At 47.7% G+C, this 56,530-nt stretch carries 63 protein-coding genes, 1 tRNA gene and 1 riboswitch (2 of these 65 only partly in view); of the genes, 46 read left to right on the top strand and 18 right to left on the bottom strand.

Features of this window, described 5'->3' with window-relative positions:
- On the top strand, positions 1-461 hold the 3' portion of the coding sequence (locus BMW65_RS08965) for a helix-turn-helix domain-containing protein (RefSeq protein ID WP_090604726.1). 460 nt of this gene lie to the left of the window's left edge; 461 of the gene's 921 nt are visible here — the last part of the coding sequence; the start codon falls outside the window, past its left edge; the stop codon is at positions 459-461.
- A 63-nt stretch (positions 462-524) separates the two neighbouring features.
- Here the strand turns inward: BMW65_RS08965 and BMW65_RS08970 are convergent, their stop codons facing one another.
- Positions 525-1,466, bottom strand: coding sequence for an AraC family transcriptional regulator (locus BMW65_RS08970; protein ID WP_090604728.1), 942 nt, complete (start codon positions 1,464-1,466; stop codon positions 525-527).
- Between the two features lie 190 nt (positions 1,467-1,656).
- Here BMW65_RS08970 and BMW65_RS08975 point away from each other — a divergent pair, with 190 nt between their 5' ends.
- The 9 genes from BMW65_RS08975 to BMW65_RS09015 all read left to right on the top strand — a co-directional run bounded on the left by BMW65_RS08975 (position 1,657) and on the right by BMW65_RS09015 (position 9,431).
- Positions 1,657-2,595, top strand: a complete 939-nt coding sequence (locus BMW65_RS08975) for a helix-turn-helix domain-containing protein (RefSeq protein WP_090604730.1) — start codon at positions 1,657-1,659, stop codon at positions 2,593-2,595.
- Positions 2,596-2,695: 100 nt separating this feature from the next.
- Positions 2,696-3,463: an SDR family NAD(P)-dependent oxidoreductase gene (locus tag BMW65_RS08980; protein ID WP_090605396.1), complete on the top strand. Its 768-nt coding sequence runs from the start codon at positions 2,696-2,698 to the stop codon at positions 3,461-3,463.
- A 20-nt stretch (positions 3,464-3,483) separates the two neighbouring features.
- Positions 3,484-3,576: riboswitch (TPP riboswitch) on the top strand.
- Between the two features lie 36 nt (positions 3,577-3,612).
- Entirely contained in the window at positions 3,613-4,413 is an 801-nt protein-coding gene (gene thiM / locus BMW65_RS08985) for a hydroxyethylthiazole kinase (RefSeq protein ID WP_090604732.1), read from the top strand.
- Positions 4,403-5,044, top strand: a complete 642-nt coding sequence (gene thiE / locus BMW65_RS08990) for a thiamine phosphate synthase (RefSeq protein ID WP_090604734.1) — start codon at positions 4,403-4,405, stop codon at positions 5,042-5,044. The genes thiM and thiE overlap by 11 nt, the downstream gene beginning before the upstream one ends.
- Positions 5,041-5,880 (top strand): bifunctional hydroxymethylpyrimidine kinase/phosphomethylpyrimidine kinase, encoded by an 840-nt coding sequence (gene thiD, locus BMW65_RS08995; RefSeq protein ID WP_090604736.1) that lies wholly within the window; start codon positions 5,041-5,043, stop codon positions 5,878-5,880. Before thiE ends, thiD begins: the two co-directional genes overlap by 4 nt.
- Positions 5,867-6,514 carry a thiaminase II gene (tenA, locus tag BMW65_RS09000; RefSeq protein ID WP_090604738.1) on the top strand — a complete coding sequence of 216 codons (648 nt, stop codon included), beginning with the start codon at positions 5,867-5,869 and terminating at the stop codon, positions 6,512-6,514. The genes thiD and tenA overlap by 14 nt, the downstream gene beginning before the upstream one ends.
- A 285-nt stretch (positions 6,515-6,799) precedes the next feature.
- A complete protein-coding gene (locus tag BMW65_RS09005; RefSeq protein ID WP_090604740.1) occupies positions 6,800-7,315 on the top strand; it encodes a DinB family protein in 516 nt (171 codons plus the stop codon).
- 54 nt (positions 7,316-7,369) lie between these two features.
- A complete protein-coding gene (locus BMW65_RS09010; protein WP_090604742.1) occupies positions 7,370-7,783 on the top strand; it encodes a DUF6157 family protein in 414 nt (137 codons plus the stop codon).
- 85 nt (positions 7,784-7,868) lie between these two features.
- Positions 7,869-9,431: a M61 family metallopeptidase gene (locus BMW65_RS09015; RefSeq protein WP_090604744.1), complete on the top strand. Its 1,563-nt coding sequence runs from the start codon at positions 7,869-7,871 to the stop codon at positions 9,429-9,431.
- Positions 9,432-9,489: 58 nt separating this feature from the next.
- Here the strand turns inward: BMW65_RS09015 and BMW65_RS09020 are convergent, their stop codons facing one another.
- Both BMW65_RS09020 and BMW65_RS09025 read right to left on the bottom strand, forming a co-directional pair.
- On the bottom strand, positions 9,490-10,314 hold the full coding sequence (locus BMW65_RS09020) for a dienelactone hydrolase family protein (RefSeq protein WP_090604746.1): 825 nt from the start codon (positions 10,312-10,314) through the stop codon (positions 9,490-9,492).
- A 61-nt stretch (positions 10,315-10,375) separates the two neighbouring features.
- The gene (locus tag BMW65_RS09025) at positions 10,376-11,326 is read right to left on the bottom strand and encodes an endonuclease/exonuclease/phosphatase family protein (protein WP_090604748.1); all 951 of its coding nucleotides are present in this window, start codon (positions 11,324-11,326) and stop codon (positions 10,376-10,378) included.
- A gap of 208 nt (positions 11,327-11,534) precedes the next feature.
- Between BMW65_RS09025 and BMW65_RS09030 the strand changes: the two genes are divergently transcribed.
- From BMW65_RS09030 to BMW65_RS09070, 9 genes are all read left to right on the top strand, one after another.
- On the top strand, positions 11,535-12,512 hold the full coding sequence (locus tag BMW65_RS09030) for an oxidoreductase (protein ID WP_090604750.1): 978 nt from the start codon (positions 11,535-11,537) through the stop codon (positions 12,510-12,512).
- Positions 12,513-12,549: 37 nt separating this feature from the next.
- The gene (locus BMW65_RS09035) at positions 12,550-13,389 is read left to right on the top strand and encodes an AraC family transcriptional regulator (RefSeq protein WP_090604752.1); all 840 of its coding nucleotides are present in this window, start codon (positions 12,550-12,552) and stop codon (positions 13,387-13,389) included.
- Between the two features lie 45 nt (positions 13,390-13,434).
- Complete coding sequence (locus BMW65_RS23880; RefSeq protein ID WP_177181064.1) at positions 13,435-13,608, top strand: hypothetical protein; 174 nt, start codon at positions 13,435-13,437, stop codon at positions 13,606-13,608.
- 448 nt (positions 13,609-14,056) lie between these two features.
- Positions 14,057-14,608: a Crp/Fnr family transcriptional regulator gene (locus BMW65_RS09045; protein ID WP_090604753.1), complete on the top strand. Its 552-nt coding sequence runs from the start codon at positions 14,057-14,059 to the stop codon at positions 14,606-14,608.
- A gap of 74 nt (positions 14,609-14,682) precedes the next feature.
- On the top strand, positions 14,683-15,213 hold the full coding sequence (locus BMW65_RS09050) for a YceI family protein (RefSeq protein WP_090604755.1): 531 nt from the start codon (positions 14,683-14,685) through the stop codon (positions 15,211-15,213).
- 4 nt (positions 15,214-15,217) lie between these two features.
- Positions 15,218-15,616, top strand: coding sequence for a hypothetical protein (locus BMW65_RS09055; RefSeq protein WP_090604757.1), 399 nt, complete (start codon positions 15,218-15,220; stop codon positions 15,614-15,616).
- A gap of 92 nt (positions 15,617-15,708) precedes the next feature.
- Positions 15,709-16,764, top strand: a complete 1,056-nt coding sequence (locus BMW65_RS09060; RefSeq protein WP_090604758.1) for an aldo/keto reductase — start codon at positions 15,709-15,711, stop codon at positions 16,762-16,764.
- Positions 16,765-16,788: 24 nt separating this feature from the next.
- A complete protein-coding gene (locus BMW65_RS09065) occupies positions 16,789-17,655 on the top strand; it encodes a helix-turn-helix domain-containing protein (RefSeq protein ID WP_090604761.1) in 867 nt (288 codons plus the stop codon).
- A 131-nt stretch (positions 17,656-17,786) separates the two neighbouring features.
- A complete protein-coding gene (locus tag BMW65_RS09070) occupies positions 17,787-18,932 on the top strand; it encodes an SMP-30/gluconolactonase/LRE family protein (RefSeq protein ID WP_218145376.1) in 1,146 nt (381 codons plus the stop codon).
- A 20-nt stretch (positions 18,933-18,952) separates the two neighbouring features.
- On the opposite strand, the gene BMW65_RS09075 is transcribed toward BMW65_RS09070, so the two are convergent.
- On the bottom strand, positions 18,953-19,300 hold the full coding sequence (locus BMW65_RS09075) for a winged helix-turn-helix transcriptional regulator (RefSeq protein ID WP_090604763.1): 348 nt from the start codon (positions 19,298-19,300) through the stop codon (positions 18,953-18,955).
- Positions 19,301-19,391: 91 nt separating this feature from the next.
- On the opposite strand from BMW65_RS09075, the gene BMW65_RS09080 reads away from it, so the two are divergent.
- Positions 19,392-20,492 carry a Gfo/Idh/MocA family protein gene (locus BMW65_RS09080; RefSeq protein ID WP_090604765.1) on the top strand — a complete coding sequence of 367 codons (1,101 nt, stop codon included), beginning with the start codon at positions 19,392-19,394 and terminating at the stop codon, positions 20,490-20,492.
- Between the two features lie 65 nt (positions 20,493-20,557).
- On the opposite strand, the gene BMW65_RS09085 is transcribed toward BMW65_RS09080, so the two are convergent.
- Both BMW65_RS09085 and BMW65_RS09090 read right to left on the bottom strand, forming a co-directional pair.
- On the bottom strand, positions 20,558-21,547 hold the full coding sequence (locus BMW65_RS09085) for an aldo/keto reductase (RefSeq protein WP_090604767.1): 990 nt from the start codon (positions 21,545-21,547) through the stop codon (positions 20,558-20,560).
- A 21-nt stretch (positions 21,548-21,568) separates the two neighbouring features.
- Positions 21,569-22,162 carry an NAD(P)H-dependent oxidoreductase gene (locus tag BMW65_RS09090; protein ID WP_090604768.1) on the bottom strand — a complete coding sequence of 198 codons (594 nt, stop codon included), beginning with the start codon at positions 22,160-22,162 and terminating at the stop codon, positions 21,569-21,571.
- Between the two features lie 101 nt (positions 22,163-22,263).
- Between BMW65_RS09090 and BMW65_RS09095 the strand changes: the two genes are divergently transcribed.
- Positions 22,264-23,166: a LysR family transcriptional regulator gene (locus BMW65_RS09095; protein WP_090604770.1), complete on the top strand. Its 903-nt coding sequence runs from the start codon at positions 22,264-22,266 to the stop codon at positions 23,164-23,166.
- On the opposite strand, the gene BMW65_RS24675 is transcribed toward BMW65_RS09095, so the two are convergent.
- Together BMW65_RS24675 and BMW65_RS09105 are read right to left on the bottom strand one after the other, a co-directional pair.
- The gene (locus tag BMW65_RS24675; protein WP_143053849.1) at positions 23,079-23,345 is read right to left on the bottom strand and encodes a DUF3175 domain-containing protein; all 267 of its coding nucleotides are present in this window, start codon (positions 23,343-23,345) and stop codon (positions 23,079-23,081) included. The two genes, BMW65_RS09095 and BMW65_RS24675, sit on opposite strands and share 88 nt — an antisense overlap.
- Positions 23,346-23,391: 46 nt before the next feature.
- A complete protein-coding gene (locus BMW65_RS09105; RefSeq protein ID WP_090604773.1) occupies positions 23,392-24,573 on the bottom strand; it encodes a PQQ-dependent sugar dehydrogenase in 1,182 nt (393 codons plus the stop codon).
- A gap of 109 nt (positions 24,574-24,682) precedes the next feature.
- Between BMW65_RS09105 and BMW65_RS09110 the strand changes: the two genes are divergently transcribed.
- Complete coding sequence (locus BMW65_RS09110; protein ID WP_090604775.1) at positions 24,683-25,618, top strand: NADP-dependent oxidoreductase; 936 nt, start codon at positions 24,683-24,685, stop codon at positions 25,616-25,618.
- A gap of 9 nt (positions 25,619-25,627) precedes the next feature.
- On the opposite strand, the gene gloA2 is transcribed toward BMW65_RS09110, so the two are convergent.
- Both gloA2 and xth read right to left on the bottom strand, forming a co-directional pair.
- Positions 25,628-26,011, bottom strand: coding sequence for an SMU1112c/YaeR family gloxylase I-like metalloprotein (gloA2, locus tag BMW65_RS09115; RefSeq protein WP_090604777.1), 384 nt, complete (start codon positions 26,009-26,011; stop codon positions 25,628-25,630).
- 4 nt (positions 26,012-26,015) lie between these two features.
- Complete coding sequence (gene xth, locus BMW65_RS09120; protein WP_090604778.1) at positions 26,016-26,786, bottom strand: exodeoxyribonuclease III; 771 nt, start codon at positions 26,784-26,786, stop codon at positions 26,016-26,018.
- 271 nt (positions 26,787-27,057) lie between these two features.
- Here xth and BMW65_RS09125 point away from each other — a divergent pair, with 271 nt between their 5' ends.
- From BMW65_RS09125 to BMW65_RS09150, 6 genes are all read left to right on the top strand, one after another.
- Positions 27,058-28,221, top strand: coding sequence for an SDR family oxidoreductase (locus BMW65_RS09125; protein WP_090604780.1), 1,164 nt, complete (start codon positions 27,058-27,060; stop codon positions 28,219-28,221).
- Entirely contained in the window at positions 28,136-30,496 is a 2,361-nt protein-coding gene (locus BMW65_RS09130) for a TonB-dependent receptor (protein ID WP_090604782.1), read from the top strand. The genes BMW65_RS09125 and BMW65_RS09130 overlap by 86 nt, the downstream gene beginning before the upstream one ends.
- Before the next feature lie 11 nt (positions 30,497-30,507).
- Positions 30,508-31,860, top strand: coding sequence for an MFS transporter (locus tag BMW65_RS09135; protein ID WP_090604783.1), 1,353 nt, complete (start codon positions 30,508-30,510; stop codon positions 31,858-31,860).
- Positions 31,853-32,512 (top strand): NAD-dependent epimerase/dehydratase family protein, encoded by a 660-nt coding sequence (locus BMW65_RS09140; protein WP_090604785.1) that lies wholly within the window; start codon positions 31,853-31,855, stop codon positions 32,510-32,512. The genes BMW65_RS09135 and BMW65_RS09140 overlap by 8 nt, the downstream gene beginning before the upstream one ends.
- The gene (locus BMW65_RS09145; RefSeq protein WP_245747573.1) at positions 32,509-33,639 is read left to right on the top strand and encodes an MBL fold metallo-hydrolase; all 1,131 of its coding nucleotides are present in this window, start codon (positions 32,509-32,511) and stop codon (positions 33,637-33,639) included. Before BMW65_RS09140 ends, BMW65_RS09145 begins: the two co-directional genes overlap by 4 nt.
- Positions 33,640-33,802: 163 nt before the next feature.
- Positions 33,803-34,630 (top strand): helix-turn-helix domain-containing protein, encoded by an 828-nt coding sequence (locus BMW65_RS09150; protein WP_245747575.1) that lies wholly within the window; start codon positions 33,803-33,805, stop codon positions 34,628-34,630.
- 294 nt (positions 34,631-34,924) lie between these two features.
- Here the strand turns inward: BMW65_RS09150 and BMW65_RS09160 are convergent.
- From BMW65_RS09160 to BMW65_RS24140, 4 genes are all read right to left on the bottom strand, one after another.
- A tRNA-Lys gene (locus BMW65_RS09160) sits at positions 34,925-34,997 on the bottom strand.
- 153 nt (positions 34,998-35,150) lie between these two features.
- Positions 35,151-36,800 carry an amidohydrolase gene (locus BMW65_RS09165; RefSeq protein WP_090604789.1) on the bottom strand — a complete coding sequence of 550 codons (1,650 nt, stop codon included), beginning with the start codon at positions 36,798-36,800 and terminating at the stop codon, positions 35,151-35,153.
- A gap of 10 nt (positions 36,801-36,810) precedes the next feature.
- The gene (gene prmC / locus BMW65_RS09170) at positions 36,811-37,680 is read right to left on the bottom strand and encodes a peptide chain release factor N(5)-glutamine methyltransferase (protein ID WP_090605402.1); all 870 of its coding nucleotides are present in this window, start codon (positions 37,678-37,680) and stop codon (positions 36,811-36,813) included.
- A gap of 116 nt (positions 37,681-37,796) precedes the next feature.
- A complete protein-coding gene (locus tag BMW65_RS24140; RefSeq protein WP_177181065.1) occupies positions 37,797-37,958 on the bottom strand; it encodes a hypothetical protein in 162 nt (53 codons plus the stop codon).
- A 19-nt stretch (positions 37,959-37,977) separates the two neighbouring features.
- Between BMW65_RS24140 and ribD the strand changes: the two genes are divergently transcribed.
- Genes ribD through BMW65_RS09195 form a run of 5 tightly spaced genes read left to right on the top strand, consistent with a single transcriptional unit; the run spans position 37,978 to position 42,274 of the window.
- Entirely contained in the window at positions 37,978-39,036 is a 1,059-nt protein-coding gene (gene ribD, locus BMW65_RS09175) for a bifunctional diaminohydroxyphosphoribosylaminopyrimidine deaminase/5-amino-6-(5-phosphoribosylamino)uracil reductase RibD (protein WP_090604791.1), read from the top strand.
- A complete protein-coding gene (locus tag BMW65_RS09180) occupies positions 39,036-39,914 on the top strand; it encodes an ABC transporter permease (protein WP_090604792.1) in 879 nt (292 codons plus the stop codon). The genes ribD and BMW65_RS09180 overlap by 1 nt, the downstream gene beginning before the upstream one ends.
- 16 nt (positions 39,915-39,930) lie before the next feature.
- Positions 39,931-40,686: an ABC transporter ATP-binding protein gene (locus BMW65_RS09185; protein WP_090604794.1), complete on the top strand. Its 756-nt coding sequence runs from the start codon at positions 39,931-39,933 to the stop codon at positions 40,684-40,686.
- Between the two features lie 47 nt (positions 40,687-40,733).
- The gene (locus BMW65_RS09190) at positions 40,734-42,056 is read left to right on the top strand and encodes a DUF2851 family protein (RefSeq protein WP_090604795.1); all 1,323 of its coding nucleotides are present in this window, start codon (positions 40,734-40,736) and stop codon (positions 42,054-42,056) included.
- A complete protein-coding gene (locus tag BMW65_RS09195) occupies positions 42,053-42,274 on the top strand; it encodes a PspC domain-containing protein (RefSeq protein WP_090604797.1) in 222 nt (73 codons plus the stop codon). Before BMW65_RS09190 ends, BMW65_RS09195 begins: the two co-directional genes overlap by 4 nt.
- Here the strand turns inward: BMW65_RS09195 and BMW65_RS09200 are convergent.
- Positions 42,271-42,921 (bottom strand): ankyrin repeat domain-containing protein, encoded by a 651-nt coding sequence (locus tag BMW65_RS09200; RefSeq protein WP_090604798.1) that lies wholly within the window; start codon positions 42,919-42,921, stop codon positions 42,271-42,273. The two genes, BMW65_RS09195 and BMW65_RS09200, sit on opposite strands and share 4 nt — an antisense overlap.
- A 455-nt stretch (positions 42,922-43,376) precedes the next feature.
- Between BMW65_RS09200 and BMW65_RS09205 the strand changes: the two genes are divergently transcribed.
- From BMW65_RS09205 to BMW65_RS23885, 12 genes are all read left to right on the top strand, one after another.
- Positions 43,377-44,465 (top strand): COG1470 family protein, encoded by a 1,089-nt coding sequence (locus tag BMW65_RS09205; RefSeq protein ID WP_245747577.1) that lies wholly within the window; start codon positions 43,377-43,379, stop codon positions 44,463-44,465.
- Positions 44,466-44,468: 3 nt separating this feature from the next.
- Positions 44,469-45,452 carry an ABC transporter ATP-binding protein gene (locus tag BMW65_RS09210; RefSeq protein WP_090604800.1) on the top strand — a complete coding sequence of 328 codons (984 nt, stop codon included), beginning with the start codon at positions 44,469-44,471 and terminating at the stop codon, positions 45,450-45,452.
- An 88-nt stretch (positions 45,453-45,540) separates the two neighbouring features.
- The gene (locus tag BMW65_RS09215) at positions 45,541-46,500 is read left to right on the top strand and encodes an ABC transporter permease (protein WP_090605405.1); all 960 of its coding nucleotides are present in this window, start codon (positions 45,541-45,543) and stop codon (positions 46,498-46,500) included.
- 81 nt (positions 46,501-46,581) lie between these two features.
- Positions 46,582-47,142 (top strand): UbiX family flavin prenyltransferase, encoded by a 561-nt coding sequence (locus tag BMW65_RS09220; RefSeq protein ID WP_218145390.1) that lies wholly within the window; start codon positions 46,582-46,584, stop codon positions 47,140-47,142.
- A gap of 148 nt (positions 47,143-47,290) precedes the next feature.
- Positions 47,291-48,562 carry a dihydroorotase gene (locus BMW65_RS09225; RefSeq protein ID WP_090604803.1) on the top strand — a complete coding sequence of 424 codons (1,272 nt, stop codon included), beginning with the start codon at positions 47,291-47,293 and terminating at the stop codon, positions 48,560-48,562.
- Positions 48,562-49,230: a hypothetical protein gene (locus tag BMW65_RS09230; protein WP_090604804.1), complete on the top strand. Its 669-nt coding sequence runs from the start codon at positions 48,562-48,564 to the stop codon at positions 49,228-49,230. The genes BMW65_RS09225 and BMW65_RS09230 overlap by 1 nt, the downstream gene beginning before the upstream one ends.
- A 17-nt stretch (positions 49,231-49,247) precedes the next feature.
- Positions 49,248-49,829: a DUF4199 domain-containing protein gene (locus BMW65_RS09235; RefSeq protein WP_090604805.1), complete on the top strand. Its 582-nt coding sequence runs from the start codon at positions 49,248-49,250 to the stop codon at positions 49,827-49,829.
- A 52-nt stretch (positions 49,830-49,881) separates the two neighbouring features.
- Entirely contained in the window at positions 49,882-50,832 is a 951-nt protein-coding gene (locus BMW65_RS09240; RefSeq protein WP_090604807.1) for a glycosyltransferase family 2 protein, read from the top strand.
- 31 nt (positions 50,833-50,863) lie between these two features.
- A complete protein-coding gene (locus BMW65_RS09245; protein WP_090604808.1) occupies positions 50,864-51,853 on the top strand; it encodes a glycosyltransferase family 2 protein in 990 nt (329 codons plus the stop codon).
- A gap of 89 nt (positions 51,854-51,942) precedes the next feature.
- Positions 51,943-52,215, top strand: coding sequence for a hypothetical protein (locus BMW65_RS09250; RefSeq protein WP_090604810.1), 273 nt, complete (start codon positions 51,943-51,945; stop codon positions 52,213-52,215).
- Positions 52,212-52,976 carry an MBL fold metallo-hydrolase gene (locus BMW65_RS09255; RefSeq protein ID WP_090604811.1) on the top strand — a complete coding sequence of 255 codons (765 nt, stop codon included), beginning with the start codon at positions 52,212-52,214 and terminating at the stop codon, positions 52,974-52,976. Before BMW65_RS09250 ends, BMW65_RS09255 begins: the two co-directional genes overlap by 4 nt.
- Before the next feature lie 81 nt (positions 52,977-53,057).
- Positions 53,058-53,210 carry a lmo0937 family membrane protein gene (locus BMW65_RS23885; protein ID WP_139378774.1) on the top strand — a complete coding sequence of 51 codons (153 nt, stop codon included), beginning with the start codon at positions 53,058-53,060 and terminating at the stop codon, positions 53,208-53,210.
- Here the strand turns inward: BMW65_RS23885 and BMW65_RS09260 are convergent.
- Complete coding sequence (locus BMW65_RS09260) at positions 53,207-53,899, bottom strand: 2-C-methyl-D-erythritol 4-phosphate cytidylyltransferase (RefSeq protein ID WP_090604813.1); 693 nt, start codon at positions 53,897-53,899, stop codon at positions 53,207-53,209. The two genes, BMW65_RS23885 and BMW65_RS09260, sit on opposite strands and share 4 nt — an antisense overlap.
- Before the next feature lie 14 nt (positions 53,900-53,913).
- The gene (gene queA / locus BMW65_RS09265) at positions 53,914-54,963 is read right to left on the bottom strand and encodes a tRNA preQ1(34) S-adenosylmethionine ribosyltransferase-isomerase QueA (protein ID WP_090604814.1); all 1,050 of its coding nucleotides are present in this window, start codon (positions 54,961-54,963) and stop codon (positions 53,914-53,916) included.
- Positions 54,964-55,135: 172 nt separating this feature from the next.
- Here queA and BMW65_RS09270 point away from each other — a divergent pair, with 172 nt between their 5' ends.
- The gene (locus BMW65_RS09270) at positions 55,136-56,383 is read left to right on the top strand and encodes an ABC transporter permease (protein ID WP_090604816.1); all 1,248 of its coding nucleotides are present in this window, start codon (positions 55,136-55,138) and stop codon (positions 56,381-56,383) included.
- Positions 56,384-56,459: 76 nt separating this feature from the next.
- Here BMW65_RS09270 and BMW65_RS09275 read toward each other — a convergent pair whose 3' ends face one another.
- Positions 56,460-56,530 carry the 3' end of a pyridoxal phosphate-dependent aminotransferase gene (locus BMW65_RS09275; RefSeq protein ID WP_177181066.1) on the bottom strand. The gene runs 1,135 nt beyond the window's last position, so the window shows 71 of its 1,206 coding nt (coding positions 1,136-1,206); its start codon lies beyond the right edge, outside the window; the stop codon is at positions 56,460-56,462.

Consider the following 56,530-nt stretch of genomic DNA (forward strand, 5'->3'; position numbering starts at 1 on the left):
AGGAATACCAAACCAATATCGATGGTTTCAGTCAGGAGGCCATCGTCAGCTATATTGATTTGCTGCTGGTGTATGGCAATCGCTATTACAACCGTCAGTTCATCACCCGCAAGCCGCAAAGCGATGACCTTTCAACCCGGTTCGAGCAACTATTGGATGAATATTTTTCCAACGAAGACGCGTTGGTCAGCGGGTTGCCTTCGGTGCAGTATTTTGCGGACAGGCTGCATCTGTCGCCCAATTACTTAGGCGAAATGCTGCGGGTATCCACCGGGCAAAGTGCGCAGCATCATATCCAAAATAAAATAATCGAGCTGGCTAAAACCCTTTTATCGACCACCCGTTTATCCGTTGCGGAAATCGCCTACCAATTAGGGTTTGAAAGGCCACAATCATTGAATAGGCTTTTTAAGAGCAAGACCAATAGTTCACCGCTGGAATATAGGGCATCGTTTAATTGACAGCCCTCACTTGGTATATTATGCAAATGCTATGGCAATGTTTTTAAACGCTGTCGCGGTTCGCTATTTATGATCCCTCGGTTTTGACACCTTATATTCCTTTCTGAATTCATTGGGAGTTACGCCGGTGTTCTTTTTGAAAAACTGGGTAAAATTCGGTTGATCCGCAAAGCCGATGGCAAACCCTATATCCTGTAAAGGCCAATCTGTCTGCACCAATAACGTTTTGCTTTCATCCAAGATCCTGCTTCGGATATGTGTGCTCACATTCTGTCCGGTATGTTTCTTCAATAAAGCATTCAGGTGGTTGGGATGCACAGCCAGTTCCGAAGCAAATTCTTTAACGGTCTTTATTCTCAGGGGTTGGCTGTAATTGATATGAGCAGCTTCCTCTTCCAATAATTGAAAAAAGTGATGTACATGCCTCAATTCTTCGTTGATCGCATCCGGTTTAGGGAAATTGGCCGCTTTCATCGTTTCCACCACCATCAATTGGATGTATGCCTGTAAACTATCCTCAACATAATCCCCGCCGTTTAGCGCTTCCCGGTGCATTTTTTCAAAAAGTTCGTCAATAACGGCTGTTGTGTCGCTGGCCAGCCGTACCACACTTTTTGCAGCGTTGTTAAATAACGGATACCTTTCGATAATGGCCCTTAGCGCAGGAAACTGCTCGATGTATCTTTTCTTGAACAGGCAATAGTACCCGCCAGAGTGGTCCGACAGGTTCTTCCACGAAATAATTTCGTTCGGATGGATAAACAGGATGGTCGGATCTTCGATGTAATAGGTATTGGCTCCCAAGGTAAACACGCCGATGCCTTTCGTAATGAACAGGATTTTGTAAAAATCCCGACGGTTGGGCGATAAATAGTTTTTGCAGGCGAATAACTCCCTGTTGAAAACACGGATGTTCCAGTCTTCGTAATAATCCCTTGTTACCGGTGTGAGATCGGGTACGTCGCGCAATTGTTCAATAATCTGTATGTCTAATGTCTGTGCCATTGGTATTCACTGAATAATACACAAATCTACACTTTTGGACTATTAATGGAATACCTCGTTTCCACCATCTCAATACCTGCATTCGCGACAGCGATGTTGTTTCAGTTCCTGTTTTCAGATGATAGAAGAAGTGATTGCGGTTTACGGGAAATTTTACGAAATTTGAATTTCGCAACTAATCGTGTCTTCCATGAAAGAGATCAAATCCACTTCGCTCGACGAGTTCTATCAGCAGGCAGCTGGCTTTACAGGCAAGGCCATCAGCGAATTACTGCCTCCCGGCATCCATAAGGAGATCGGCCATTTCAACATTTTCGATATTGCTGCCACCATCGAAGATGTAAAACGGAAAAATGCCATGCCCTACAATCGCCGGGCCTATTATAAAATCAGCCTCATCCGTGGCCGTAACCGGGCCGAATATGCGGATAAAGTGATGGAAATTGAGCGGAATGCCTTATTGTTTGCCACGCCCAAGGTGCCTTATCACTGGATTCCGATGGATCCCAACCAATCGGGGCATTTCTGTGTGTTTACGGATGAGTTCCTAATCAAAAATAAAAGCGGTGTCGTACTGGATGATCTGCCGATTTTCCAATCGGGCGGGTATCCGGTTTTTGAGATCGGGGATGAAATGGCCGATGAAATCGAACACATTCTCCTTAAAATGAAAAAGGAAATTGCCTCCGACTACGCATTCAAATACGATTTGCTGCGCAATTATGTGCTGGAGCTTATCCACTACGGACAGAAGCTGCAGCCGGCCACGGCACTATCGAGCACGCAGAATGCAGCCGCCCGCGTGGCAGCGTTGTTTGCGGAGTTGCTGGAACGGCAGTTTCCCATTGAGTCGCCCCATCAGCAGTTGCAGCTGCGCACCGCAAAGGACTATGCCGACCGGTTGGCTATCCATGTAAACTACCTCAACAAAGTGCTCAAGGCACAGACGGGAAAAACGACCACTGAAATTATTGCCGGCAGGGTGGTACAGGAGGCCAAAATCCTGTTGAAACAAACCGACTGGAATGTCTCTGAAATTGCATATAGTTTAGGCTTCGACGAAATCGCCCACTTTTCCAACTTTTTCAGGAAGCAGACCGCATTTTCTCCATTGGCCTTTCGATCCTAAGAGGCTTGGTTTGAATTTTGCAATTATTGGTTTGCTCCTTGCAAACGGATGCTTGCCGTTTTGGCCCATCTTTGTGCCATCAAAACAAAAAGATAAAAAGATGGAGAAAACAGCAAGCAAGATAGCACTGGTAACCGGGGGTAGCCGGGGCTTAGGTAAAGACATGGCACTGAAACTGGCCGCAAAAGGAATCGGCGTCATATTGACATACAACAGCAACCAAGCGGAAGCCGAAAAGGTGGTGGCAGCGATAAAGGCTGCCGGGCAGCACGCAGCCGCCTTCCAATTGGATACCCGGAATAGGCAGTCGTTTGGGCCCTTTATCCAACAAGTGACAGAACACCTCCAAGCGGAGACCGGCAGCCCGAATTTTGATTTTCTGATTAACAATGCCGGGACGGCACTCCACGCCGACTTTGCGGAAACAACCGAAGAGGAAGTGGATGCGATCGTCGACATCCATTTTAAGGGCGTGTTTTTCCTGACGCAAAAGGCGTTGACTTACCTGAATGACGGCGGACGGATCATCAACATTTCCTCCGGCCTCGCCCGTTTTTCGTTTAATGGCTCATCAGCATATGGTGCGATGAAAGGGGCCATTGAGGTGCTTACACGCTACTTGGCCAAAGAATTGGGCCCCCGTGGCATCGCGGCCAACGTGGTGGCACCGGGCGCTATTGAAACGGATTTCAGTGGTGGCGTAGTGCGCGACAACAAGGAACTGAACACGCAGATCGCCAGCCTGACGGCATTGGGCCGCGTGGGATTGCCCGATGATATTGGGGGCGTGGTGGCTTTCCTCTGCACTGACGAGGCCCGGTGGATCAATGCTCAGCGTATTGAAGTGTCGGGTGGGATGAGTCTTTAGCAAGTTTTTCGTACCTTTGACATTGGCTTTAGGGGTATTCTGAAAAGAATTGAGAGAGACCCTTCGAACCTGATCCGGCTGATACCGGCGTAGGGAAAAGCAGACCAAAGGAATCGCTTTATCCCTACTTTATTAAAGAAGAATGCAATATGGAAAAGCGACTTTGGAATCATGTGCTGACGGTGCGACAGCAATCCCCCCTTGTACAGAACATCACGAATTTTGTAGTCATGAACAATAGCGCCAACGCCTTATTGGCCGTGGGTGCATCGCCCATCATGGCACATGCGGAGGGCGAATTGGCGGATATGGCGAGGATTTGCCAGTCGTTGGTCATCAACATCGGTACACTTGACGACTATTGGTTTGAGTCGATGTTGCAGGCGTCAGCCACTGCCCAGCGCTCCGGCAAACCCTGGGTGCTGGATCCCGTTGGCGTGGGAGCTACGTTGTATCGCGACAATGCCATCAGCCAGTTGCTGGCTTTACAGCCGACGGTGGTGCGGGGCAATGCTTCCGAAATCATGGCCCTGGCCAAGGCCAATAACAAGGCTACCAAAGGAGTGGACAGTACTGCTGCAAGTGATGAAGCCCTGGATGCCGCCAGGTTTATCCGGTATCGGTACGGTAGTGTGGTGTGCATCTCCGGCGAGGTGGATATCGTGGTGGGCGAGGGCCGTCCCATTTATATCCGCAACGGCGACCCGCTAATGACTAGGGTCACTGGCTTGGGGTGTTCGGCCACCGCCATTATCGGTGCCTTCGTTGCCGTGGTGGAGGATGTCGTGGAAGCGGTGAGTGCGGCCATGGCGCTGTTGGGCATTAGTGGTGAGCTGGCGGCTGCCGAGAGTGCCGGACCGGGCAGCTTGCAAGCCAATCTGCTGGATAAACTGTATAACATCACGGAAGAGGAATTTGCCATGCGGATTCGGGTTTCACATGAAGGCTAGCCGTCCATTCCCGTATCACCTGTATCTGGTGATATCTGAGGCCGACTGCCGCGGCAGGGATCCGCTGTGGGTGGCCGAAGAGGCCATTCTTGGGGGTGTGGATATCATCCAACTGCGGGAAAAGCACGTAGCTACCGACGTGTTTCTGGATAAGGCGGCGCAACTGAAACAAGTTACGGATAGGCATCGGGTGCCTTTGATTATCAACGACAGCCTGACAGTGGCGATGGCGGTAGGAGCGTTTGGCATCCATGTAGGCCAGCAGGACACCCCGCCCAGCGAAGTCCGCAGGGTTTGGCCGGATTGCCAATTGCTGGGCTATTCCATCGAGCAGCAGGAGCAACTGCAAAGTCGTGAAACCGCAGCGGCAGATTGCCTTGGCGTCAGCCCCATCTTTAGTACGGCTACGAAGACCGACACCGTGACGGAATGGGGAATCGCGGGTATTCGTCAACTCCGCGGGCTGACGGACAAACCCCTGATTGCCATTGGCCGGATGAACGCCGGAAATGCCAGGGAAGCTATCCGGGCGGGTGCCGATTGCATCGCCGTGGTCTCAGCGATCTGTGCGGCCGATAGCCCACGGAAGGCTGCCAATGAATTGAAAAACGTAATCAATAATGCCTTATGAGTACAAAGAAATACCGCTATCCTTCAGTGCTGACTATTGCCGGATTCGACGGTAGTGGCGGCGCTGGTATTCAGGCGGATATCAAAACCATCTCGGCGCTGGGATGCTATGCCACCTCGGCGCTGACCGCACTGCCCGTACAGAATACGCAAGGGGTACGGGCCATCTATCCGATTCCGTATCAAGCGGTACAGGAGCAGCTTGAAACCATCCTTGATGATATTTTTCCGGAGGCCATCAAAATCGGTATGGTGCATACCGGCGAACTGGTGGATACCATCGTCGATACGCTGGCCAGCTATCCGCGCGCCCCGGTGGTGTTCGACCCCGTGATGGTAGCCACCAGCGGCGACAAACTCATCGAAGATAAGACTATTACAACGATTGTGGAGCGGTTGTTTCCCATCGCGGCTGTTTTGACCCCCAATATGGACGAGGCAGCTATCCTGGCCGAAATGCCAGTACACACGTTGGACGACATGTACATCGCTGGAGCGAAAATCCGCAAACTGGGTTGCCGTTCGGTATTGCTTAAAGGTGGACACTTGGATGCACAGCGCCTCACCTCATTGTATTTCGATGCACAGGGGGCAGTCCACGAATTTAGCTTTGACAAATTTGAGACCAACAATACCCATGGGTCGGGTTGTACGTTGTCTTCGGCAATTGCCAGCTATATCGCTCTGGGGAAGAATTTGTTGGAAGCTGTACATAAAGGGCAGGAGTACGTGCATCAAGCCATCCTACACGGCAGTGATGTGCAGGTAGGCAAAGGCAACGGCCCATTAAACCATTTTTTCAATCCACAGCAACTCACGAAATATGACCTGGTCTGAACACGCCTGGGCGACAATTGAGCCGATTTACCACGCTATCATTGCCATGCCCTTCATCGCCGAATTGCAGGAAGGCACGCTGCCCATCGAGAAATTCCAATTCTATATGGCGCAGGACTCCGGCTACCTGGAACACTTTGGCCGGGCACTGGCGCTTATCGGTGCGCGAGCCCAGGACACGGATGATGCATTGACGTTTATGCGCTTTGGCGAAGGGGCCATTGTGGTGGAAAATGCGCTGCATGAGTCGTATTTCCGGGATTTCGGCGTGACCGAACGTGGCGTGCTTGAACCCACCTGCCACCACTATGTGCATTTCCTGAAAAGTACTGCTGCATTGGATCCCGTGGAAGTGGCCATGGCTGCGGTGCTGCCCTGTTTCTGGATTTATAAGGAAGTGGGCGACCATATCTATGCACATCAACGTGCCAGCAAAAATCCTTATCGGCGATGGATAGATACGTATGCCGGGGAAGACTTTGCGACATCCGTAAGGCAGGCCATCGGCATTTGCGACAAGGTAGCTGCCTCCACTACGGATGAAATGCGGGCACGGATGGGCGAAGCCTTCATCACGGCCAGCCGACTGGAATACCAGTTTTGGGACAGTGCGTATCGCTTGGTCAGGTGGTAAGCCATCTTACCCTTTTTTCTGCTTTTCTCCTGCCTTTCTTTTGCCGTAATGCGGGCTGGATACGGGTAGTATGCGGGCCGTATCTGACATTTTCCCGGATACGTCTCGGATCGAACCCGCATCGTATACGCATTACGGTAGAAGCAAGGTAAAAGAAAGTTGGGAATTAATGGGGACAGAAACGCGGATTGTGTCCCATTCCACCCTTATGATTGTCGCAACCTGCCACGGTATCGCTTAAGGATAACTGGTAAATTTGCTGATGTACAGTTAAAGTAAACCGCTATGCAAGACAGTTTATCACGCGCGCTGGAAAATGCCTTTGACGAATTGCTGGTTGCCTTATCTTCGCTTGACCAGGAGGAGCTGAATACCGTACCTTTCAAGGGAAGTTGGACAGCCGGACAGGTGGGCGATCACCTGCACCGGTCTTACGACGTGGTGGAGTGCCTCACGGGTCGCACGGAGACGACGCAACGCGATCCCGGGGCATACATCGCTCCATTAAGTGAACAGTTCCTGAATTTCGAGATCAAAATGCAATCGCCGGATTTTATCCTGCCGACAGATGAACCTGTTGAAAAAGAACAACTGCTGAACGGTCTTAAGCGGCGAACATCAGCTATTCTTGATTTTGCAGTAAGCGGTGCGGACATGACGTTGACCTGCCTTGATTTTGAATTGCCCACATTAGGTACGCTTACCCGCAACGAGTGGCTTAATTTTGTGCTGGTACATACGATGCGGCATAATTACCAATTGGCCAATATCATGCACCGATTGGATAACACGCTGCCATAGGGTTGTCACCGGTATGTTGTAACTTTGCAGCTACATATCAGTTATTGTTAGCTAATGGACGTACATACCACCAATTACCAAAATACCCTTATCGCCGTGGCAGACGACTGCCCGGTAGCGAGGGGAGAAGTTCCGCCAATGAAAGGTGACAAAAAGACCGTGGCCAATATCGCATTTGACATGGTAGCCCACCATCCTTACCGGTATACCTCGGACGATGTGTTATTTCAGGCCTACGCGGAGCGGCATGATCTGACCGCCGGTGAACTGGACGAAGCCCGAAAAGCATTTTTCTCCAAGGGACAGCCTTGCCTGCGGGCATCGCCACTCACAAAACGCTATGGGTGGGGCGTACATAGTGATGAACAGGGAAAGGTCGCCTTATACGGCCGTGAAACCCCCGAGTACGATCGGCTTCTCCAAGATGAAAATATCAAAGTGGTGAAGGCCATGAAATCCAGCCGGTAGCCGATGCTGACCATGTCGTCTCTCAGCGGCAGCGGAGCGATCGATAAAGTTGCATATAAAAGCAACTTTATCTAAGTTTGGCGCCATGTATAAAATAAAGAACGCACTTCTTCTCCTATGTGCATTGGTGGCTTCCATACAGGTGCTATGGGCACAACGCTACCAATATACGGTTGACCTGACTAATCTTCAGGATGATAAATTCAAGGTGACGCTCCTTGCGCCACAGGTTTCGGAAAAAACGGTCGTCTTTGCACTACCCAAAATTATTCCCGGTACGTATGCCGTCAGCGATTATGGCGCTTTTACTTCCAATGTGATAGCCGAGGATAGCAAAGGTAGGCGCTTGCCGGTAAAACAGTTGAACACCAACCAATGGGAAATCGGCAATGCGAAGAAACTTTACCGCATTACGTATGAGGTGGAAGATATCTTCGATACCGATAAGGAACACAAGATCTATCCGATGGCAGCCACTAACATCGAAGAAAAAAATGTGGTGGTACATACGCCCGGGATTTTCGGTTATGTGGAAGGCCAAAACAAACTGCCCATCGAATTGACATTTGAAAAGCCCGCTGATTTCTACGGGTCGTCGGCCAAATTGCCGGTGGAAAGCACGGCTACGCGTGATGTTTTCCATATGGAAAGCCTGGACGATCTCTACGATACACCCATCATGTACGGCGTGCCGGACACCACGACCGTGAAGGTGGGCAACTGTGAAGTGTTGGTTTCGGTATATTCACCGAATAAGACCATTACATCCGGTGAAATCGCGGATTGGCTAAACGGGTTGTTGCAAGGCGCCCGTAAATACCTCGGCGGCAAGCTGCCAGCCGACAGGTATGCATTTCTGTATTATTTCAAAGACATGCAAATCCAGCAGTCGTTCCAGCTGGGAATGGCTGGAGCGTTGGAACACACTACCTCATCGTTTTATTACATTCCGGAACTGCCGGCCAATGTACTGAAAAGCATGTTGGTGGACGTATCGTCACATGAGTTCTTCCATATCATTACGCCATTGACCATCGCGTCAAGGGAGGTTAAGGAATTCAACTACGATACCCCGGTACTGTCCAAACACTTGTGGCTGTATGAAGGCACCACCGAATATACGGCCCACCATGTGCAGGTACAGAGCGGCATCAACACTGCCGAACAGTTTCTGGACAAACTTGCCGAGAAAATCGTCGACTCCCGGGAGCACTACAACGATACCTTGTCATTCACCCAATTGAGTAAATACGCGGCTTCCACATATGCCGATCAGTATGGGAATGTGTATCAGAAAGGCGCACTGATTGGAGCCTGCCTCGATATCTACCTGCTCCATTTATCGGAAGGTGGATACGGATTGAAAAACCTGACACATGACCTCGGTATCCGCTATGGCAAGGATAGTTTTTTTGAGGATGATGAACTTTTTGATGAAATCGCCCGGCTGAGCTATCCGGAAGCTAAGGAATTTCTCCTGAAGTATACGCAGGGAAATACATCGATACCGTATGAGGATTTTTTCGGTTTGGTGGGCGTTCGTTACCAGCCCGGCGAAGCCAAGAAACTGGTGATTGATGAAAACGCCAGTCCACAAGAGGAACAACTGCGGACGATATGGTTGACAGGCACAGCGCCTTGTAATTAAGAGCTGTACCTGTTGTGCACTACACTACTGCGCCCTGCATGTCGGGGCGTTTTTTTGCTCAGTGCAAGTGTTGTTCAAAAAAAGCTTTCATATCATTCCACGAAGCCGTGTCGGCCTCAGCGTTGTAAGCAATGGGAAGGTTGAATTTTTTGCCGGTCTCGGTGGCTTCCGGATTGGTGAAGGCATGCGTAGCACCGGGGTATTCCTTGAATACGTAGTCGGCGCCGATACTGTCCAGCTCTGCCTTGAATGCCGTCACATCACTTTCAGGAACATTGGCATCCTCGGCGCCGTGGCAGATGAGGATAGGCGTAGTGAGCAATGTTTTATCGGCAGGTACGCCTTTAAGCCCACCGTGAAAACTCACCGCGGCTTGCAGTTGGTCGCCCAATTTGACCGCGTTGAGCACCATGGATCCCCCGAAACAATAACCAATGGCAGCAATACGGGTGGTATCCACCCCGGGAAGCGATTTGAGTTGGGCCAGTGCGGCGTCAAAGCGCTGCTTAGCAGCCTGTGGGTCTTGGTAATTCGGGCCTGCCAACGCCATGGCTTCCTCCGGATTGCCGGCGGTTCGGCCCTGGCCATACATGTCTACGGCAAACGCTACGTAGCCCAGTTCAGCCAGCTCGTTTGTTCGACGCTTGGTATAGTCATCCAGTCCCCACCATTCATGGACGACCAGTACGGCAGGTTTTTTAGCGGTATCCGCAGGATAGGCCGCGTATCCAATGGCGGTATCACCAACGGCTTGGTAGGTAACGGATTGGGTTGTGATGGAATCAGTAAACGCTGTTGACTCCGAGGAACTTTGCTCTGTTGCGCCGCCGCATCCCATGGCGAGCAGCGCTGCTGAAATTAAGGTTGTTGTAATTGTTCTCATCGATTGAATTTTAGTATTGCAAAAATAGAAACAATTTTGATCTATGTGGTTTTGGAAAAAATCAGGTCAAAAATTCCGCCCAAAGTGGAAAATGATCACTGATACGCCAGGAGAGCTGGCTCTCTGTATAGGCCCTGTTTTGCAGAACTTTACCACGGAAATCGTACACGCCCCCGCATGAATAGCTCATGGAAAGTTCATTTTCAAACCAGGCAATCTGATCGTAGAAGGAATACGTTTTCTTGAAGATGGTGCGGTTGATGTCCTGTAAATCCAGGGGCACATGCAGGCCCTTGGAAATAAAGGCTTTATAAGTAGGGTCGTCAGCCTTTTGGATGTTGAAGTCGCCCAATGCAATGAGGCTGTGCTTCCAGCTGTGCAATTCATCTGCCCAGTCGCGCACCCAGTCGGCGACGGCCTGCAACTCGGGTATGCGCGAAGCAGGGGTGCCGTACAATACATGCAGGGTGAGCAACACAAAGGTCTTGCCCCCAACAAGGAAACTTACTCCATAGGGCGTGCGGGCAAATTGCCGTTGGAGTGATTGGTTATCCAGGTTGCGGTTTTGCTCCAGCACGTCATCGGGAATCACCACTTCACACGCTAGTCCGGAAAGCTTCACCTTCCGCGTGTCAAACAAGAAGGCTAGGCGTTCGTCGTTGCCCGGACTTCCCTTGGTGACATCGGTCATGAGGAACCCCCAATGAGGGCCCATGAGTTTCAATGCATGGCGCAATGCTTTAAAGTTGCCTTTGACTTCCTGGACGGCAATGATATCAAACCGCTTCAATATCGTCACGATACACAGCAACGATTGCAGGTCTCTTTTGGGGCTTTGCTGGTCGGACGCCTGCCATGCTTCCGTCAGTCCGCCGAAGGCACGGATATTCCAGGTGCAGATAAGTACATTGCGATCCAATTGCTTGGTGGGCAATTGTTCATTGAGATTGGCCGTCAAGAGCTCCAGCTCTTGCAGCACATCTTGGGGTGGGATATCCGTAATCTTGGGCATGGGAGGGGATGCTATGTTGATGCCAAGTTATTTAAAAGTTTCCGGTAATTTTAACTTTTTTACACACATCATATACCCTCCGAAATAGGACAAACGGAAGAAGAATACAATTAAAACACGGCCCTGTCAACAAAGTAAAATCGGCCTTTAAAACAAAGTAAGCCGAAAGAATGCTTTCTACTTTTGTCCTGACAAAATAAGTTAAAAAATGGGACAAGATAATTATCAGGGAGCGTTACAGCGGCCAATAGGTTCAGGGTTTAACGCGGAATCCACAACAGGTGATGTCATCAAAGGAATTGACCTCACTGGGAAAACAGCAATCGTAACAGGCGCTAATACCGGAATTGGATATGAAACCGCTTTGGCGTTATACGAAGCAGGGGCCAACGTCGTTGTTGCTTGTCGTGACGAAGGGAAAGCTAAACAAGCGATCGAGAAAATGCAACTTTCGGAAGGCAAGGGCTCGTTGGAAATAGGAATACTGAACTTAGCAAATCTTGAAGCAATCCGAACGTTTGCAGCTGATTTTAAAAACAACCATCAACGGCTGGACTTGCTCATTAACAACGCAGGAGTAATGATGCCTCCGGCAAGCAAGACCGACGATGGTTTTGAGTTGCAGTTTGGTGTGAATTTTATCGGACATTTTGCATTAACGGGACATTTATACCCATTGCTGAAAGAACGTAAAAATGGACGGGTAGTCACCGTGAGTAGCGGGGCAAGTACTTTTGCAAAAGAAGTTGATTTTGATAATTTAAAATTAGAAAAGCCTTACGATGCCAATCGGGAATATGCCGTAAGTAAATTGGCAGGGTTACAATTTGCGTTTGAGCTGGACCGCAGATTAAAAGCCATCGGTTCATCATTATTGTCCACGGCATCTCACCCCGGAGTGGTCTATACAGACTTACAACGGCACATTCCCGAAGACGAGCTGAAAGCTGCCTGGAAAAATTTTAGCACAGTCTCCGATCCGTGGCAAGGAGCTTTGCCGTCTTTATTTGCGGCAACGTCCGAAGCCGTTACAGGTGGCGATTATTACGGCCCTGACGGAGAGCGGGAACAATCCGGCTACCCCGCTCCATCCCAACTATTGACCGGAGCTGAACGGGATGAAGAGCAGGCCCGGAAACTTTGGCACTATGCACAGGAAAAGACAGGGGTAATCTTTCCTTCGTAAATTTTTTTAAGTTTGATAGCGATTAATCCTATCTGAAATGGAACATAAAATACAGAACACCAGTGCCGAAATCATTCTATCCTGTATAGAACAGAAATTTTTCAAAGCGGATATTACGCTGGAAAATCATTCGTTGGTGCGGATAGTATCTGGTGAGATGAAAGTGATTCAGGCAGATAGTACGTTTATATTTCGGGCAGGCGATACGTTTCTTTTTCCAAGGAATCAGCCTGCTACGATTATAAAATACGCAAAGGATGGCCGGCCATACAAATCATTGGTCATGTATATAACCGCGTCCAGGCTGAAATCATTCTATTTGAAAAATGATGCGGCTATTACCGAACCTCATGCACATAAAATAAGGATTTTTGAAAAGCATCCGTTGCTGGAAAGCTTTTGTGCTTCTTTGATGCCTTACTTTGATTTATCCGAAGAACTTCCTGACAACCTCACACGTATCAAGATAGAAGAAGTGCTGACCATCTTACGCAGCATTGACAACGGTATAGACAACCTTTTGGCAGACTTTTCCGAACCGGGTAAAATCAATCTTGCTGATTTTATGGAAGGGAATTTTATGTTTAATATGCCGATGGAGAAATTCGGCTACCTGACAGGCAGAAGCCTTACGACGTTCAAAAGGGATTTCAAAAAGGCTTTCAACACCACTCCCCAAAGGTGGCTTACCCAAAAGCGGTTAGAGTTGGCTCACTATCAGATTGCTGAGAAGAACCGCCAACCTGTTGAGGTGTATTACGAGGTAGGGTTTGAAAACCTGTCCCACTTCTCGTATGTTTTCAAAAAACATTTTGGATATGCTCCTTCGGAACTCCTGGTAAATATGAGCCTCTCAACAAAACTAAAAAGGACCTGACAACAAGATACGCAAACGCAGTCTGAACTGGTGCGTGTAGCGGCGTTGTTTAACAAACAGGCCAAAGCCATACTTCCATTAGTGGGTATATACCGTAATGCCAGCAATGAAAAGGCCGTGAAATTATTGGGTTGGAACCCCCGTAGCAATGAAGAGGCCATCCTGACGACCGTGGAGAGCATGGTAAAATGGGGGGCTATTACCGAGGAAGGAAATTAATTAAATTTGCATATGCTAACGAGAGCGGACAACATAAAATCATGCTACGTAGGCCCGGCAATATCACCGGAACAGTTCATTCCGGAACATTTCTTTTTGTATCTTTTAAAAGGAAAGATAGCAGGCTTCGATGGTCATAAGAAATATTCCATGAAAGCGGGCGAATGGGGTTTCAAAAAAATATTCAACGATACACCGAATCATTGGTTAATACAAAAGCGTCTCGACGAAGCCTATTTCCTTATCGAAAGAAAGGGAAAAAATCATCGGATATCTATATGGATTTGGGGTTTGAGGATCTGTCACATTTTTCCGTTAGTTTTAAGAAAAAGTACGGTATCAATCCGAGGGAACTGCCGCGTGCCGCAACTAAGAATCTGGCAGCTCAGAGTTGATTAAATTAATTGATTGTAGTATGTTGCAGGCGGCAAAAAAGATACAATAAGGCATGGTGCAAAAAGAACACGAAATAGTCAGTTTAAATGCGATCAGTGCTTTCTTCGGGACGAAGAAATTTTCAAAGGGGGCCATTTTGCTACGGCAAGGCGAAAAATCCCAGTATGGCTATCAGGTGCTATCAGGGTGCCTGAGAAGTTTTGTGATCGACACTGCCGGAAAGGAACATATCATCCAGTTTGCTCCTGAAAACTGGTTGCTCACTGATATGAATGCTTTTCTGAACAACTCCAGTGCGGTAATGAATATTGATGTGATCGAAGAAAGCGAGGTTATTGTCTATGATAAACGTGTGTTCAGCTATCTCGAACAGGCTTCAAAGGAAGTGTTGCTTGCCGAAATAAAGCGCTTTCAAAACAATATCATTGCTCACAACAACCGTATCATCGCCTTGTTGAGCGCAACGGCAGAAGAGCGTTATATTTCTTTTATGGAAACCTATCCTTCACTCCATCAGCGGCTTCCGCTGAAGCTTATTGCGGCTTATCTCGGTATTACTCCCGAATTTCTGAGCCGTATCCGAAAAAAGTTAGTGAAAAAATAATTTCTTATACTACATCAATTTTTAAGTGCTTTTGTGTTCGGAATTTTGTCATGAAATTTTAAATACAAAAGCAAATGAGAAAGTTAACATGTATTACAGTTGCGGCGTTGATGTTCATCACGTCGGCATTTGTGCTGATAAGCGCTGTCAATTGGCAAGTAAAAGAAGAGGATTATTCCATCAAGTTCAGCACCTCGAAAGCTGAGGGAGTAATTAAGGGCCTGGCTGGTACCATAAACTTTGATAACAGCGATCTTGCACAGTCGAATTTTGACGTCACAGTGGATGTAAGTACATTAAATACCGGGAATGGGTTAAAAAACAGACACGCAAAGGGCGAAAAATTCCTGGACGCCTCCAACTATCCAGTCATTCGCTTTAAGACTTCCCAGATTACCCGGTCTTCCGGTGGTTTTGTTGCCAAAGGAAAGCTGACGATCAAAGGGGTAAGCCGTGATGTTTCCATTCCCTTTACTTTCAATACCGTAGGTAATGACGGCACGTTCACGGGAAATTTCGAGATCAACAGAAAAGACTATGGCTTGGAATACAAAGGTGTTGGCGAAATCATTAAAATAGAGCTGTTAATTCCGGTAAATAAGTAAGCTCATGAAGTGGAAGAAATTTTTATTGCAAGGGGGAACAGCAAGTTTACTGTCCATTATTGCCTGTCTTATCTATCAAGAAATTTATACCCATACGTTTGAAACAGATTTTGCCGCTGTTCTCAATATCACCGGTATCGTAGGTGCAAGCATCCTGGGTTGTCTGTTGATTTCATTGGGATACGTATTAATTGAAAAATGGAATAAATCCCAATGGATTGGAATATTCAATCTTGTTGTGACAGGTTTATCATTTGCCTCGGTTATCAGTCCGCTCGCAACTACCTTACCTTTGGATATGGAAAGCCCCGAACTGTTTCCAGGTCTTGCCATTCCAATGCATTTCTTTCCTGCTTTGGCATTTTTTACCATTGTTCCTTTTTTCAACGAGAAAAAGCAGTAAGCGATTGAAACTAAAAGTCAACAACGTTGACACGCATAGCAAATCACCATTGCAGCTGCATTCCTAATTTTGTACCATAAATACAAAGCAATATGGAATATAGAATTTTAGGAAAATCGGGATTGAAAGTCTCCACGATTACATTGGGTACTATGACTTTCGGCGGAACAGAAGCTTTTGCAAAAGTAGGCAATGCCGATGTTAAACAAGCCCGAAGCATCATTGATCTGAGTATTGACCGAGGTGTTAATCTGATTGATACTGCCAATATGTATTCCGGAGGGTTATCGGAAGAAATCATCGGTGAAGTGCTGGATGGCAAAAGACCGGGAGACGTATTGATTTCCTCCAAGGCCCGTATGCCCATCGGTACGGGACCTAACGATGAAGGGTTTTCACGCTACCACCTGATCAGGGAATGCGAGAAAAGTTTGAAGCGTCTTCGGACGGATGTCATTGACATCTATTATATGCATGAATGGGATGGCCAAACGCCGTTGGAGGAAATGCTGGAAGCGTTGGACACCCTCGTCAAGCAGGGTAAGATACGCTATATCGGTACTTCCAATTTTTCGGGATGGCATACCATGAAAGCACTGGCCACAAGCCGGGAAAATGGCTACCAGCGTTTCGTAACGCAGCAGATCCATTATACGCTGGAAGCACGGGAAGCGGAATATGAGCTGCTTCCGATCGGCATCGACCAGGGACTCGGCGCATTGATTTGGAGTCCGCTTGCGGGGGGGCTGTTGTCGGGCAAATACATCAGGGAATCACAGCCCCAGCGTGGAACCCGCTTTGCCGAAGGCTGGAACGAACCGCCGATAAGGGATTGGGACAGGCTGTGGAATATTGTAACGATGCTCAATGAAATTGCCATTCAAAAAAATGTTTCTGCTTCACAGGTGGCTATAGCCTGGATTTTGACAAGACCATCGGTGAGTTCCGTTGTGATCGGCGGCCGCACGCTGGAGCAAATCGAAAGCAATATCAGCGCCATTGATGTACAACTCACAACAGACGAACTTCAACACTTGAACGAGGTCAGCAAATTGCCTTTACTGTATCCGTACTGGCATCAGGCAAACTTTGCCAAAAACAGGCTGAGTGAAGCGGATAAGATGCTGCTGGGAGCACATTTATCGTAAATTTGGCTCGTTGATTTGTAGTGTATGAAAGTAGTTAAAATACCGGGTGATTTACCGAAAGCACCCCATTATGAAAGCATCCTGGAATTGCAGGATGTTTCCATTGTGGAGTCCTGCACCCAAGCACACACTACTAAAAAAATATTGTTCTTGCAGGACCATTTGTTGCTTTTCGTACTGGAAGGAATATTCCGGATCAAACTGGGTGGGGAATTCCTTGAGGTGAATAAAAATGAAATGATCCTGCTGCCCAAATACCGGAGCATCGAGGCCTGGAAATACGGTAACCCCGATAAGAACTATGCTTATGAAAGCATGATGTTTTTCATCAAGGACGAGTTTCTGCTGGAATTCCTGAAGCAGGAAGATGTGAGGATCTTCAAGAGTCGAGAACCCGCACCGATTTTCGTACGTCCCTTCAAGGAACGATTGCTGAAATACCTGGAGTCATTGAAACCCTATTTTAGGGATAAGGAAGAGATCAACGTTAACCTGTACCGCCTGAAGATGATGGAATTGCTGTATGACCTGTCTCAGACCGATAAGAGTCTGCTCTTGCAGCTGATTCAGTTGAAGGCACGGCACCAGACAGCGATTCCGAGGGTAATGGAAGAAAATTACCTCAATCCGATCTCTCTGTCGGAGTTGGCTTATCTTTCGGGCCGCAGCCTATCCAGCTTCCGGAGGGACTTTGAACATATCTATCAGATGTCTCCGGGCAAATGGATCCAGGAGAAACGACTGAACAAAGCAAAGGAACTGCTTTCTGCTACGGAAATGACCGTAGCGGATGTGTGCTACACGGTTGGCTATGAAAACATATCACACTTCTCAAGGCTTTTTAAAGGCTACTGGGGGTATAACCCGAGCGAGTCCAGGGCCTCAACCTAATTAGCCTGGTGGAAGCGTCGGCGATGTATATATAGTTGACATTTAAAGTCAAATCGTTTGAAATTCCTCGCAAAATGCCTTTACCTGCTTCTTTTCATCTTTGTTGCATCAATAATTTAACACGCAAAACGATGGAAAAAAAGCAATGGATAGCACTTATGATAGCCGTTTTTATGGTTGGCTGCAATCCGGGACAGAACCAGGGAGGATTAGCTGAAGGCGAGTCAGCTCATGTTAAAAATCATTCGGGGAATGTCCGTCCATTTATCAAACTTCCTCCGGAATACAATACACCAGACGGTCTGGCTGTATCGGGGGATGGAACCCTAATACTGTCGGTACCGAATTTCAACAACCGCCATTTGATGGAACAGGGATTGATAAACGAACCTTCCGGTCCCTTCATGGCGATTATCGATCGGGACAATAACATCGCGCACTGGTACGATTTTAAACCTAACGATATGCATCCCGAGACGGGAACCGTTGGAGCAATGGACTGCGATTTCGGTCCTGATGGTCACCTTTATGTGGCCGATATGCAGGTTTTCTTCGATAAAAATTACAAATCCCGTATTCTGCGGATCAACGTTGTTAATGGCAAACCGACAAGTGTTGATGTGGTCGTGGAGGGTTTTATTGCTTCCAATGGCATGTATTGGCAGGGCAACCATCTTTTTGTTACAGAATCGGTTTTAGAAGCGCGTGGAGACGGTCTGACCAGTGGTGTATACGCCTTTTCTTTGGAGGAACTGCAGGGCGAAAAGCCGGTTCGATTGCAAGCTTATAAGAACGGCAAAGGCGATGACCATTTGGTAGTAACCTTTGAATCGGACAACCATATGGGATTCGGTGCAGACGGCCTGACCTTTGATGACGAGGGTTTTCTCTATACGACGGTTATCGAAAAGGGACAAATATTCCGTTCCAGATTGGATGTGAACAACAAAGCAGTGGAAACAAAACTGTTTGCTGAATCACCGAATATGGGTGGGCCTGACGGTTTGGTATTCAGCAGGGAGCGTAGCCTGTTTTACGTCGCCGACTTCCTCAACAATGCGGTGCATGCGATTGATCGCGATGGATACGTAATCACACTCCATCAAAACGGGGATACCGACGGTGCTGACGGCAAACTGGACCAACCTGCGGAAGTTGCATTGCGGGGCAATGAGCTGATTATTGTAAACATGGACATGGCGTGGGCTACGCCAGGTTTGTCCGTAAATACCAAGGTGGATCTGGAATCAAACTTGAGCAAAATAGATTTGAAATAACAGCGCTCTTACGATAATCACTATTTAGCCGTTATTACTCTTCTGTGCTTTTTTCCCCATTCAATCATTTCGTTGATAAGGATGCCGTACGCTTTGGCATATTCCGTGAACTCATATGCTACGAGCACCGGTGAATCTGGATATACTGTTCGCGTGATGAGTTTGTTATCCTCCAACTCTCTCAGATTTCGGGATAACATTCTTGTGGTGATGCCCGGAATGCTGCGTTCGATGTCCCGAAAGCGTTTGTTTCCGTTGCATATCGAATAAATAATGGGAAGTTTCCATTTACCTCCGATTACATAAATCGTATCTTGTAATGCCTGCGTATTGACTTCCTGCTGCTGTATGTTAATACATTTCTCCATAACCGCAATTTGGTATCATCGGTGATACTGGTTACAAAGTTATATCATAAATCCGATAACTTTGTGCCCGGATTAAAAATAGTATAGTGAAATGTATACTGCGAAGAAAATAAAAATAGGAATTATAGGGGCTAACCCCGAGCGTGGCTGGGCATCCACGGCACATATCCCTGCATTGAAGGCGTTGCCGGATTATGAGTTATCGGCGTTATCCAGCCGGACCAAGGAAGATGGGGAAAAGTTGAAAGCCACCTTTGGAGTCCCCCACGTCTATGATACTGTCAGCGGATTGATCCAAAGTCCTGAAGTCGATTTGGTGCTGATTACAGTTCGTGTTCCCCGACATTATGAATTGGTTTCGCAGGCTGCCAAAGCAGGAAAGCATGTGTTCAGCGAATGGCCATTGGCAAGAAACCTTAAAGAAGCAGCGGAATTGGCAGCTTTGGTAAAGAAAAATAACGTGAAAGGCTTTATTGGGTTGCAGTCAAGATCTGTTCCTGCCGTTCGTTTCATTAAAGATTACATCGCACAGGGTAATATTGGCGAAGTACTTTCTACGAGTATGATTGGTTCGGGAATTATTTATGGTGAATTTACGGAAAAGGCAAATGACTATACCGTAAATCCCGAAAACGGGGCAGGTATGATCAATGTCACATTCGGGAATGCGGTAGATGCATTGGCTTTTGTGCTTGGGGAATTTACGGAATTGTCGGCCACAACAGCTACCCGGAGGAAGACCACAACGATCGTCGAGAGCGGGGAAGCGGTACCCCTGAAGATTGCCGACCAGGTGGCAGTAACCGGAATACTGGTGGGCGGTGTGGTGGCCAGTGTTCATTTCCGGGGCGGTCATTTACCGGGAACGAATTTCCTGTGGGAGATCAACGGCACAAAAGGCGACATTCAGATTACAGCAGACGGCGGAAGTCTGGCGGTTTTTGAATTGACCGTAAAAGCAAGCAAAGGCGAAAATAGCGCAATGGAAATCCTTGAAATTCCTACAGTATATAATCTCGTTCCCGATAGGGAATTGGGTCGTATTCCTACCAATGTGGGGCAGAATTATCAATTGATCCAACAAGAAAAGGCACCTACCTTTGATGATGCTCTTATCCGTCACCGCATGATCGAAGCCATTGAAGAATCAGCAAGAACGGGAACCAGACAATCCTACAGGCTGAGCAGCTAAAGCTCCTAAGATCCACTAAACGGGTCTTAGGGGCCATGGCTGCCGGATGAATGCCGTCAGGATTTTTAACGGTTTAACTTGGATAATTCCACGTTAATCAAATTGAGCTCTTCAGCGGAGAGATCAAGTCGCAATGCGTCGGCATTTGCTATCGCTTGTTCCGCATTCCGTGCTCCGGCCAGCACAACCGTGATACCCGGCTGTAAGGTCGTCCAGCGCAGTACCAACTGCGACAGCGTGGCGCTTTTGCTTTCGGCAACGGGCGAGATACGTTCGAGAAACTGCTGTACGCGATCCAGATCAAACTGCCCGAAATAGCCGTGCCGGTGGTCATCGGCTTTCAGCTTTCCATCGTTGAAATATTTGCCCGTGAGGAGCCCCCGCTCCATTGGACTGTAGGCAATGATGCCGATCTGGTTTTCGAGGGCATGGGGTACCAGATCCCGTTCGATGCTGCGGTTGAGCATGCTGTAGGAAACTTGGTTGCTGGCCAGCTTCAAGGTTGCTTCGGCTTCCCGGAGCTGCGCAACGCTGTAGTTGCTCACACCGGCGGCTTTGATTTTTCCCTGCTGGATGAGCAACTCCAGGGCTTCCATCGTTTCGCTAATGCGTGTGGTATTATCTGGCCAGTGCAGTTGCAGTAGGTCGATGTAATCCGTTCCCAGCCGTGTCAGGCTTTCCTCCACTTCCTTGATGATATTAGCCTTCGTTGCGTATTTGTAGACAGAAAGTGGTTTGCCGTTGTGTTCAGCATCAAAGAAAAATTCACCTTTCCCTTGGTTGCTACCATCCCATACCAGGCCAAACTTGGTAAGCAACTGGATAGCCGTGCGGTCGCGCCCGTTGATAGCTTCGCCAATCATTTCCTCGCTCAGTCCGAACCCATAGAACGGCGCCGTGTCAAGCGTGGTCATCCCATGGTCTAATGCTGCATGCACCGCGGCTATGGAGTCTTTCTTTTCGTTGCCGCCCCACATATTGCCGCCGATGGCAAATGCGCCATAGGCGATGGTAGATAATTGCAGATTGGTATTGCCTAATTTTCTGTATTCCATTTGTAAGCTATTTTTTATGAATTAATGATTAAATACGTCCTGTAAATGCTGCCGGTACCGGGTCATGTCGCGCGGGACGTCGGCATTCTTTTCAACGTCGTGGAAGTGAAAACTCTCCAGGGGTGCCATACCGGCAAATGCATTCATGCGGTGGAAGCCGAACAACGGGCCGTCATCGACACTTTTGTGCTGGAAAAACTCACCGGGTAGTGTGAATGCCGTTGCCGGAGCGTTCCAAGTAGTGGTCAATAAATAACGGCGTCCCTGCAACTCCCCGCCGGTACCGTAGTTGACGGTAGGATTGTCGGCCTTGCGCCCGTCGCTGTGGTAGATACCACGCCGATGGCCGGCGGTGAATACATCATCGATGTATTTTTTAAAACCATGCGGTAGCTGAAACCACCAGATGGGAGTATGGTAGATCACCACATCTGCCCACACAAACTTGGCTACTTCCTCCAGCGGGTCATATCCGTCCGCGATATGCGTGATTTGTACTTCTGCATCCTCCTTACGGCCAAAAAAATCGGCTGTCGTATCGGCAATGGTACGGTTGAACCGGCCTCCTGAATGCCCGAAGTCCTGCCCGCCGTTGATAATGAATACCTTTTTCATCGTGCTTTCTCCTTTAAAAACGGTACAAAAGTAGGGGTGCTTGAAGTATTATAAAAATAAGATAATTTATATATTTGTATCAGAATTATAATGGATTAGTCATGGTTAATTTAGAGTGGTACCGTACGTTTAAAGCCATTTACAAGACGGGTACATTGACAGGTGCTGCCGAGGCGCTTTTCATTTCCCAACCGGGCGTGAGCCTGCACCTCAGTTCATTGGAAAATTATGTAGGTTATAAGCTGTTTGACCGTACGGGGCGCAAGATGATACCCACAGAACGGGGAAAGGTGCTTTATAATGTCGTGGCAGAGAGCCTTGCCAAGCTGGAAGAGGCCGAAAAGAACTTCCAGCGCAGTACGGAGCAACATACACCTACGATCAGCGTAGGCATGTGCTTTGAAACCTTCCAAATCACGTTGGAGCAATACATTTCGTCGCTGCCTTTTAACGTAATTATCAGCTTCGGCGAATATCCCGAGATGTTGGATAAACTGGACAAAGGTATCCTGGATTTGATCATTACACCGCACAGGGGTGTATCGCCCCAAATTGAGCACGAGGCGTTTTCGTCGGAGACCATCGTGCTGGTGGGCGGCAATGACATTGACCACGAAACCTTTGAAGGCTTATTGCAGGAAGAGGGTATAGCCGCGGTGGAAAGCTGGCTGAAAAGCCAGAAGTGGTATGGCACTACCGGAGACATGGAGCATCTATTCCGGTTTTGGCAGCTCCATTTCGGCCATCAACCGGATTTCCGGCCCAACTATATCGTACCCAACCTCAATTCCATCGTGCGATGCCTCACCGGGGGTAAGGGATTGGCGGTCATTCCGGATTTCCTCTGTCGCAAGGAAGTGGATGCCGGCCAAATCAAGCTGATATGGGCGGGCCATAAGCCGCTGAAAAACACACTTTATTTCGGAACGCGTAAAAAGACCGCCCATGGCAAGGAGATAAGCTTGATTAAAGGGCTGTTTAAACAGGTGATGTTGCCGGAGTAATGGTTCTGCTCGGGTTTTGGAGGCGTGACTACGCATGTCGCGGTTCCCGGCCAAATGCTTTCCGTTTTTTTAGGATCCTTGGCTTCGAAGATATTTTCCTCCAAATCCAGTGCGTCGCTCTTTTCGGTCACCTCGGCAGACCATTTGCTGCCTGCGCTGGTTTTCTTTTGTGCTGCCATGATAAACGCGTTTTAAGCTACCCTTGCGGGCAGATGATAATCTTATCTATTTGTAGTACACCCGGTAGACCACGCCGTGGGCATCATCCGCGACCAACAAGGAGCCATCGGTATGTTGTGCCAGGCCACATACGCGGGCAAACTGACCTTTTTTATCGGCCGTAACGAAACCGGTGATGAAATCTTCAATGCGTGTGGGTTGCCCATTTTCATATCGGACTCGGACGATTTTATAACCGGATGGCTCGGCTCTGTTCCATGAGCCATGCATAGTCACGAATGCATCTCCATTGAACTCGCCGGGAAACTGGTTGCCCGTGTAAAACAATAAATTCATCGGCGCCGCATGTGCATCGTAAAGTAGTGTCGGTTTTACCGATTTAGCTGCATATTCCTCATGCGTCATGTTCTTGGGGTCGTGGTGCACTTCGAACTGCCCATCGCCGTATACAAAGGGCCAGCCGTAGTCCTGACCTTCAACAATTTTATTGAGTTCTTCCTGCTGTTCGTCGTTTCCCAGCCAGTCAATACCGTGGTCAAAGCCCCACAATTCGCCGGTTTGCGGGTGCCAGTCAAACCCGATGGTATTCCGTAGTCCGGTGGCATATATCGTCCGTTGGCTTCCGTCGGGATTCATCTTAAGCATTGTGGCATTTTCCTTATTGGTTTCGATGCAAGCATTGCAGGTGCTGCCCACGGAGACATACAGGGCGTTGTCTGGCCCTATCTTGAGCGTCCGGTTGCCATGCTGGCCGCCATCGGGAAGATCGTCCACCAGCAGTAGCAGGCTATCGATGCTGCCATCGGGATGGATGGCGGTTTTATACAGCTCGTTGACTGTGATGAGGTAGAGGTCGTCACCGTCTATTGCAATACCATGGAGCTGGTCTTTTTTTGCCAGTACTTTCTTGATTTCGGCCTTGCCGTCTCCGTCGCTGTCCTGCAATAAGGTCAGCGTGCCCTGGTCACGGTCGGTCACATACACCGCACCGTTAGCGGCCACGGCCAGCATACGCGATTTGCCGAGTCCTTCGGCAAATACCTCGATGGCAAATCCTGGAGGTAATTTTAAGGAACCGATGTTTTCCGGCGTCGGCATCAATTGCTTCGGCCTGAAAATATGACCTTCCATGTTGCGTTCGATGATTTCGGTATTGCCGTCTTGGCCAAATAACTGGGTATGATGAAATGCGATTGATAAAACCGTGATGAATGCAATAGTTTTCATGGGGCGTCTGTTTTAATCGGGTATCATTCAAAAGAGTCAAACCATTTAGAAACCCAGATGTTTTGATTTACAGTAACTCGAAGTTTATATACCACAGCTAATATTTCAAATGAGAGCAATCAGGATACATGAATTTGGCGGACCGGAAGTCTTGAAACTGGAAGAAGTGCCTATCCCAAGGCCGGCAGCAGACGAAGTACTGGTGAGTGTACATGCGACCAGCGTAAATCCGGTGGATTGGCGCATACGGTCCGGACAGCGGAAGGAGAAATTTCCGGTGCAGTTTCCCTTGATACCGGGTTGGGATGTTTCCGGTGTGATACAGGAGGTAGGGGAGGGTGTACAGCGGCTAAAGGTAGGGGATGAAGTCTATGGACGGCCTTACCCCACAAAAAACGGAGCCTATGCAGAATACGTCATCGTGCCAGCTGATGAGCTCGGAAAGAAGCCGGAGCGGATTGACCACATCCATGCCGCAGCGGTGCCATTGGCGGGGTTGACGGCCTGGCAGGGGCTGTTTGACCACGGCCAGCTAAAAGAAGGGCAGCGTGTGCTCATTCATGGGGCTTCCGGCGGCGTGGGTACGTTTGCCGTTCAGTTTGCCAAATGGAAGGGCGCTTATGTCATCGGCACGGCTTCGGAAAAGAATTTTGAGTTGGTGAAAAGTTTGGGTGCAGACGAAGTGATCGACTATCGTCAGGAAAACTTTTGGGAACGGCTAACCAATCTTGATCTGGTGTTTGATACCATTGGCGGTGAAACCCAACGACGGTCGTTGGATGTCCTAAGGCCTGGGGGTAGGTTGATTACTACGTTGAAGCCTGAATTTGTGGAAGAAGCAAAAACCCGTAATATTCACTTGGAGGGGTATACCGCCCAATCCTATCCGGAGCAGCTCGAAACCATCGCCATGCTGATTGATGAGGGAAAAGTAAAGCCGGTCATTTACAAAGTGATGGAACTGGAAGATGCCGCTGCCGCCCAGCAAATGAGTGAAGGTGGACACGTAAATGGCAAGATTGTCCTGAAAGTTGCCGGTAAGTGACGGGGCATTTTACACTTCATAAAGCTCCAACGGCAGGCCATCGGGATCGGAGAAAAACGTGAAGCGTTTGCCCGTATATTTGTCAATGCGAATAGGCTCCGTATCCACGCCCTTGGTATGGAGGCGGGCAATGACGGCATCGATATCCGCCACGGCAAATGCCAAGTGCCTAAGCCCGGCAGCTTCCGGCCTTGACGGCCGCTCAGGCGGGGCTGGAAATGAAAACAACTCGATAACATAGTGACCAGCCAACGCCAAATCCAGCTTGTACGATTGCCGTTCCTCGCGATACACTTCCTGTATCACCTGTAATCCCAATATTTCGGTATAGAAGTGCTTTGACCGCGCGTAGTCAGCGCAGATAATCGCCACGTGATGGATTGCTTGTAACATAGCTTTAATCTAACTCAATCCATACGGGTGCATGGTCGCTGGTTTTTTCCCAACCCCTTACCTGTCGATCTACTCCGGCAGCGCGTAGCCGTGGTGTGACGGCGGGGCTGAGCAGAAAATGGTCAATGCGCAGTCCAGCGTCACGGCCAAACGCATTACGGAAATAGTCCCAAAACGTATAGATGGTTTCATCCGGATATAGGCTCCGAAGCGCATCGGTCCACCCCTGGGCCAGCAGCTTGCGGAAAGCTTCGCGGGTTTCCGGCCGGAAAAGCGCATCGTCTACCCAGCGTTCGGGTTTGTATACGTCTATTTCCGTGGGGATCACATTGAAATCGCCGGTGAGTATTACGGGAACACTTTGATCAAGCAACGATTGACCATGGGCAATGAGGCGGTCCATCCAGCGGAGCTTATAGTCAAACTTCGGCCCCGGTGCAGGATTGCCGTTAGGCAGGTATAGGCAACCAATCACTACCTCATTGATTTTTGCTTCGATATAGCGGCTATGACTATCTTCCGGATCGCCGGGCAGTGCACGGCAGACTTCCGCGGGTTGTCCCAATCGCGACAGGATGGCCACACCATTCCAGCTCTTTTGCCCATGCCAGATGGCATGATAACCGGCATCCAGCAGTGCTTGTTCGGGAAAATTCTCCTGAATAGCCTTAAGCTCTTGCAAGCAGACCACATCCGGCCGGGTTTCCTCCAACCATTTTAATACGATCGGAAGGCGGGCATTGATGCTATTTACATTATAGGTAGCTATTTTCATGGCCTAAATATCGCAATAATTCGTTGGTTTACCACGGGTGCATCGTAGCCATTTGAAAATTGTGTGGCGATTTGTCCTCAGCTGGATATTGTGCAGGTTGTGGAAAGCGAAATAGAACGCATCAAGAATGACCCGGATTTGCAGCACTTGGTATAACAAGAATAGGAATTGTGTTTTAAAAATGTTGGACTTTTAAACAAGTAAGCTTGGACTTTTAAACAAGAGAAACCGGATTTTCAATACGGAACTTTGCCCTATCAAATTTTAGAACATGAAGATAGAAGGCAATAATGAGTTCGTATTGGTAACCGGCGGCACTGGCTTTGTCGGAGGTCATTGCATTTTGCAATTGCTTCAAAAAGGTTATCGTGTAAAAACCACCGTCCGTTCACTTACCAAAAAAGACGATGTTTTTAATATGCTCAAAGCGGGCGGTATCACCTCGTTTGAAAATCTCGAATGTGTTGAAGCCGACCTTTCGAGTGATGATAACTGGAACGAAGCAGTGAGTGGCTGTAATTATGTTCTCCATGTTGCCTCGCCTATCGGATTGAGCATACCTAAAACAGCAGATGAAATGGTGCGTCCCGCAGTGGACGGAACACTCCGTGTGCTGAAAGCCGCCAGGGATGCAGGTGTAAAACGAGTAGTGATGACTTCCAATTTTGGGGCAGTTGGTTACAGTCATAAGAACCCGGAAACATTGATTACAGAAGAAAGTTGGACTGACCCAAACGAGAAAGGCTTATCTATTTATAATAAATCGAAAGTTCTCGCCGAACATGCCGCTTGGGATTTTATCAAACGTGAAGGGGACAACCTTGAACTTACCGTTATCAATCCAGTTGCAATTTTCGGACCTTCCTTTTCTGAAAAATTGTCAAGCGGTTTTGAGCTACTCAAAAACATGATGGACGGCACAATGAAAGCCATCCCCAAAATGGAGCTTGCTATTGTGGACGTGAGAGACCTTGCAGACCTGCATATACGGGCAATGGAAAGCAGTGAGGCTAAAGGGCAACGCTTTCTGGCTTTGTCCGGGGGCGTTATGACCCTGCCCGAAATCGCACAGTTTCTGAAAAGAAAGATGCCCGGTGCAACGGCCAATATGTCTTCCAAAGTACTACCTGATTGGCTGGTGCGCCTTACTGCTTTGTTTAACGACAAAGCAAAAGCTATTGCACCCATGCTTGGCGTCAATCGGAAGGCGAGTAACGAAAAGGCAAAACGGGTTTTGGGTTGGCAACCCCGTAGTAATGAAGAAGCGTTACTGGCTTCGGCTGATAGCTTAGTTAAATACGGAGTTGTAAAAAACAACACTACAAATGTAGTCGGTAAAAATAACGACAATGATTTTGCTTGCGCTATCTCTTTTTGCAACAGGGAAGGGTTATGCACAAGGAACTTTTCAGACGGTAAAAGGTATTGTTATTGACAAGCAGACACAATCCCCTATTGAATTTGTAAATGTCAGTATCACAGGTACAGATAAGGGAGCCACAACTGATTCACAGGGGCGATTCAATATAACGGGCATTGCGCCGGGTAGATACGATATTAGTTTTTCTTTCATAGGGTATAACAGCTATGTTGCCCCTAACGTAGAAGTTACTTCCGGTAAAGAAGTAGTGCTGGATGTTGGTCTTGAAGGGAGTACAAGTACGTTACAGGAAGTGGTCATACAAGCTGGCCCCAAAAAGCATGAAACCGTCAACCAACTGGCAACCGTTAGCGGACGTTCGTTTACAATGGAAGAAGTAAACCGTTATTCCGGCGGGCGTTCCGACCCTTCAAGGCTGGTTGCCAATTTCGCTGGTGTAAGCGCCCCGAACGATTCACGCAATGACATTGTAGTAAGGGGAAATTCACCAACGGGCGTATTATGGCGCATTGAAGGGCTGAATATTCCCAATCCCAATCATTTTGCTTCTTTAGGTACTACAGGTGGTGCTGCAAGTGCATTGAACACAAACATTATCAAAAATTCCGACTTTCTTACCTCTGCTTTTCCCGCTGAATACGGAAACGCAAATGCTGGCGTATTTGATTTAGGCTTTAGAACGGGAAATACCGACAAAAGGGAATATACCGTTCAGTTGGGTGCTTTGACTGGTTTGGAAGCGATGGCGGAAGGCCCTATCAATAAAGAAAATGGCTCATCTTACGTTTTGGCATATCGCTATTCTTTTACTGGACTGGCCCAAAACTTAGGCATTACTGTTGGCACTGCTTCTACACCGTTTTATCAGGATTTGTCTTTTAAAGTAAATAGCGGCAATGGTAAATTGGGCCGTTTTACCTTATTTGGTTTAGGAGGCACAAGTAATATCGACATTTTACATGACGACGTTGAACCCGATGATATTTTTGGCAACCCCAAAAGAGATTTCTATAACAACAGTAGTATAGGTCTTGTGGGACTGAAACATTTTATCCGTGTAAGCAGCAAATCCTATTTCAATACCGTAATCGGGGCAACTTATTCAAGCACTGAACAAATTGTCGATAGTATTGGGGTTAATAACAATCCGCCCGTTGTGGAAGTAAACTCCACGCAAGTCCGATATGCTGTCAATACTTCGTTCAATACAACCATCAGTCCAAAACTTTTCTTAAAGGTTGGTGCTATCGAGGAATTGATTGATGTAAACCTCTTTTATCGGGATAGGGTTTCCCCTCCGAACGACTGGAAACAGATTTGGGACTTTAATGGCAATACTTCTTTATTGCAGGGATATGCACATGCACAATACAAGATAACCGACAGGCTCACATCCAACTTTGGCATACATTCCCAATATCTAACACTCAATGGCTCCACTTCCGTAGAACCACGCGCCGCATTCAACTATCAACTGACGGATAAAAGCACTTTTACGTTAGGCTTTGGGCTTCATAGTCAAATGCAGCCTGTCGATGCTTATTTCTATCAAATCACAAATCCTGATGGCAGCATAGACCGGTCTAATGAAGAATTGGACTTCACTAAAAGCCAGCACTATGTTTTGGGCTATGAAATTTTGCCCTTCAAAGACTGGCGCGTGAAAGCGGAAATTTATTATCAATACGTATATCATGTACCTGTAAATGAAGCCGAGGGCAGTTTCTCTATGCTAAATGCAGGTTCAAGGGATTATTATTACAACGAACAGGGGCATTTGAAGAATGATGGAACGGGATACAATTACGGGATGGAACTTACCTTGGAAAAATTCTTTAGCAAGGGGTACTATGGTTTGTTTACGGGCAGTATTTACCAATCAAAATATACAGGTAGCGATGGTATAGAACGCAACACGGGTTTCAATGGCAGGTATGTATATAATGTATTAGCGGGAAGAGAATGGAAAATAGGAAAAAGCAAAAGGAATAAATTCAGCGTGGATATGAAGCTGACGCAGGCTGGAGGACGTTATTACACTCCGGTTGACTTTGCTGCTTCGGTTGCCAACAATCGCGAGATACTGAAAGGTGATTCATACGCCTTCTCTGAAAGAAATAAGGACTTTTTCAGATTGGATTTAAAGGCTGGCTTTACCTTCAATAGCAGTAAAAGAAATCTTTCCCATGCAGTTTTCCTTGATATACAAAATATCACTGACAACCAAAACGTACTGGTAGGCGAGCGTTATAATCCAGGCACACAAATCATCGGCACAGCTTATCAAATCGGTGTATTTCCAAATTTCGTTTACAGATTGCAGTTTTAAAATTAGATACGATGACTTTGCGTGGAAGGATACCTGTTAAAAACGAAGCTGGCAATACTATAAGTTCATTCAAGGCTTGGTTCAGTATAGCCGTCATTGTGTTGTTGGTCATGTTTTCCATGATTGATAGGAATGCGGTCAACTTGATGATTGACCCAATCAGGGAAAGTTTCGGCATCAATGATTTTCAGATAAGCCTGTTACAAGGGCCAGCGTTCGCCATATTTTTCTTGTTGGGAAGCCTTCTTATGGGTTGGATGGTTGATAAATATTCCAACCGATGGCTGATATATATTGGCGTGGTAGTCTGGTCAATGGCAACGATAGCCAGTGGATTTGCCGGAAGTTTTGCAATATTATTAGCAGCACGCTGCTTTGTAGGTTTGGGAGAGTCTGTGTTGCAGCCTGCGGGATGGAACATTGTTTCCAAATTGTTCCCTCCGCACAGACAGGCCACAGCCATTGGAACATTAACAGCCGGGGCACAGCTTGGTGTTGCAGCTTCCTTTCTTTTAACCGGATTTCTGATTGCTGAAGCTAATCAGGTATCCATGGTATCGCTTCCTTTTATTGGAACCTTACGGCCGTGGCAGTGGGTTTTCATTGCAGCAGGTGTTCCCGGTTTATTACTGGCAACGTTAGTTTTTGTTGTTCCTTCTGAAAAGAAAGCAGACAAGACATTTGAAAAAAATAGCACCAATGGATTGGTTGTATTCATTCGTGAAAACAGGGGATTTCTTGCCCATCATTTTTTGGGGTTTGGCTTGTTGAGCATTATGGTTAACGGAGCAGCAGCTTGGGGGCCTACTTATCTTACCAGAATACATGGCATGGAGATAAAAGATATAGGGTTATTGCTCGGATTAGTCGGCGTACCGCTTGGAGTGGGTGGTGTAATTGTTGCAGGTTGGCTGGTTGACCGTTCATTCAAACGAGGAACACCTGATGCCCATTTCAGTCATTTTGCAGTGCGGGCATTTTTAGTAGCACTATTGGGAGGCATTGGATTTACATTTGATACCAATGTCATCTTTCCCCTTATATGTTTTGGATTTATTCAATTTATACAACCGTTTTCGGGCGTAGCTGGTGCATCACTACAAATATCAGTACCCCAAAAATACCGGGGTCGGATTTCGGCTATTTTTATTATGTTTTATAATGCAGTCGGAATGATGTTAGGGCCAAGTTTTGTGGCATTATTAAGTAATTTATTTGGCTCCGATAAATTGGGAATGGCTTTAGCCATTAATTACCTTGTATTGGGAGTAGGTGCATTTCTCTTACTATGGAGAGGAAGGAAGTATTTAACAGTATCCAATAGATTAATTGAAAATCCAAAAATGATAATGGAACATGAGTGAAAAGAAAATTAGCATCATACTAACCGGGGCAACGGGACTTGTAGGTGAAGGCATTTTGATGGAATGCCTGCAAAATAGCGATGTGTCAGAAATATTAAGCATCTCCCGAAAGTCGTGTAATCTTCAACATCCGAAATTAAAGGAATTAATTGTACCTGATTTCGTCAGACTTCGGGACTACGAAAGGACGATAAAAGGTTACGATGCCTGTTTCTATTGTGCAGGAATTAGTTCTGCGGGTTTGTCGGAAGAAAAGTATCATTATATCACATACGATACTACCATAGCATTCGCAAATGCTGTTTTAAAGGCTAATCCTGATATGAGTTTTTGTTTTGTAAGTGGTAGAAGTACAGACAGCACCGAAAAAGGAAGGGTAATGTGGGCAAGGGTAAAAGGCAAAGCAGAAAATACGCTAAAAGAAATGCCTTTTAAAAGCGAATACAATTTTCGTCCAGCAGGAATGTTGCCTTTTCCGGAACAGAAAAACGCAAAGTTTTCTTACAAATTAATTGTAAAACTTATTCGCCTGTTTGCTCCTGCAAGTGTGCTTACATTAAGTGAAGTTGGAAAAGCAATGATAAACGCAGTTAAGCAAAACTATCATCAAAACATCCTTGAAGTAAAAGACATAAAAACAGTGGCTCAATGAAACGATTTTTAAGGATACTAAAACGAACAATGATAATTTTACTTTGCCTTATTGGGATACTTTTAATTTCTACCTGCTGTTTTTTACGGCAACCACAATTTGGAGCATTACCTAAAGGTGCAAGATTAGAATCAGTAAAAAAATCACCGAATTATAAAGACGGACGATTTAGAAATATGGTGGAAAAACCCACCATTGCAGAGGGCTATAGCGTTTGGAGTGAAATTTATAAAACATTATTCAAGGACTATCCACGTCTTGAACCCATTGATTCGTTACCTTCCATCAAAACGAATCTTAAAGCAATTCCGCCGGATAGCGATGTAGTTGTTTGGTTTGGGCATTCATCATTCTTTTTGCAGGTAGATGGTGTTAAGATATTGGTTGACCCGGTTTTCAGCGGCAACGCATCCCCTCTGCCGGGTGGCAGCAAGGCATACAAAGGCAGTGATATTTATACCGTTCAAGATATGCCGGAGATAGACTATATGCTGTTATCGCACGACCACTATGACCACTTGGATTATGAAACGGCAAAGGCATTGCAATCAAAAGTCAAGCATGTGATTTGCGGCTTGGGGGCGGGCGCACATTATGAACGATGGGGATATGAGGAACAACAAATTCTCGAAAAGGATTGGGTTGATAAGGTAAAAGTAAAACCAGGATTTGCCATCTATACAGAATCAACGCATCATGAATCAGGAAGAGGATTTAAAAGGGGGCAAAGTTTGTGGCTTTCATTTTTCATTGAATCGCCTGCGATGAACATTTATTACAGTGGTGACGGCGGGTACAGTGACAGGTTTATAAAAATTGCTGAAAAATTCGGAAACGTTGATTGGGCAATCATGGAATGCGGCCAGTATAACAAAGCATGGCAATCCGTACACGGCCTCCCGGAAGAAGTAGCCATAGCAACGACAGAACTGAAAGCAAAAAACCTACTACCAGTGCATCATTCAAAATTCAAATTAGCTAAGCATCCTTGGGATGAACCATTAGGACAAATAAGCGTGCTATCACAATCAAAACCTTATCGATTGGCAACACCCATGATTGGAGAAGTCATTCATTTGAATGATAGTACGCAAATTTTTGAGCAATGGTGGAAAGACATCAATTAAACAATTAAAATATATTTGGTTGCAGGTGGTCGTTACATAATACTTTTGTAAAGAAAAATGGTTCCTGGGAATTTGCCAACCGGGATTATTTTATGGATTTCAGGGGGGATATAAGCGGTCATGTCTTATCTGTGGACACGGAAAGATAGAGACATACGACGGAATGGAGAATTTAAAACAAGCATTGGTGATGAAAGCAAACAAAATAACGTCCTGTTATGTCGGACCGCAAATTTCGCCTGAACAATTTGTCCAGGAACATTTTTTCCTATACCTGAGCAAAGGGATAATGAACGGGTATGATGGAAACAAGCACTATACCCTAAGGGCAGGTGAAAGCTGCATCGTCCGTAAAAACAGACTGGCGCGTTACAATAAACAAAGGGAAAATGATGAATTCGGGAAAGTCATCTTCATTTTCGATGAAAGTTTCCTGAAAGGTTTTCAGAAAAAACATTTAATCGATTTCAGGAACCATGCACAAAAAGATGCGTTCATCAAGCTCAAAAAGGACAAACTGATAAATAGTTTTTTGCTATCATTAGAACCTTATTACAATAATTCTGGAAAAATCACGACCGCTTTCGCTGATTTAAAAAGGGAAGAATTGTTGCTCATCATTTTACAACTGCATCCGGAACTGTCAGACATATTGTTTGATTTCGGCATACCCGGAAGATTAGACCTCGAAGAGTTTATGCAAAAAAATTATAAGTTCAATGTAAGCATTGAACGCTTTGCATTCCTTACGGGACGTAGCTTGTCAGCGTTTAAAAGGGACTTTAGACAAATATTCAATGATACCCCTAATCGCTGGTTAGTAAAAAGACGGTTGCAAGAAGGTCGCTTTTTGATTGAGAAGAAAAAACAAAAACCTGCTGACATATATATTGACTTAGGTTTTGAAGACCTATCACATTTTTATTTCGCCTTTAAGAAGCAATTCGGTTATCCACCAAGTGCAATGCGACAGGAGAACGCTAACGGCTAAAACCTATAACCGTTTTACAGGCATAGGGTCAATTTTAGATTTGAAGCTACTTTTGCTTATTTGACTTCTTTTATCGCCTTCCATATCCCATAGATTATGAATCATAAATCCCAACTTCGGCGGGTATCTCTGTTTTTGGTGGGTTCGATGCTCCCGCAATTACTGCTATTTGATGGCATACAACATCGAACCCCGAAAATAAATTCAGCCTCAACGCATATTTGTCAGAATACCAATAAATTACAAGGCAAAAAAATGGGACAAGTCTTTCTTTTTTAGACTTGTCCCAAGAGGTGATCCCGCTGGGACTCGAACCCAGGACCCATACATTAAAAGTGTATTGCTCTACCAGCTGAGCTACGGAATCATCTTTTTTAAGAGCGCTTCCCTTTTTTGGAAAGTGGTGCAAAGATAGGATTATCGAATGTATCGTGCAAAATAAATTGCAGATAATTTTCCTTATTCAATAACCGGCTTTGTTTCAGCGACTAAGGTTTTTTTGCAAAACATAGCCGGACATTTATTGCTCTTTTTCATACACAGTTTCTCCCGCTATCACGGTTTGCAAGACAGCAATATCACGCAATTCTTCTGCCGGAACAGTCATGATATCCTTTTCCAATCGCACGAAGTCGGCTTTCTTGCCCACTTCGATGCTTCCTCTGGTGCTTTCTTCAAAGGCAGTGTAAGCAGCCCAAGCCGTCATGCCACGCAATGCCGACTCGCGGTCTATCGTATTCTCCGGTTGGAACCCCCCTACAGGATAACCATCCTTATCTACGCGGGCTACAGCCGCATGGAACCCCCACAGCGGATTAATGCCTTCAACTGGAAAGTCGCTGCCCAATGCAAGGATCCCTGTCTGGTCAAGCAATCGTTTGTATGCATAAGCGCCCTTGATGCGGTCTGGGCCTACCCGATCACCTGCCCAGTACATATCCGAAGTGGCATGGGTAGGCTGCACGGAGGGAATCACCGAATACCTGCCGAATTTTTCGAAATCCTCAGAAGCTACAATTTGGGCGTGCTCGATACGCCAGCGGCGGTTGTTTTCGCCTTTGAGGTATTTGCCATAGATGTCCAGTATCAGTCGGTTGGTAGAGTCTCCTATGGCATGGGTAGCCAATTGGAATTTGCTGGCCGCAATGCGTGCGATGGCCGAATCGATGGTTTGGGGGCTGAATAGGAGAAAGCCCGAAGTGGGGGCATCCGAATAGGGCTGAAGGAGGCAGGCCCCGCGTGAGCCCAAGGCTCCGTCGGCCAATATTTTAAACGTGTGTGCCATGAGCCGCTCGCTCACATAGGGGCCTTCGGTGAGGTAGTGATCAAGGTTTTCTTCCGAGATGCTGATCATGGCATTTTCACGTATGCGCAACAGTCCGTTTTTATACAGGCTGTCCAGGAAAGCAATCGTAGGCCTATCCAGGCCAGCGTCACTTACCGTGGTAAGTCCTACCGCCGCACAGTTAGCTTCCGCCTCCTGCAGCATTTGGATAAGCTCCTGTGTGGAAGGGGCGGGGATGACTGCTGTGACAAGCTTCATCGCGTTATCTACCAATATGCCGGTAAGGCGACCATGCTTTGCCTCCACTACGCCGCCTTCCACAGTGGTCGATCCGGTGAGGCCAGCCAATTCGAGTGCCTTACCATTGGCCACAGCCGCATGTCCATCAACACGCACCAGGTATACCGGAATGTCGGGGAAAGCTTCGTCCAGTTGAGCCCTGTCAGGAAAGGTTTTGATCTCCCAACGGTTTTGATCCCATCCCCGGCCTTGCAGCCAGGACGCGTTGGGGTGCTCCGCCCGGAAAGCCTTGAGGCGATCGATGATTTCCTCGAACGACGAAGCGCCGGTCAAGTCCGTTTGCCCAAGCGTTTGTGCATAGCCGAAAAAATGGGCGTGGGCATCGTAGAATCCCGGATATACGGGCAAACCTTGTGCGTCAATGGTCTCCTTGGCTTCGTAGGTGGATAAGATATCCTCATTTGTGCCTATTGCAATAAATTCGCCATTGCGCACGGCAAACGCTTCTGCGGTGGTGAACGCCGAATCGACCGTGTAGACCACGGCATGGTGGACAATAAGATCGGCTTGTTTGGAGCCGTTACAGGAGGAAATTGCTGTTGCGACGGCAGCCAGCAGGAGGATAAATGTGTTGTTGCGTGTCATATTTTGATGGTTAGTTATTGTCCTTTGTTGCATGAATCATCCGGTCGGCACCCTGCATATCCCGATGCAGGGCAATATGTTGGAACCCTTTCTTGCGCAGCAGGTCGCATACTGCTTGGCCGTAATTGCGGTTGATTTCGAAATATAAGTCGCCCTTGGGACGCAAATGCTTTAGCGCAAAGGCAGCGATGTGTTCATAAAACAATAGTGGGGCGCTTGTTTCCACAAAGAGCGCCAAATGTGGCTCGTGGGACAGCACGTTTAGGTGCATACCGCTTTGCTCGGCCTCCGTGATGTAAGGCGGGTTGCTCACGACGATGTCGAAAGCCTGAGTTTCCTGAAAAGCGAAGTCCCATTCCAGTATGTCTGCGTTGATAAAGGCGATAGCTGCCGATTGGTCGTTGGCATTTTGCCGGGCAACACGGAGGGCTTCCGGCGAGATGTCAAGCGCATAAACGGTAGCCTGGGGCAATGCTTTTTTCAATGCGATGGCAATGCAGCCGCTTCCGGTACCGATATCGATGATGTGCAAGGGTTTATTAGCTGCCTGATGCTGATTGACGATAAGTTGCACCAGCTCTTCGGTTTCCGGCCGGGGAATCAATACCGACTCGTTGACAGCGAGCTTCATGCCCATAAACCATGCATGTCCAAGGATATACTGGATGGGTTTAGCCTTTTTTAGGGAAGATAATGCAGCTATCAGCCAATGGATGTCCTGTTCGTCCAAATGTTCCTGCTTGCGGAGCAGGTAGTCCCGCTTGGACCATCCCAGGCGGTCTTCAAGCAACAGGAAAAAAAGCTGCCGGATCTCCTCGGCGTCATACAGTGACGCCAACTCATCCACAAACGACTGCTCGATGGCGGCAATGGGTTGCATATGCACAAACATACAGCATACTTTCGGTTTAGCAAAACAATACTGGTTTGTTACCGATTCGTTACCGAATGCGTATACTACGCTTACCGTTTCCTTACCCTTTCTTTACCGTTTCCTTACCGTTTCTTTACCCTTTCCTTACCGTTTCCATACCCATTCTTTACCTTTTCCTTACCCGGCGGGTAGCGGAAGGGTATGGAAATAACGAACAAGGTGTCTCCGACGAACGTGCTGGTCAGTATCCCGTAATAGCGGGCCACGCATCCGAAAGCAGACAATTTTAATTAAGTTTGCACCATGCAGGAGCACGAACGTTATATCAGGCGTTGTTTGGAACTGGCCCAGTTGGGATCTGGCTCGGTGAGTCCCAATCCCATGGTTGGAGCCTTACTGGTCTCCGATGGGCGTATCATCGCCGAAAATTACCACCGGAAGTTTGGCGGCCCGCATGCCGAGGCATTGGTTGTTGAAGAAGTGCTGAGCAGCTATGGGGATCAGGCAACGGAACTGTTTCGTAGGGCAACGATGTACGTCAGCCTGGAGCCGTGTGCGCACCATGGCAAGACTCCTCCTTGTGCCAGGCTGCTGGCCGAATACCGTATCGGCCGGGTGGTCATTGCATGCCGCGACCCCTTTGAGAAGGTCAATGGAGCTGGTATCCGCATCTTGGAAGAGGCTGGAGTCGAGGTGATAGAAGGCGTATTGGCCGAAGAGGCCTTGTGGCTGAATCGCAGGTTTACCACACGGGTAGTGCACCAACGGCCCTATATTATCCTGAAATGGGCACAAACTGCCGACGGGTACATGGCACCGGCGAATAATACGCAGCGTTGGATCACCGGTGCGGTAGCCAAGCAGCTTGTACATCGCTGGCGGAGCGAGGAAGATGCGATATTGGTGGGAGCGAATACGGCATTGGTCGATAATCCGCAGCTCACCGTGAGGGAATGGCAGGGGAGGAACCCCAAACGGGTGCTCATCGATAAGCAACTTGCCGTGGCTCCCGATGCCAAGCTACTTGATGGCAGTGCCGAAACCATCGTTTTCAATGCGACAAAATCGGATTGGGTAGGGACTGTCAAATACATCGAGCTGGAAGATTTTGATTGGTACTTGCCGCAAAAAATTGCCTACCAGCTTTACTTGATGGACGTGCAATCGCTGATCGTGGAAGGCGGGCGTAAGACGCTCGATTTATTCATCGGTGCGGGATTGTGGGATGAAGCCCGCGTTTTTACTTCAAGAGATAGCTGGGGTTCGGGGATGGCGGCACCGGCATTGCATGCCGCGGTGGCCGAGCATCAGGGCATTGGGCCGGATCGGCTGGACATTTACTACCGTAACCCTCAGCGCTAATGGATTTTTACCTCGCCGCAATTATCCAAGCCCTCTGTTTTGGCCCATTGGTTATCGGGTTATTCCTTTCGATGAAGATATTCAACATCCCCGATATCACCACTGACGGAAGTTATACGCTGGGAGCTGTCATCACCGCCGTGGGATTGGCTAATGGTTATTCGCCGTTGATAACGTTGGTATTGGCCATGTTGGGGGGTGCCATGGCAGGAAGTTGTACCGCATGGATTCATACTCGGCTGCGTATCCATGCCCTGTTGGCTGGTATATTGGTGATGACGGCGTTGTATTCAATCAACTTGGTGTTGCTGGGGCGTTCCAATAAACCACTGATTGGCTACCAGGATATCTTTGCGGCATTCAAGCTATTTACGCAAGCAGATTATAATACGTTGGCTGTCCTGTTGGTAGGCGTATCCATCTTGTTTTTTGCAATGAGTTACCTGCTGCGCAGTGATTTCGGCATTGCCATGCGGGCCACCGGCGATAGTGAACCGATGATACGCGCACAGGGGGTAAATCCTACACGGATGAAGACCTATGGACTCGCGATTTCCAATGCATTGGTTGCCTGGAGCGGATCGTTGATGGCGCAGTTTCAGGGATTTACCGATATCAATATGGGTATCGGTATTGTCATCAGTGGCTTGGGTGCCGTCATTATAGGCGATACGTTGATGAATCTTTTGAAAATAAGGGTAATTCCGCTGATGCTGGGCTGTGTACTGTTGGGTGTGGTTGTTTTCCAATCCATATTGGCCATAGCCCTCAGTGCCGGGGTGGATGCCAACCTGCTGAAGTTGACGACAGCGCTCCTGGTGCTGCTCATCGTAGCCCTGCCGCGTGTAGGTGGCTTTTTGCAATTCGGTAGACGTTGAATAACAAGAATAGAATATGCTGCAACTTGAACACATCACAAAGGCGTTCAATCCGGGTAAAGCGACCGAGGTGGTCGCTGTACAGGATATGACCTTTCGGCTGGAAGCGGAAAGCTATGCCGTGCTTGTGGGGGCCAATGGATCCGGAAAGAGCACGTTGCTCAATTTGATTGCAGGCAGTGTATATGCAGACAAGGGCAAAATATGGCTGGACGCACGAGAAATCCAGCGGTTGCCCGACTACCGGCGGAGCCGGTGGATAGCACGTGTCTTTCAAAACCCATTGACGGGCACAGCGTCTTCATTAAGTATCCTGGATAATTTCAGGATGGCGGCATTGCGCCGTTCGCCCAAGCGATTAAAACTTGGGGTGGATGCGGCGTTCAAACGGGCTGTAACGGAAAAGGTGGCAACGCTGGGAATGGGATTGGAACATAAGCTCACCCAACCCATGGGCACATTGAGTGGCGGGCAGCGGCAGGCACTTACCTTGCTGATGACTACGATGGCTGACGTGGACATCCTCCTGCTTGATGAGCCCACCGCTGCATTGGATCCCCGGTCGGCAAGGGAAGTCATGGCTATCGCAGACCGCATTATCCGGGAAAACCGCCTTACAGCATTGCTCGTGACCCACAACATCGCTGAAGCACTCCGCTACGGGACACGACTTATCCAGATGGAAAATGGCAAAATTATACGGGATTATGATCAACAGGCCAAATCGACGCTTGCGCAGGCCGAAGTCGTGTCGTGGTTTGATTATTACTAGGATTTACACGCTTCCAAAGTTTGCGCTTACGGGCAAAATTGATATCTTTGGCATACATTTACCTAAAGCCCAAAGGAATGGCCTTGCCGGAAGATATATTGCATTTTATTTGGAGGTACCGCCTTTACCGGAAACAACAGGTGAATACCGTGTCCGGCAAAGCACTCATGGTGTTGGATGCCGGTACGTACAATCGGGATGCCGGAGCTGATTTTTTGGCTGCGCGTATGCGAATCGGGGATACCGAATGGGCGGGAAATGTGGAAATCCATGTTCGTGCCTCGGACTGGAATGTACATCGCCACCAGTTTGACAAAGCGTATAACAATGTCATATTGCATGTGGTGTATGAATACGACCGGGCTATAAAGCGCGAGGATGGTACATTGTTGGAGACGCTTGAATTGAAGCCGTTGGTCCCAGCACATATACTGCCACGGTATCGCGAATTGATGAGCGGGATGTATTGGATACCTTGTGAGCGGCTTATCCACACGGTTCACCCATTTCAGCTATCCCACTGGTTATCCCGGCTATTGATCGAGCGCTTTGAGCAGCGTATTGCTGCGGTTTTTGACCTCCTCGCACAACAAAAGGGAAATTGGGAAGAGACCTGTTACATCTGGATGGCTCGGAGCTTTGGGTTTAAGGTGAATACGCAGGTGTTTGAACAGCTTGCGCGTAGTCTGCCACTGCATATCGTGGCAAAGCACAAGCATCGTCCAATAGTTGTGGAAGCGTTGTTTTTCGGCCAGGCGGGCATGCTTGAAGGTGTGGACTTCAAGGATGCGTATCCCCAATCGCTACAACAGGAATACCGCCATCTACGAAGGCTGCATTCCCTGAGGCCGGTCGATGCGCATGCTTGGAAGTTTATGCGCACACGCCCAGGCAACTTTCCTACGATGCGCATTGCGCAGTTTGCTGCACTTTGCCTACGTGTTACATCTATGTTTTCGAAAATCATTGAAAGTAAGGAAATCGACGGGCTAAAAACTTGGTTTGATGAACTTCCCGTACATGCCTACTGGCAGGAACATTATCGTTTTGACAGGCCGTCATCCGCGCACAGTGCCCAACTGGGGGTGCAATCCGTTAATGCGTTGCTTATCAATACAATTGCTGGTATTTTATTTGCTTATGGAAAATATGTTGGTAAAGAAGCGTATATTTACCGGGCTATAGCCCTGTTGGAGCGCCTGAAAGCGGAAGATAATGCCGTTATAAAACGTTTTTCGGCTTTGGGTATACGGCCGGAACAGGCCGCTAACTCGCAGGCGTTGTTACAAATGAAGGCATTTTATTGCGATAGGAAAAAATGTTTGGATTGCGGGGTGGGGTTGCAATTAATTAAATACGATGAGCAATGATAAAACGAATTCTTTTGTTTTTTGAACAACGTTCCTTTGGCGTATGCACCTATATTGGCGAACGCTTAGGTATTTCCATATCCAAGATCCGCTTGTTTTTTATTTATACTTCTTTTCTGGCTGTCGGCTTTCCCATCATCTTCTATTTTTTGGCGGGGATAGTGCTGGATTTCCGGAATTACATCAAACGCATGCGCCATAGGCTCTGGGACGTTTAGACCTTCAGGATATTTGCTATTTCGGCATGCCCTTTCTCCGCTGCCAGGTCGGATGCGGTTTTGCCCATGTCATTCTTGACCTCGATCAGTGCGCCATTTTCCAACAGCAAAACAATAAGGTCGATATTCCCATTTTGCGAAGCAAGGTGGAGCGGGCTTATCCGCGATGCTTGAAAGACGTTTACTTCAGCTCCCGCTTCAATCAGCATTTTAGCAATGTTATCAAACCCCGAGCTGATGGCCGCGTGGAGCGGGTATACGTTGTAGCCATTGTGGGACTGGATATTGGGATCGGCCCCTTTCGCCAATAAAAACCGCACCACTTGTTCGTTCCCAAAATGTGTGGCGAGCCCCAATGGCGTAAATCCATGATCAGAAACTTCGTCCAATAGGTGCGGATTGTCATCAATCATGGCTTGTACTTGTTCCAGCAGGTCAGCTGCCGCAGCTTCGTGGATAGTCAGTTCGTCCACATGTTTTAGCAATATGCTTACGATACGAGGTTTGTTGTAGTAGCAGGCCAGCAACAGGGGAGAAATGTCGTGGCTGGTCTTTTGATTGACTAAGCTGGGATTCCTCCGTAGCAAATCATCAATGGCTAGGCTGTTGCCTGTTTCAATGTATTCTTCTAATTGACTAAGGCTCATGTTTTCAGTTTGGATAATCAATAATTAAAAATTCAGGGACGAATTAACTAAAAAAATATCAAAAAATGCCATGTGTTCGTTTCTTGTAGTATTACATCTACAAAAACGTTTTTTCACACGTTAATTGTTTTGTATCCTCATTCTTAGCTGTACTTTTGTAATGCCCTCCCAAAGGGCATGTTTTTCATAGGTAGATGTAGGGTCGAATATTCCATTATTCGGCCCTTTTTTTATTTACATTAATTATCCCCTAAATAGTGCTTCCTTGGCCAGCTGTCCCAGGGCTAATGTTAAAAAATGTAAAATCGTTTTTGGTGATTTGGTGAATTTCTAATTTTGCACACGTACTGTTTTTCATGCTAAATTAAATGTGGTTTTTTATGTTAACACGTGCTCATACTTTACCTAAAATTATCCTTTCATTGCTGTGTTTTTGTGGGGTAGCTCCAATCCAAGTGATCAACACAGTTGTTGTAGCGCAAGGTGTTTCGCTGTATACGCCGTACACCAAAATTTCCGTTCCTCCGGGTGAATCCATTGATTATTCCGTTGATGTCATCAACAACACAGGCAGTATTAGAAACGCTGAAATTGCTGTTGTTGGTTTACCAACGGGGTGGTCTTACGACCTTAAATCGGGGGGATGGACGGTAGAACAGGTAGCCGTACTGCCCAAGGAAAAAAAGAATCTCTCGTTCAACGTGCATGTGCCTTATCAAGTAGACAAGGGCACGTATCGTTTTCAGGTAGTCGCCAAGGGAATGGGCCAGCTCCCCCTCACGGTTGTCGTTGCTGAGCAGGGTACCTTCAAATCCGAATTCAATACCGATCAGGCCAACATGGAGGGAGCCGCCAATTCGACCTTCACGTTCAATTCCACGCTCCGGAATCCATCCGCCGAGGAACAGGTTTATGGACTAAGGGCCCAGGTACCACAGGGATGGAATGTGCTTTTCCGGGCCAACGGCAAACAAGTATCTTCGGTAAATGTGGGGCCTAATCAAACCCAGAACGTTACGATTGAATTGGACCCGCCCGATCACCTCGGTGCGGGCAAGTACAAGATCCCCGTGGTGGCTTCTACGAGTGGCCTGTCATCCAACCTGGATTTAGAGGTGGTGATTACGGGCTCCTATAACCTGGAATTTACGACACCTTCTGGCAGGTTGAGTGCCGCCATCACGGCTGGTAGCAGCCGAAAGGTGGAGATGCTGGTGAAAAATACCGGTTCTGCTCCCCTGAAAAATGTGGAAATGAAAGCGTCTGCACCTGTCGACTGGACCGTACAGTTCGAGCCCAGCAAGATTGATGTCATTGCTCCGGGGCAGCACGCACAGGTTTTTGCTACCATCAACGCGAGCAGCAAAGCCATCGCTGGCGATTACATGGTGAATATGGAAGCCAAAACCGCGGAGAAATCGGTGGCGGCATCGTTCCGGATGGCTGTCCGGACGCCGTTGCTTTGGGGATGGCTGGGCATCTTGATTATCTTAGGCGCATTGGGTAGTGTGTATTATTTGTTCCGCAAATACGGGAGGAGGTGATCCGTGGGCGAATCCATTATTGAGCTGAAAGGCCTGACCAAGCGATACGGTGATTTCACGGCGGTAGACCATCTTGACCTTTCGATCACCAAAGGGGAGATCTTTGGCCTGCTGGGGCCAAATGGTGCCGGGAAATCGACGACTATCCTCATGATGCTCGGCCTTACCGAGCCTACGTCTGGTGGGGTAAGGGTGTGTGGCATCGATGCGACTACAAATCCCATTGAGGTGAAAAAACGGGTGGGGTATTTGCCTGACGATGTGGGATTCTATGACCAGCTAAGCGGGCGTGAGAATTTGTTGTACACTGCAAGGATCAACCGGCTGTCATGGCGGGACGCTGAGCAACGGGTGGACATGCTGCTCCGGCGTGTCGGATTGGGCGAGGCGTCTGATAAAAAAGCAGGCAGATATTCACGGGGCATGCGCCAACGCCTGGGATTGGCGGATGTGCTGGTGAAAAATCCAGCGGTCATTATCCTGGATGAGCCGACATTAGGTATTGATCCGATAGGCGTGCGGGAGTTCCTTGATTTGATCGTTTCCCTCAGCCGTGAAGAGCAGGTTACCGTACTGCTTTCTTCGCATCACCTGCACCAGGTACAGCAGGTATGTGATAGCGTAGGGATTTTTGTGGCTGGGAAGTTACTCGCCCAAGGAAATGTTGTCGAATTGTCCAAAGCGCTGTTTTCCGATAGAGAGCCCTATATTATCGAAGCTTGTATTGACAAGACCGGGATGGCAGACAATGATCCACGTATCGAACAGGCAAAATCCCGGTTGATCGAATTGGCGGATGTGACTTCCGTGCGGATTGATGAATGCCGGTTTTATATTGGGAGTACCCAGGATATGACTGCAACCGTTGCGCGGATGCTTGTCGACTCCGGACTTGGGCTGAAAAGCTTGAGCGTGAGGGAATACGGCCTGGATGATATTTATACCAAATATTTCGAAGGAGGGGAATCTTATGGAAAAACTGCATGATGTTGTTCGCCGTTTGAAAGCCCGACCTTGGGTGGCCACGTTTGCTGCTTCAATCCATCAGCACGCTGCGCGTTTAAGGGAGCGGCACATGAATAGGATTCCCCATCCGTTTTGGGTGATTGTCCAAAAAGAAGTATCGGATCACGTACGTAGCTGGCGTTTCAATGTATTGTTGTTTCTAATTTTGTTGACCTGTTTTGGTTCGCTTTATACGGCTATCACCACCTTGGTTGACGAAACAGCGAAAGCATCCGACGCTGATGACCCCTATTTTTTCCTGAAATTGTTTACCCTGTCTGATGGTTCATTGCCGCCATTCCATGTATTTGTCGGTTTTCTTGGCCCACTGCTTGGAATAGGTCTCGGCTTTGATGCCATTAACTCAGAACAAAATTCGGGGACACTGAGCCGCATCATGGCTCAACCCATCCACCGTGATTACGTAATCAATGCCAAATTTACAGCGGCATTCCTCGTCGTCAGTATCCTGTTTTTTGCCTTGGGCTTTCTGGTGATGGGGTTTGGCATGGTCATCGTCGGAATACCACCTACAGCGGAGGAATTTTTGAGAATTGTGTTCTTTTTGCTGCTGAGTGTGTTGTATGTGGCATTCTGGCTCAATTTGTCCGTGTTTTTGTCCATTCGGTTCAGGCAAGCGGCTACCTCGGCGCTTACGGCCATAGCGATTTGGTTGTTTTTTACGGTGTTTTATCAGCTAATCGTACATTTTGTCGCCAGGGCAATGATGCCTGCTGATGCGGCATCTCCGCAGCAACTTATCGGTTACCAGCAATTTATCCTCAATTTGATGCGTGTAGTGCCCAGCCAGCTATATACGGATGCTACGACAACGTTGCTGATGCCTTCCATACGAAGTTTAGGGCCGCTGACCATGGAGCAGACTTATGGGGCGATACCCAGTCCGCTGCCTTTGGGACAGAGCTTGTTGATTGTTTGGCCACAGCTCACCGGACTGATTGCCGGCACGGTAGTTTGCTTTGTGCTGTCTTATAGCGCATTTATGCGGAAAGAAATTCGGTCGCGGTGAGCCATCCTTCGTTCGATTTTCTTTAGCCCAAGGCCATGGCCTTGGGCTATTTTTTATAGCTTTGGCAATTATTTTAGAATGATGTCCAAAAAAATTATTGTCGCCGTCACAGGTGCCAGTGGCGCTATCTACGCGAAGGTATTGCTTGACAAGCTCCTGCTTCTCCAATCCCAACTGGAAGCTGTGGCCGTCGTGATGTCCGACAATGCGAAAGATGTATGGAAGTTTGAGCTGAAAAATGAAGACTATGCGAAATATCCATTTTCATTTTACCAGAAAAACGACTTTTATGCACCGTTTGCATCGGGGTCGGCCAAATTTGATACGATGATCATCTGCCCGTGCTCAATGGGCACATTGGCCCGTATTGCCGGGGGCACTTCATCCGATTTGACTACGCGGGCGGCGGACGTGATACTGAAGGAGCGGCGAAAACTGATATTGCTGCCTCGCGAAACGCCATTAAGCTTGATTCACTTGCGCAACATGGTTGCCGTGACCGAAGCGGGAGGTATCATCTGCCCGGCAAGTCCTTCTTTTTATAGCTTGCCGGCAAATTTCGAGGAATTGGCCGCCACTGTGGTGGATAGGGCATTGGGGTTGGCAGGGCTGGAAGCCGATGGGTACGAGTGGGGGAGCTGACCAGCCAAAACATGAATATTTCAAAATAAACGTTTGCCAATACGGTCAATTTTGTACTTTTGTTCTTTAATGAATGTGCACGTCGCCATAATTCCATTGAAAATCACCTTTCTAGTCCTATTAACGCCTTTTTCTTCTTTTTACATACATGGATAATTTACTTGTCAGATCAGCCAAAGTAGCCTTCCCCAGCACCCCTTTCCACGGTAAAGAGGTGGATATTTTGGTGGAAAACGGGATAATCACCAAGATAGCGCCTCATGTTGAGGTAGATGATGACCGGATAACTGTTGTCGATGCGAAGGGGCAATATGTGGCTCCTGGTTTTTTCGATATGAACGTCAATTTCGGCGAACCGGGATTGGAGACCAAAGAAGATATTTTGTCAGGATGTGCGGCGGCGGTGGCCGGTGGTTTCACGGGGGTTGCTGTGCATCCGAATACGCAGCCGCCCGTGCATAGCCGATCAGAGGTGGCATTGATTGTCAACAGGGCGAAGGCTTTGCCCGTGGAGGTATTCCCGATAGGAGCCATCAGTAAAAAGCGGCAGGGGGAAGAGCTGGCTGAATTGTACGATATGAAACTGGCCGGGGCTGTAGCCTTCGGTGATGGCAATAAGCCGGTACAGCAAGCGGGGCTAATGAGCAGGGCGCTGCTTTATGCCAAGGGATTTGACGGGGTCATCCTGTCGCATCCAGAAGACGCGTCGGTGGCTGCTGGAGCAAAGATGAACGAAGGCATTACCAGTACCTATCTCGGAATGAAAGGTAATCCGAATCTTGCCGAAGAACTGATGGTAGCCCGTGACCTGTATCTTGCTGAATATAATGAAGCGGCGATACACTTCACGACCATTAGCACCGCAGAAAGTGTTGATCTGATTCGTAGGGCAAAGGCAAAAGGTATCCGGGTAACCTGTGATGTGGCTGCCCACCATTTGGTGATGACGGATGATTTGGTTGTTGGTTTTGACAGCAACTACAAAGTGAATCCGCCATTGCGGACAGATGCCGATGTGATGGCATTGCGGCAAGGGCTTGAAGACGGCACCATTGATGCCATCGTATCGCAGCACACACCGCATGAAATCGAATTTAAACAGGTAGAATTTCAAGTGGCCGCGGATGGGATTATTGGTTTGCAAACGGTGTTGCCGCTCGCGTTGGGGGCAGGGTTGGCAGTAGATTTAATTGTCGATAAATTGGCTATCGGTCCGCGTCGTGTATTGGGGTTGCCTATTCCCGAATTTCAAGAGCAGGTGGAAGCAAATTTCATCTTGTTCGATGCCGAAAAGCGTTGGCAGTTTGATCGGCATACCAACCGTTCCAAGTCAAACAACAGTCCATTGCTGGGAAAAGAATTAAAAGGGCAAGTAACAATGGTCGTCAATAAGCGTCAAATCATAAACACACCAAACTAATGGACCACCACGTACACAAAGCCCTTGAGGCCAGCTTGCAATCGTACAGCGAAATAGCGGGAGTCGGTGCTGATGAACTGCTGGCCCGGCTTATTGAAGTATTCGAATTGGACGCTCCCTACCTGGAAAAAGTCACCCGGCTGGATGAAGCATTTGACGACAGCCCCCAGTTTGAGGAATTGCGGGAAATTGTGTTTGATTTGTTATTGATGAATTTCTTTGCTGCCGATATAGAAAAGCTGGAAGGCGACTACCTGGAATCGAAAGAATGGGAAGCCATCGAAGATCAAACGATTGATCGGGGTACCGAAGCACTGAATGTGCTGCTTTACTTGCGGGAATGCATGGATGAAGAGATCGAACCCCAATTGGAGGACTACCTCAAAGAGTTTTTGTTGGTAGACGAAGATGAATTTCAAGATGAGCATCGAATCTATGAGCCTGTAATTGCCAACCAACTGTTGGTGGATAGCTCTTATGAAGAAATCGCTAAAGCTGCTTCGACAATTTCCGATGATCAGGAGCTATCCGAATTGTTTTATCCGATCATGGGATTCTTTTATGAATTGCGTCCCACGGCCCAGGATTGGGCGGACTACATCGGATCAAGCACAAATCCCGCATTTGACAAGGCAGTATATACATTATTGGTAGCCTACAGTCGTTAACTCAAAAATACACAACCATGACAACAAATCTAAACGCAGTTGAAAAGACCAACGCAAAAAAAATCGCGGCAACCAATGCGCTGATATGGGCAGCAATCAACATCATTATCTTCCTGCTGGTATATTACGCTTCGCCAACGACATTAGCTAATCCCGCTTTCGGCTTTATTTCCATCGCGATAGGGATTGGACTGGCCGTTTATTTTACGCTGGATCTTCGAAAAAAGGTCGGCGGTTATTGGTCTTTCCGGGAAGCGCTGGGCAATATATTCGTAATGTTCTTTATACAGGTGGTGGTTTATACGTTGTTTACGACCGCATTTGCCAAATGGATAGAACCGGATTATGCCAATATGATGAGGGAAGCGTCATTGAATGCGACTACACGGGTGGCTGAGGCATTCAGCTCCGATCAAGAGGTCATTGATAAAATGATTGCTGATGCCGAGAAAAATATCGAAAAGCAAGTGAATCCCAGTTTTGTGGATCTGGTTCAAGGCCTGGCCATTGCTGCCATCATATACTTTATCGGTGCCCTGATTTTTGCGGCCATTTTCAAGCGGAATCCCCCGCTATTTGCTCCCGCTGAAGAAGAGTAATCGATATGTCATGCGATTTAGTTAAGTTTGCAACTGTCGCATGACTATAAATATGGATATTTCTGTTGTTATTCCTTTATATAATGAAGCCGAATCGTTGCCGGAATTGACGGCATGGATCCAACGTGTGATGGATGACTACCGGTTTAGCTATGAAATCATTTTAATAGATGACGGCAGTACCGATGGTTCGTGGGGAGTCATTGAAGAACTAAAAAGCCTGAATGCGAAAATCACGGGCGTGAAATTTAGGCGCAACTACGGCAAATCGGCTGCGCTCAATGTGGGGTTTGCCGCAGCACAGGGCGATGTGGTGATTACCATGGATGCCGATTTGCAGGACAGCCCGGACGAAATTCCTGAATTATACAGGCGCGTTGTCCGGGAAGATTTCGATTTGGTATCGGGGTGGAAGAAACAGCGCCATGATCCGCCAAGTAAAACCATTCCCACCAAGCTTTTTAACTCGGTGACCCGTGGGATGTCAGGTATCCATAACCTCCACGATTTCAATTGTGGGTTGAAGGCTTACAAGAAAGACGTGGTAAAAAACATCGAAGTCTATGGAGAAATGCACCGCTATATTCCCGTAATCGCCAAATGGGCGGGCTTTAGGCGCATCGATGAGCAGGTGGTGCAGCATTATCCGCGAAAATACGGAGTGACCAAGTTTGGCCCCGGCCGGTTTATTAAGGGCTTCTTGGATTTATTGTCGATATTTTTCGTCGGCAAATTCGGAAAGCGGCCCATGCATTTCTTCGGGACCATGGGGGTATTGAGTTTCGTTGCCGGCTTCATCATCGCGGTATGGCTTATTGCCGAAAAACTTATTAGCATTGCCAATCAAAGCCCCTATCGGAATGTAACCGATCAACCGCTGTTTTTTCTGGCTTTGATAGCCATCATCATCGGTACGCAGTTGTTCCTGACGGGTTTTATTGCTGAATTGGTTTCCCGCAACAGTGCCGATCGCAACAACTACCAGATTGAGAAAGTCATTTGAATTACACGGTTAGATTGGCCCTCCCTGCGTTATGTTTTTTTCCATTATCATCCCACTTTATAACAGGCCCCAGGAGATCGATGAGTTGCTGGAGAGCCTCACGCACCAGCGCTATGCCAAGTTTGAGGTATTGGTGATTGAAGATGGTTCTTCACGCGATGCACGCGCTATTGTGGAAGGTTATCGCGATAGGCTGGATGTGCATTACTATTTCAAACCCAATGAAGGGCAGGGATTCACCCGTAATTTCGGATTTGCGCACGCCAAGGGGGACTATTTTGTGATTTTCGACTCGGACTGCCTCATTCCACCGGACTACCTCGCTAATGTGGTTGAATTTTTACGGAAGACACCGCTGGATGCGTATGGCGGCCCAGATGCGGCGCACGAATCGTTTACGCCCATCCAGAAGGCCATCAGCTATTCCATGACATCCCCGTTTACCACGGGGGGAATACGGGGGAACAAGAAACACTTGGGAACATTTCACCCGCGTAGTTTCAACATGGGAGTATCAAGGAAAGTCTGGGAGCAGGTAGGGGGGTTCAAGCTCACGCGATTGGGAGAAGATATCGAATACAGTATCCGTATCCAGGCTTCGGGTTTCAAAACCGGACTGATTCCCGAAGCCGTGGTGTACCATAAGCGGCGGACGGATTTCAGGCAGTTCTACAAGCAGTTGCATTTTTTCGGCAGGGCTCGTATCAACATTTACAAACATTTTCCCCATGAATTAAAACTGGTGCACTTTTTTCCCGCCGCATTCGTGTGTTTTCTGCTGGTTTTGGTGGGGCTCAATGTGTGGGGTATGATGGCGAGCACTGGCGGCGGATTGCTGACCGTTGTGGGCAACAGCCTGTTGGGTGTCTATACGTTGCTTCTTTTTTTCCATTCATGGATAAAAACGCGGGATCTGCGGGTAGCCCTGCTCGGCGTAGTGGCGTCGTTTGTCCAACTGGTTGCTTACGGATTGGGTTTCATACAGGATTTTTACAAGCGGGTGATACGCATACGAGGCTAACGCACGGGCTTCCGCCCATTGTGGATAAAACACCTTTGCGATTTCATCGGATGAATCGTATTTTGGCAGGCCGATAAAAATAATTGCCATTGCTGCCGAATACACAACATAGCCTGGATAAGTTGGAAGTTCTGTTGAAAGAACTTGGGTACAAGGTGCGGTACGAAAAGGGGAATTTTAAAACAGGGGCTTGTGTGCTGCAAAGCAGTAGGGTAGTGGTGGTCAACAAGTTTTCTAATTTGGAGATGAAAATCAATGCGCTGATGAGCATATTGCGCGATATGCCGACGGAGAGTGGAGCACTCGATGAGAAACAGAAGCAGTTTTTACGAAGTATCAAACAAACTAAACTAACGATTTGACCATACGATTTTTAGGAACAGGGACATCCCAAGGCATTCCGGTGATTGCATGTGATTGCGCGGTATGCACATCCTTAAATGCCAAAGATAAGCGGTTGCGGTCATCTGTGCTGATACAGGTGGACGACAAAAACATCATTATCGACACGGGCCCCGATTTCCGGTATCAGATGCTCCGTGAGCATGTCACCCACCTGGATGCCATCCTATTCACCCATTCGCATAAAGACCATGTTGCCGGGTTGGATGATGTACGGGCCTTTAATCGGCAGCAGGGTGGGGCCATCGATATTTACGGCACATTGGATGTGCATGAAGCGTTGAAACGTGAGTTTTACTACGCATTCACGGCAAAGAAATACCCTGGCGTGCCGCAGTTGAAGCTGCACGAAATTACTTCGTCCCCCTTTTCGCTATTTGGGATGGAGATTATCCCCATTGAGGTCATGCATTACATGATGCCCGTCCTGGGATTTCGTATGGGTGATTTTACATACATCACAGATGCAAAAACCGTGAACGATACCGAAGCCCAGAAGATCAGGGGGACCAAGGTGTTGGTGCTCAATGCGCTGCAACGGGATGCCCATATCTCACATTTCACCTTGGATGAGGCAATAGCTTTTGCCCGGCACATCGGGGCTGAACAGACCTATTTTACACACATCAGCCACAACCTGGGCTTGCATGACGATGTACAGGCGGAATTGCCCGAAGGGATTTCACTGGCTTATGACGGCTTGGTGTTGGCGGGGATCTGAAACTGAAGGTCTTCACAAACATTTTTAGCGTGCCCGTGTTGTACTGTATAAATAATCGTTAATCATTAACCTTATACAGTTATGGGAAATTTGCTTTATATCATTGCCGTGATTCTAGTTATCGTTTGGGCGATAAGTTTTTTTGGAGGGTACTACACCGGAGGGATTATCCATGTATTGTTGGTGATCGCTATTATTGCGATTCTGTTGCGTGTTATCCGAAGCGCTGCTTAGTCCATCGTCCTTAAGAGTATCTCGGCAATAGCTAAATCTTCAGGGAAAGTGATTTTGATATTACGGGTATCGCCATCGATTAAAGAGATGGGATACCCTTTTTTTTCTACCACGGAGGAATCATCGGTATACATCCCCTGTTCGGGCGCTTCATAGGCCTCGGATAGGATAGTGCCGCTGAATGTTTGGGGAGTTTGCATCAGGTAGACGGTTTCCCGACGGTGGGCGTTGTTTTTCAAGCCGTTGTTGCTCACAATCCGGACGGAGTTGGTACTCCGCACGGCCAGTGCCGCTGCGCCGGTACGGGATGCTTGCTCGTAAGTCGAATCAATTAAGCCCGGCGTGATCAATGGCCGTGCGGCATCATGGATGGCAATGAGGCTCTGTGACAAATCAACATCCCCGGCTTTTAGGGCTTCGAGGCCTTTTTTTACGCTGCCGAAGCGGCTTTCTCCACCTGTTACAACGCTGTGCGGGATGTCAAATCGGTGCGTTTGGCAAAGCGCCGACCAGGTTTCACGCATGCCTGCATGCAGGACGACGATGATCTGGGGGGCGCTTTGGCTTTTATGGAAAGCCTGGATGGCATGCATCATGACCGGCATGCCATTCAATAACAAAAATTGTTTTGGCGTATGCACGTCCATACGACTTCCCGTCCCCCCAGCTACGATAATCACGTAGTTCATTTCAAATACAGATCTTAGATGATCAGCATCGCATCGCCATAGCTGTAAAATCGGTATTTCTCTTTAACGGCTACTTCGTAAGCGTTCATCACATGCTCGTATCCGCCAAATGCGGCAATCATGACCAACAGTGTCGATTCCGGTGTATGGAAATTCGTAACCATGCTGTTGGCGATGCTGAAATCATAAGGTGGATAGATAAACTTGCTGGTCCACTCACTGGCGGGTTTAAGGTGCTTATCGGCAGACACCGAAGATTCGATGGCCCGCATGGATGTAGTGCCTACGGCACATACCCGTTTCTTGGCGTCTATGGCTTTGTTGACGACTTTGGCGGCTTCTTCGGGGACAATGAATTGCTCGGAATCCATCTTATGTTTGGTGAGATCTTCCACTTCTACCTGCCTGAAGGTGCCCAGGCCAACGTGGAGCGTGACTTCTGCAAACTCGACACCTTTCAGTTCAAGGCGCTTCATGAGTTCGCGGCTGAAGTGCAAGCCTGCGGTAGGCGCAGCTACTGCGCCCTCATGCTTGGCAAATATCGTTTGGTACCTGAATTTATCCTCCGGAGTAGCCCTGCGCTTAATGTATTTGGGAAGTGGGGTTTCGCCGAGTATTTCGATATTGCGGCGGAATTCCTCATCCGTACCGTCAAACAGAAACCGGATGGTGCGCCCGCGTGACGTGGTATTATCTACCACCTCGGCAACCAATAAATCGTCATCGCCAAAGTAAAGCTTGTTGCCCACACGGATTTTCCGGGCGGGATCTACCAATACGTCCCACAACCGGAGCTCTTTGTTGAGCTCGCGCAACAGGAACACCTCGATGGTAGCACCGGTTTTTTCCTTGTTGCCGTACATACGGGCGGGGAAGACTTTCGTATTGTTAAGGATCATCACATCCTTATCATCGAAATAATTTAAGATATCCTTAAAAATTTTATGTTCGATTTTACCGGTTTTACGGTCGAGCACCATCAATCGGGATTCATCACGGTTTTCGGTTGGCTCATATGCGATAAGGGATTCGGGTAAATTGAACTTGAATTGTGATAGCTTCATTGTTGATGCGAAATTTTAGATAGCGGCACAAAATATATGCCCAACATATAAATTAGCGTGCAAAGTTAAGAAATTATTTATTACACTTTGCGAAGGATTGCGATATTAATATCCGAAAAAATTAGTTTATCTTAGCTGTAACTTAATGGGCGATTCATCGTCATAATGCGGTATGATATTATTCCTGAAGTTAATCGGAGAGAGTTTTGGCTTTGCTTTTTCGGCGTTGCGCGAAAACCGTACGCGCACGTTGTTGTCGTTGCTTGGCGTCACTATCGGTATCTTGATTATCATTGGGGTGTTTTCGGCGGTGGACACGTTGCGTGCAAACCTGGAAAGTAGTGTTGAAAAATTGGGCAGCAAGACCATCTATGTCATGAAATGGCCCTGGGATGGAGGCCCCGACTTTCCGTGGTGGAAATATGTCAATCGGCCGGAACCGGATATTCGCGATTACGAAGCGCTCAAGGCGCGGATGACTACCGCCGAGGCGGTTTCCTTTTCCATCGATATTGGTGGGCGGACAGCCCAATACCTCAACAACAACGTTTCAGGAATAACCGTCACCGCGACTTCGCATGAAATGTACGATATCCGGGAGCTGGAGATTGCAGACGGCCGTTATTTTACCGAATCGGAGTCGAACCGGGGAACCAATGTCGCGGTTATCGGTGCTACCATAGCCGAAGGGTTATTCCCAAGTGCCGACCCGATTGGCCAGTCAATTCAGGTGCTTGGCCGAAAAATCACCGTGATTGGGATATTCAAGCGAGAGGGTGAGGGCATGATTTTCGATGTGTCCATGGACAATGTGATCATGGTTCCGTTGAATTTTGCACGCAATGTGGTCAACATCCGGCGGTATAGCCCTGCTATTATGGTGAGTGCAATACCAAGTGTTTCGTTGGAAGAAACCGAAAGCGAGCTGCGGGGGGTAATGCGATCGATCCATCGGCTGGGGCCGCAACAAGAAGACGATTTTTCGCTCAATAAAACCACCATCATCACGGCCCAATTGGATGCCATGTTCCAGGTGATTAATACCGCTGGTGGCTTTATAGGCATATTTTCCATCTTAGTGGGTGGTTTCGGCATCGCCAATATTATGTTTGTATCCGTCAAGGAACGTACGCACATCATTGGTATCCAAAAGTCACTGGGTGCCAAAAATTATTTCATCTTATCGCAGTTTCTTATCGAGGCCATTGCATTGTGTATCATTGGGGGGCTTATGGGCCTCGCAGTTGTTTATCTGCTGACCATTTTAGTCCGATTTGCCTTCGATTTGACCATCGTTGTCAATATGGGGATGGTCATGCTCACCATTACGTTGTCCACCTTGATCGGGTTGATTGCTGGCATTGTGCCCGCAGCCATGGCGGCTCGTTTGGATCCGGTAGAGGCGATACGCAGCAAATAAAGAAATAAGCCGGAAACTGGGTCTTCGAATACCTGAAACCCAATTCCCGGCTTATGAAGTATCTTCGATCAGCCTATCAGGCCAGTTTTGCCAAAGCTTCTTTTATTCTACGCAATGCTTCACGGAGGTTCTCGTCGGAAGCAGCGT

The organism is Parapedobacter koreensis, from assembly GCF_900109365.1.
Classification (GTDB): Bacteria; Bacteroidota; Bacteroidia; order Sphingobacteriales; family Sphingobacteriaceae; genus Parapedobacter; species Parapedobacter koreensis.

Coding starts and splice junctions, on each gene's coding strand:
- prmC (WP_090605402.1), bottom strand. CDS start 37,680: ATGCAACCCATTGCCGCCATCGAGCAGTCGTTTGTGGATGAGTTGGCG.
- BMW65_RS08975 (WP_090604730.1), top strand. CDS start 1,657: ATGAAAGAGATCAAATCCACTTCGCTCGACGAGTTCTATCAGCAGGCA.
- gloA2 (WP_090604777.1), bottom strand. CDS start 26,011: ATGTTACAAGCAATCCATCACGTGGCGATTATCTGCGCTGACTACGCG.
- BMW65_RS09165 (WP_090604789.1), bottom strand. CDS start 36,800: ATGACACGCAACAACACATTTATCCTCCTGCTGGCTGCCGTCGCAACA.
- BMW65_RS09140 (WP_090604785.1), top strand. CDS start 31,853: ATGAGTGAAAAGAAAATTAGCATCATACTAACCGGGGCAACGGGACTT.
- BMW65_RS09110 (WP_090604775.1), top strand. CDS start 24,683: ATGAGAGCAATCAGGATACATGAATTTGGCGGACCGGAAGTCTTGAAA.
- BMW65_RS09065 (WP_090604761.1), top strand. CDS start 16,789: ATGAAAGTAGTTAAAATACCGGGTGATTTACCGAAAGCACCCCATTAT.
- BMW65_RS09270 (WP_090604816.1), top strand. CDS start 55,136: ATGATATTATTCCTGAAGTTAATCGGAGAGAGTTTTGGCTTTGCTTTT.
- BMW65_RS23885 (WP_139378774.1), top strand. CDS start 53,058: ATGGGAAATTTGCTTTATATCATTGCCGTGATTCTAGTTATCGTTTGG.
- BMW65_RS09195 (WP_090604797.1), top strand. CDS start 42,053: ATGATAAAACGAATTCTTTTGTTTTTTGAACAACGTTCCTTTGGCGTA.
- queA (WP_090604814.1), bottom strand. CDS start 54,963: ATGAAGCTATCACAATTCAAGTTCAATTTACCCGAATCCCTTATCGCA.
- BMW65_RS09180 (WP_090604792.1), top strand. CDS start 39,036: ATGGATTTTTACCTCGCCGCAATTATCCAAGCCCTCTGTTTTGGCCCA.
- BMW65_RS09240 (WP_090604807.1), top strand. CDS start 49,882: ATGGATATTTCTGTTGTTATTCCTTTATATAATGAAGCCGAATCGTTG.
- BMW65_RS09030 (WP_090604750.1), top strand. CDS start 11,535: ATGGGACAAGATAATTATCAGGGAGCGTTACAGCGGCCAATAGGTTCA.
- ribD (WP_090604791.1), top strand. CDS start 37,978: ATGCAGGAGCACGAACGTTATATCAGGCGTTGTTTGGAACTGGCCCAG.
- BMW65_RS09145 (WP_245747573.1), top strand. CDS start 32,509: ATGAAACGATTTTTAAGGATACTAAAACGAACAATGATAATTTTACTT.
- BMW65_RS08970 (WP_090604728.1), bottom strand. CDS start 1,466: ATGGCACAGACATTAGACATACAGATTATTGAACAATTGCGCGACGTA.
- BMW65_RS09060 (WP_090604758.1), top strand. CDS start 15,709: ATGGAATATAGAATTTTAGGAAAATCGGGATTGAAAGTCTCCACGATT.
- BMW65_RS09045 (WP_090604753.1), top strand. CDS start 14,057: ATGGTGCAAAAAGAACACGAAATAGTCAGTTTAAATGCGATCAGTGCT.
- thiD (WP_090604736.1), top strand. CDS start 5,041: ATGAGTACAAAGAAATACCGCTATCCTTCAGTGCTGACTATTGCCGGA.
- BMW65_RS09075 (WP_090604763.1), bottom strand. CDS start 19,300: ATGGAGAAATGTATTAACATACAGCAGCAGGAAGTCAATACGCAGGCA.
- BMW65_RS09050 (WP_090604755.1), top strand. CDS start 14,683: ATGAGAAAGTTAACATGTATTACAGTTGCGGCGTTGATGTTCATCACG.
- BMW65_RS09135 (WP_090604783.1), top strand. CDS start 30,508: ATGACTTTGCGTGGAAGGATACCTGTTAAAAACGAAGCTGGCAATACT.
- BMW65_RS08980 (WP_090605396.1), top strand. CDS start 2,696: ATGGAGAAAACAGCAAGCAAGATAGCACTGGTAACCGGGGGTAGCCGG.
- BMW65_RS09230 (WP_090604804.1), top strand. CDS start 48,562: ATGGACCACCACGTACACAAAGCCCTTGAGGCCAGCTTGCAATCGTAC.
- BMW65_RS09220 (WP_218145390.1), top strand. CDS start 46,582: ATGTCCAAAAAAATTATTGTCGCCGTCACAGGTGCCAGTGGCGCTATC.
- BMW65_RS09200 (WP_090604798.1), bottom strand. CDS start 42,921: ATGAGCCTTAGTCAATTAGAAGAATACATTGAAACAGGCAACAGCCTA.
- BMW65_RS09005 (WP_090604740.1), top strand. CDS start 6,800: ATGCAAGACAGTTTATCACGCGCGCTGGAAAATGCCTTTGACGAATTG.
- BMW65_RS09010 (WP_090604742.1), top strand. CDS start 7,370: ATGGACGTACATACCACCAATTACCAAAATACCCTTATCGCCGTGGCA.
- BMW65_RS09085 (WP_090604767.1), bottom strand. CDS start 21,547: ATGGAATACAGAAAATTAGGCAATACCAATCTGCAATTATCTACCATC.
- thiE (WP_090604734.1), top strand. CDS start 4,403: ATGAAGGCTAGCCGTCCATTCCCGTATCACCTGTATCTGGTGATATCT.
- BMW65_RS09150 (WP_245747575.1), top strand. CDS start 33,803: ATGGAGAATTTAAAACAAGCATTGGTGATGAAAGCAAACAAAATAACG.
- BMW65_RS09070 (WP_218145376.1), top strand. CDS start 17,787: ATGGAAAAAAAGCAATGGATAGCACTTATGATAGCCGTTTTTATGGTT.
- BMW65_RS09125 (WP_090604780.1), top strand. CDS start 27,058: ATGAAGATAGAAGGCAATAATGAGTTCGTATTGGTAACCGGCGGCACT.
- BMW65_RS09095 (WP_090604770.1), top strand. CDS start 22,264: ATGGTTAATTTAGAGTGGTACCGTACGTTTAAAGCCATTTACAAGACG.
- BMW65_RS09105 (WP_090604773.1), bottom strand. CDS start 24,573: ATGAAAACTATTGCATTCATCACGGTTTTATCAATCGCATTTCATCAT.
- BMW65_RS09130 (WP_090604782.1), top strand. CDS start 28,136: ATGATTTTGCTTGCGCTATCTCTTTTTGCAACAGGGAAGGGTTATGCA.
- BMW65_RS24675 (WP_143053849.1), bottom strand. CDS start 23,345: ATGGCAGCACAAAAGAAAACCAGCGCAGGCAGCAAATGGTCTGCCGAG.
- BMW65_RS09035 (WP_090604752.1), top strand. CDS start 12,550: ATGGAACATAAAATACAGAACACCAGTGCCGAAATCATTCTATCCTGT.
- BMW65_RS09025 (WP_090604748.1), bottom strand. CDS start 11,326: ATGCCCAAGATTACGGATATCCCACCCCAAGATGTGCTGCAAGAGCTG.
- xth (WP_090604778.1), bottom strand. CDS start 26,786: ATGAAAATAGCTACCTATAATGTAAATAGCATCAATGCCCGCCTTCCG.
- BMW65_RS09055 (WP_090604757.1), top strand. CDS start 15,218: ATGAAGTGGAAGAAATTTTTATTGCAAGGGGGAACAGCAAGTTTACTG.
- BMW65_RS09215 (WP_090605405.1), top strand. CDS start 45,541: ATGAATAGGATTCCCCATCCGTTTTGGGTGATTGTCCAAAAAGAAGTA.
- BMW65_RS09245 (WP_090604808.1), top strand. CDS start 50,864: ATGTTTTTTTCCATTATCATCCCACTTTATAACAGGCCCCAGGAGATC.
- thiM (WP_090604732.1), top strand. CDS start 3,613: ATGGAAAAGCGACTTTGGAATCATGTGCTGACGGTGCGACAGCAATCC.
- BMW65_RS09080 (WP_090604765.1), top strand. CDS start 19,392: ATGTATACTGCGAAGAAAATAAAAATAGGAATTATAGGGGCTAACCCC.
- BMW65_RS09015 (WP_090604744.1), top strand. CDS start 7,869: ATGTATAAAATAAAGAACGCACTTCTTCTCCTATGTGCATTGGTGGCT.
- BMW65_RS09260 (WP_090604813.1), bottom strand. CDS start 53,899: ATGAACTACGTGATTATCGTAGCTGGGGGGACGGGAAGTCGTATGGAC.
- BMW65_RS09235 (WP_090604805.1), top strand. CDS start 49,248: ATGACAACAAATCTAAACGCAGTTGAAAAGACCAACGCAAAAAAAATC.
- BMW65_RS09225 (WP_090604803.1), top strand. CDS start 47,291: ATGGATAATTTACTTGTCAGATCAGCCAAAGTAGCCTTCCCCAGCACC.
- BMW65_RS09020 (WP_090604746.1), bottom strand. CDS start 10,314: ATGAGAACAATTACAACAACCTTAATTTCAGCAGCGCTGCTCGCCATG.
- BMW65_RS09090 (WP_090604768.1), bottom strand. CDS start 22,162: ATGAAAAAGGTATTCATTATCAACGGCGGGCAGGACTTCGGGCATTCA.
- BMW65_RS09185 (WP_090604794.1), top strand. CDS start 39,931: ATGCTGCAACTTGAACACATCACAAAGGCGTTCAATCCGGGTAAAGCG.
- tenA (WP_090604738.1), top strand. CDS start 5,867: ATGACCTGGTCTGAACACGCCTGGGCGACAATTGAGCCGATTTACCAC.